The following is a 57,058-nucleotide window of genomic DNA, read 5'->3' as shown; positions in this document are numbered from 1 at the left end:
AGCGCTGTACTCGTAGAGTTAAACGCCAACCATGGGGTGAACGGCTCGCGAAGTGACGGTTCTGAGACGTAGTTGACACGCGTTCACCGCCAAGTGTGACCAAGCTCTCAGCCTCTTGGCGTATGTGTTCACTTTCCGTATCAGTCGTCGCACTCGTCGTGATACCGGATGCGCTCACGTCCCGCAGGCGCACCAAAGGCCGACGCGCGCCCCCTGGGCTCCTCCCTCCCCTTCCGCCGACCCAGTGCGGTGAGGTGTCACGAGCCACGAGACGGGCGAGATGCCCGATTTGATCCAGGAAGGGTGGTGACCGGCGGCGGGAGGGTCGGAACTCACCGCCGCCGGGGAGATTTTCCGCGATGTCTTCGCGTGCCGTCAGGTGTCGTAGTGCTGGACGCGCCGGCCGTGGCCCCGTTCGACGAGGGCGGGCAGCCGCTCCTCCAGCTCCCGCAGCACCGCCGCCACGTCGATCGTCAGCAGTTCCCGGTCGCGCATGAGGATCCGTCCGTCGACGATCGTGGTGCGGACGTCGGCGGAGCGGGCGCTGTGCACGAGGGTGGCGGCCAGGTCGTGGACGGGCTGGGTGTGCGGGCCGGTGAGGTCTACCAGGACGAGGTCGGCCCGCCGCCCGGGGGCGATGCTGCCGACGCTGTCCCCGAGGCCCACGGCACGGGCGCTCTGCAGTGTGGCGTGGTGCAGGGCCTGGCGGGAGGTCAGCCAGCGGGGGTCGCCCTCGGCCGACTTCTGCACCAGTGAGGTGAGGGCCATGGACTCCCACACGTCGAGGGAGTTGTTGGAGGCGGCGCCGTCGGTGGCGAGACCCACGTCGACGCCGATGTCGCGCAGGGCGCGGACGGGCGTGGTGTCGGGCCAGGCGAACTTGAGGTAGCCGCGGGGCGCGCTGGCGACGGCCGTACGGCCGTGGGACCGCTCCAGCAGGGGGAGGTCGCTGTCGGCGATCCCGGTGCCGTGGGCGAGGAGCAGGTCCGTGTGGAGGATGCCGGTGCGTTCCAGGACCTCGACCGGGGTGACGCCGCGGCGGGCCAGGCTGGTCTCGGTCTGGTCGCGGTTCTCGGCGGCGTGGAGGTGCACGGGCAGGCCGTGCGTGCGGGCGAGCTCGGCGGTGGCGGCGAGGTCGGTGTCGTCGACCGTGTAGGGAGCGTGGGGTGCGAGCGCGGTGGTGATCCGGCCGTCGGCCGTGCCGCGGTGCCGCAGCGCGAACTCCAGTGACCGTTCCCGGCCTTCGGGGCCCTGCGAGGAGAAGAACGCCTCGCCCAGCAGCGCCCGCAGGCCGGATTCCGCGACCACCCGGGCGACGGCGTCCATGGCGAAGTAGTGGTCGGCGAAGCAGGTGACGCCCGCACGGATCATCTCGGCGCAGGCGAGCCGGGCCCCCAGCTCGACGTCCGTCGCCGTGAGGTTGGACTCGACCGGCCAGACGACGTCGTTGAACCACTCCTCGGTGGGGAGGTCCTCGGCGAGGCCGCGCAGCGCGACCATCGGCGCGTGCGTGTGACAGTTGATCAGGCCGGGCAGGGCGACCTGGCCGGAGGCGTCGATGCGCTCGGCGGCGGGCAGAATCGCGGCCTCGGCGGTGGTCGTGACCGCCTCGACGGCGCCGTCCCGCACGACGATCGCGGCGTGGCGCGCGAACCCGATCCCCTCTTGATCGTCGTGCACGAGGACGGTACATGCGCTGATGATGAGGTCGGCGGGACGGTCCGCGGCAGAAGGCGTCACCACGCCAACGTACGACGGCGTCGTAGGGCGGCATGAGCCGAACCGCACATCCCGTCACGGCTCTGTCGCGGGGCGGGCCGGGCGCGCACCCTGGCCTCACCACCCCGACTGTCGGCTTCTGAAAGGAGCCCGGCATGCTCATCGGCACCTGGAATCTGGAGAATCTCTACCGGCCCGGCGGCCCGTACGGCCCGAAGGACGAGGCCGGGTACGGGCTGAAGCTCGCCGCGCTCGCCGCCGTGATCACGGAACTCGGTCCGACCCTGCTCGGCGTGCAGGAGGTCGGGGACCCCGAGGCCCTGAAGGACCTGGCCGGGATGCTCGACGACGACTGGCACGTCGCCCTGTCCGAGCATGCGGACGGCCGGGGCATACGCGTCGGGTTCCTGAGCCGTACGGCCGTGACGGTGGTCGCGGACACACGGGCGTTCCCGACGGAGCTGCGTCCCGTCCAGGCGGACGACGCGGGGCTGACGGCGGGCCAGGCGGGGCGGGGCGTCCTGTCGGTGGAGGTGGAGGGCGGGGACGGGCCGCTGCGGGTGGCCGTCTGCCACCTCAAGTCGAAGCTGCTGTCGTATCCGGACGGCCGGTTCCAGCCGCGCGACGAGGGCGAACGGGCCCGCTACGGCGCCTACGCCCTGTACCGGCGGGCGGCCGAGGCGACGGCCCTGCGCGCCCTCGCGGACGAACTGCTGGCCGGTGACGGCCGGGCCCGGGACGTCGCCGTCCTGGGCGACCTGAACGACGAGGTGCAGGCGGCGACCACGCAGATCCTGCTGGGCCCGCCCGGCTCGGAGATCGGCACACCGGGCTACGACCGTGCCGACCGCGGCGACGCGACCCGGCTGTGGGACGTGGCCCCGCTCATCCCGCCCGGGCAGCGCTGGTCCCGGGTGCACGCCGGGCGGCGCGAGCTGATCGACCACGTGCTGCTGAGCCACCGCCTGGTGCGCCGGGCGACGGCGGCGGGCACGGGCCTGCCCGGCGAGGGCCCGCCCCGCCTGCCGTCGGTCGGTGCGGATCCGGCGGAGCGCCGGGGTGAGCCCGGCTCGGATCACGCTCCGGTGTGGGTACGGGTCGGCGGCTGACACGCCACCGCTGCCGGAGCGATCCGGGCCCGGGGGCGGATCCCGGCCCGGGGGCGGATCCCAGCCCGGGGCGGTCCCCGGCCCGAGGGGCGGATCCCAACCCGGGGGGCGGTCCCGGCCTGAGGGGCGGATCCCAACCCGGGGGGCGGTCCCGGCTCGGGGGGCCCAGCCCGAGGGGTGGTCCCAGCCCGGGGGCGGATCCCAGCCCGGGTTCGGTCCCCGGCCAGTGGGACGGACTCCGGCCCGGGGGTGAGCCCCGGCCAGTGGGGTGGTCCCGGCCCAGGGGCGGATCCCAGCCCTGGGGTGGCGGACCCAGACCGGGCCCGGGTTCGGTCCCCGGCCAGTGGGACGGACTCCGGCCCGGGGGTGAGCCCCGGCCAGTGGGGTGGTCCCGGCCCAGGGGCGGATCCCAGCCCTGGGGTGGCGGACCCAGACCGGGCCCGGGTTCGGTCCCCGGCCAGTGGGACGGACTCCGGCCCGGGGGTGAGCCCCGGCCAGTGGGGTGGTCCCGGCCCTGGGGGCGGACCCCGGCCACAGGGGCGGTCCCGCGGGCAGGCGCGGGGAAGCGGACCCCGGCCCGGGTGGCGGACCCCGGCCCGCAGGGGCCCCGGCCCGGGGGGCGGATCCCAGCCCGGGGGCGGTCCCGCGGGCGGGCGCGCTATCCGGCGAGGGGCGTCCGGGGCGGCCGTAGCCCCACCCGTTCTCCCCGCCCGGCGAGTTCGGCGAGGACTGCCGTGAGGCGTTCCTTGTGGTGGGGCCCGATGCGACCCGTGTCGTCGAGGTGCACGGCACAGGCGGTCGTGGTGTCGACGAGGCGTTCGAGGAGGCGGGCGACCTCGTCCGCGCCCTCGGTGTGCCGGGCGAGTGCGGGGAGTTCGTGCGCGGCGAGAGAGATGGCCGAACGGGCCTCGGCGAGGGTGCGATAGGCCTCGCGGCGCAGCGTCCAGCGGGTGGCGCGGTGATCGGACGGGGTGCCCGAGGTCCCGACGCGCGGGGCGTCGGCCTCGTCCAGAACGTGCGTGAGGTAGGCGTAGGCGGCCTCGCTCGCCGTGCTGAGCCGGGCCCGCACTCCCCCGCCGCGCTGGCCGGGCATGGGCAGGTGCCCGGCGATCAGCACGATCGCGCAGGCCAGCAGCGTCTCTCCGATCCGGCCGGCGGAGGCCTGGGGCTCGCCACCGACCATGACGAGCGCGAGGACGAGGACGGTGACGACGGCCGTCTGGGCGGCGAAGTGCCGGGTGGCGACGGGGATGAGCGCGCCGCTGAGGGCGACGAGTGCGATGAGCCCTTCCGGGCGGGGCAGGACGGCGGCGAACCCGGCGAAGAGCAGCGCCCCGAGGACGGTCCCGGCGGCCCGGTTCAGCACCCGCGAGGCCAGCGGCCCCAGGTCGGGCTTGACGAGGAACACGGCCGTGGCGGGCAGCCAGTACCAGTGCTCGTGCTGCCCGTACCACTGGCTCCGGTGCAGGGCCTGGGCGACCGCCGCGCTGGCCCCGAAGCAGAGGGCGACGCGCAGCCCGTACTCACGTCCGGCACTGCCGAGGGCGGCGCGCAGCCGGTCCCCGGCGCTGCGGGGCCGGGTGTGCAGATCGCCGCCCCCGCCCTGGTCGAACACCTCTGCGGCGTGCAGGAGGGCGTCGTCGAGGGCGCGCAGGGCGGGCGCCGCACGGGAGGGGGCGGGCAGCGGCCCGGTGTGGGTGTTGCCGCGTACGGCGGCGGCGAGCCGCCGGGGGCCTTCGGAGGCCCGCTCGGCGACGGTCTCCTCGGCCCAGGCGAGCGCGGTGGCGGCCTCGGCGAGGGGCAGGGCGGCGGCGTACTGCGCGTGCAGCCGCCGCTCGGTGGAGGAGGAGGCGTACCTCCGCAGCCGGGGCCCGGCGAGGGCGTCCTGGGCGTGGTCGAGGGCGGCGGTCAGCGCGGCCCGGCGGCGGATGGCGTCCGGCCCTCCAGCGGCGTCGAGCAGTTCGGCGACGGCCTCGTAGACACCGGCGACGGCCTCCCGCTCCCCGTCGAAGCGGAAGTCACCGGCCAGGGAGCCGGGCGTGGGCAGGACGAGCCGCAGCACGAGCAGCCATCCCGCTCCGGCGAGGTAGGCGAGCGCCCGCTCCCACCCGGGCTCCGGCAGGGGCATCCCGGCGCCGATGGCGGCGCCGACGAGCAGCTGTGTCCCGACGGCGGACGCCACGGGCCCGACGGCGCTCATCCCCCCGGCGACCAGCCCGACGGCGGTGAGCACGACGGTGAGCACGACCGCCCCGGTCCCCTGCCCGGTGTACGTCCCGATCACGACTCCCGCCGCACCGCCCAGGGCGGGTACTCCGATCCGCTTGACCGAGACGCGCCGGCTCCCGGGCCGGTCGTTGATGCCGGCGAGCATGGCGGCGACGGCGGCGACGACACCGAGGGAGACGAGGCCGGTCCGGACGGCCAGGAGCAGCAAGGGCCCGGCGGACAGGGCACCCCGCGTCACCGCGCTCCAGGGCACGGGCCCCCGCTGAGCGCGCAGGGCGTGCGCGAGCCAGGGCGGAAGGTGCGGGGTGATGCGGCGGGACACGGGGCTCCTGTCGTCTCGACGAGGGCAGGGGTGAGCCTTCGGGCGACGGTGGCCGGGGCGGGGTGTGGCTGCCCACGGTAGGCGGGGTTCCTGGAGGATAGGTTTCCGGAACGTGTCGGGCGGCTCGAAACCGGCGTTCTTTATGTACGCAATCAAGAGCCGGCCCCGGCAACCTTTCCGGGCCCGGCGGCCACTGGTGAGTCGTGAGCGCGCGTTCTCCCGAACCACGCAAGGACCCGAAGGACTGATCCGTGGCATCCGCATCCCACCGCCGTCCCCTCCGCAAGCGGCGCACGGCCCTCGTCTGGGCCGTCGCCGTGGCAGCCGCAGGGCTGCTCGTGTCCCTGGTGATCGCCCTGCGCCCCGGCGGCGAACCGGAGACGGTGCGGACGGCGACCGGCAGCACCCGGCCGAGCGCCCCGCCGACGAGCGACGGGCCCACGCCCCCGGCGCCGAAGCACTCGACGGCCTCCCCGTCCGCCTCGGCCTCCTCCACCCCGGCGCCCGCTCCGACCACCGCGTCGGCGCGGCCCTCGCCCGCCGCCACCAAGTCCTCCGCCCCGCGTCCGGCGTCCGGCACGGCGCCCCTGGCAGGCCGGATCAGGCCCGGGACCGACTACGACGGCGTCGCCACCCACTACGACGCCAAGGACGGTGACGGCGCCTGTCTGTACGGCCCGAGCCCCGACCTGATGGTCGCGGCGATGAACCACACCGACTACGAGACGTCCCGGGCGTGCGGGGCGTACATCCTGGTCCGCGCGGCGAGTGGCGCCTCCGTCACCGTCCGTGTCACCAACGAGTGCCCGCTGCCCTGCGCCCCCGGCCAGCTCGACCTCAGCAAGGAGGCCTTCGCGAAGCTCGCCGGTCTCTCCGCGGGCCGGATACCCGTCACCTGGAGTCTGCTGAGCCCCGGCACGTCAGAGACGCTCTCGATCCGCTACAAGACCGGCTCCAGCAGCCACTGGTGCGGCATCCAGGCACTCGGCCACCGCAATCCGCTGGCCCGGCTGGAGGTCAGGACCGGCAGCGGCTGGAGCCGGCTGACGCGCACCGAGTACAACTACTTCCTCTCCCCCGACGGCACCGGCTGTGGCGGCCCCCTCAGGCTCACCGACATCTACGGCGAACAGCTCACCGTCGACGGCATCGCGCTGCGCCCGGACGTCGTCCAGCCGACCCGTGTCCAGTTCACCCGGCGGTGACGGCGGTCACGGCCCGGGCGAGGAGTTCCTCGGCGTCGGTGACGGTCCTGGCGAGTGCGGCCGGATCCTCCGTGAGGGCGCGCAGGATCGCGTCCACCTCCCCCAGCCCCGCGCGGGCCAGCAGCCCCTTGTCGTTGGTGACCCATTCTCCGCGCGCCGCCAGCACGGCGTGCGCCGTCTGTGTCGCGGCCAGGGCGATCGCCCCCGCGACCTGTGTGACGGCGCCCCTGGGAGCGTGTCCGGCCTTGGCGTAGGAGAGGGTCGCCGTGGCCATGCCGTGCCAGCGCGCCGGGGCGCTCGCCCGCAGTGCCGGCGGATAGGCGCCCGGACGGGGCAGGTCGCCGCGCAGCACCTCGTTGATGGCGAGTTCGGCGACGAGCAGGTACGTCGGGATGCCCGCCAAGTGGAACATCAGCGGCTCGACGCGGAAACGGCCCTGCTCAGCCTCGGCCACCTCGTGTGCGACCACGTCCAGATCGCGGTAGTGGACGTCCACGCGGCGGCCCTCGATCGTCAGCCAGGCGCCTCCGTTGAAGACGCCACCGCCCCAGGCGCCGATCTCGCAGACCTCGCCCTCCCAGCCGACCGCGCGGAGATCGGCCGGGTCGAAGACACCGCGGTAGTAGACCGCCAGGTCCCAGTCGCTGTCGGGCCGTTCGGTGCCCTGGGCACGGGAGCCGCCGAGGGTGACGGCTTCCACGGCGGGCAGAGCGGCGAGGCGGTCGGCGGTGGTGTCGAGGAACGTGCGGTCCGGGACGGGCACGGGCACGGTGGGCTCCTGGGCAGGCGTGGATCCGGGTGCAGCGTAGGGGGACGGCCCGGCCGCCGGGAACCGAAATACCTGTGCGGGCGCGTGCCGGGCCCCTCATGATCGGTGGGTTGTCCTGTCGCCGCCCGCAGATCGGAGACCTCACGTGATCCGCCGCGTCACCGTGCCGAGCCTCTTCCCGCCGCCCGCCTACTCCCATGTGTCCGTGGTGGAGGCCGGCACACGGCTGGCGTTCCTCGCCGGGTCCGTACCGCTGGGCCCCGACGGCTCGCTCGTCGGGGCCGGAGATCCGGTGCGGCAGGCCGAGCAGGTCATCGACAACCTGCGGGAGCAACTGGCCGCCGTCGGCAGCGATCTGGCGCACGTCGTGGCGACCGAGGTGTACGTGGTGAGCGGTGAACCGGCCGTGCTGTCCGCCGTGTGGAGTGTGGTCGAGGCGTCCGGCCTCAGTGCGGGTCCGCACTCGTCGACGCTGATCGGCGTGGCGTGTCTGGGGTACACGGGACAACTGGTGGAGATCACCGCGACCGCCGTCGTGCCCGAGGGGTCGTCCTCTTGAGGAGAGTCCCCTGCTGATCGAGCACACGGGCGTCGTCCCCGAGTCCGCGTACGCCGCCCCGACGGCCGCCCTGTGCGGGGCCGTCGTCCTCGGTGAGCACGGCCGGGTGCTGCACGGGGCCGTGCTCACCGCGGAGGACGGGAGTGCGGGCCCGGTCGGACGTCGTGGTCATGGAGAACGCACCGCCGCCCTGTCAGACTTCCTGCACACCTACGACCACCACCGCTGCCACACCGCACTCGGCGGCCACCCACCCATCAGCCGCGTGAACAACGCTCCAGGTCAATACAGCTAGCCGCCTTCGGTCGGCAGCCCCGCCGCCCGCCCGGCCGTCCGCAGGACGTCCCGCAGCATGGCGGGAGTGAGCCGACCGGTGAAGGTGTTGCGCTGACTGACGTGGAAGCAGCCGAACAGCTCCAGGCCGTCGAGGTGGTACCGGGCGCCGTGGGCGAAGACCGGACGCGGCCGGGGCACGGGCCAGCCGGCCTCGGCGAACGCGGGCAGCGCGGCCTGCCAGCCGAAGCCGCCGAGCACGACCACGGCCCGCAGCGTCGGCCGCAGCAGCCGCAGTTCCCGCACGAGCCAGGGACGGCAGGTGTTCCGCTCCTCGGGGGTGGGCTTGTTGGCGGGCGGGGCACAGTGCACGGGCGAGGTGACGCGCACGCCGTACAGTTCCAGACCGTCCTGGGCGTGCACGGCGGTCGGCTGGGAGGCGAGACCGACGTCGTACAGCGCCTCGAAGAGAACGTCCCCGGAGCGGTCGCCGGTGAACATCCGGCCGGTGCGGTTGCCGCCGTGGGCCGCGGGAGCGAGCCCCACGATCAGCAGCCGGGCGTCCGCGGGCCCGAAGCCGGGCACCGGCCGGCCCCAGTACGTCCAGTCCGCGAAGGCGGCTCGTTTGGCGCGGGCCACCTCCTCGCGCCAGGACACCAGCCGCGGGCAGGCCCGGCAGTCCGCGATCCGCCGGTCGAGGAGGGGAAGGCCGCTCGCATCCATCACTCCACGGTAGGCGCAGGTGGGAGCAGAGTCGGCACCGGGGCGAGATCACCGGGAGCGGCCCGGACACGCCGCTGCGCCGCCTCAGACGCCGGTGGCCCGCACGGGCCCTTCGTCGATCCGGGGTGCGTCGCTCCGGCGCAGCCAGAGCAGGGCCCCGGACAGCAGTACGGCACCCGTGAGCAGCCAGGGCGACGGGCCCGGGCGCAGCACCCCGACGGCCAGGCCCGTGAGCGCGCCGACCAGTTGCTGGGCGAGGGACTGGACGGACAGAGCGGTGGCACGCCCCGCACCGGCGACCTGCGGTGCAGCAGGTCGTTCGCGTTGGGGCACGCCGCCCCGTTCTAAGCCTCGGGGTTCTCGGCCTCGCCGCTCTCGACGGCCTCGGGGTTCTCAGTCACCTCGGCGTCCCTGGGACCCAAACCCGTGGGGCCGTGCGCCGCGAGCGGCAGTCCGGCGGCGAGGAACACGACCTGCTCGGCGCGCGGATCGTCCGCGTCCCGGACCGTCAGCTCCTCCAGCTTCGCCGAGACGGTACCGAAGAGCTCGGTGAGCGACTCGGCCGTCAGACGGGGCATGAGGTCGCTGATCCCGGACGGCTCCACCCATTCCTGGCCGAGCCGCCCGGCGGCCATGTCCACCTCGTGCCGGGCCAGGGACCTCTCCAGGTGCTCGATCTGCCGCCGCCGCGCCAGGCTGACGAAGGCCCGGCCCGCCGCGGTGGACTCCATCGTCTCGTTGCTCCAGGAGGTCACCGTGTGTACGGCCCGCCAGCGCCGCTCCCGGCCGTCGCGGTGCTCGGCCTCGGTGATGAACGCGTACTTCGCCAGCACCCGCAGGTGATAGCTGGCCGACGCCGACGACTCCCCCGTCCGCGCGGCCAGCTCACTCGCCGTGGCGGGCCCGTCCTGCCGCAGCAGCCCGAGCAACTGGATGCGCAGAGGGTGGGTGAGGGCCTTCAGGGCGGCGGTGTCCTGCTCGGGATCGAGTACGCGCTTGTGCTCGTCGCTGTCCATGCCGGGAGGGTAGGTCGCCCGGGGCAGTTGCCAAAAGAGTTTTTGCAAAACTAGTTTGGCAGGCTCGGTTCGCAGGGCGATATTCCGCCCGGCAAGGCGCCCCGGAGAGCTAGGGTCGGAGACATGGCTTCTCAAGGTGCGGAGTACGAGAGGACGGACGGGCCCGAGGGGTCGACGCCCGAGTCCCCCGAGGCCGCAGGCGGCACCGGCGACAGCGACACCAAGCCCCTGGATCCCAAGGTCGCCGCGGCGATCGCCGCGGCCGAGGCCGCGGGCCCGCAGGGCGTCACGACCGTGCGCGTCGACAGCTGGATCTGGTCCGTCCGCCTCGTGAAGACCCGCTCCATGGGAGCGACCGCCTGCCGGGGCGGCCACGTCCGGGTCAACGGCGAGCGCGTGAAGCCCGCACACGCCGTCCGCGTCGGTGACGAGGTACGTCTACGGCACGAGGGGCACGAGCGGGTCGTCGTCGTCACACGGTTGATCCGCAAGCGGGTCGGGGCCCCCGTGGCCGCCCAGTGCTACATCGACAACTCCCCGCCGCCCCCGCCCCGCGAGGCCGTCGCACCGGCCGGCATCCGCGACCGCGGCGCGGGCCGCCCGACGAAGCGGGACCGCCGCGAGCTGGAACGTCTGCGCGGTCTGGGCGGACCCGGCCCGGTCCCAGGTCCTGGCGCCGGCCCCGGCTTCGGCGGACCTAAGCCCTGACAGCGAGCGGCGCGACGGCGCCCGGGAGGCGCCCCTCGGCCTCCCGGACGCCGCCGCAGCCCACAGCCGCAGCCGCACGCGAGACGCGGTCAGGCCTGTCGCCTCAGCAGCCGCACCAGGTCGGCGTTGTGCCCCCGCCTCGCCCAGGCGATGAGGGCGAGCGGCACGAGCAGGACGAGCGGCGTCGCCGCGTACTGCCCGTCGAAGACGGCTGTCTGCACGATGAACGCGCCCACCATCAACGCGCCCAGCGCCATCGCCGCCACCGACTGGAGCACCGGGATCAACAGGGCGACGGCTCCGGCCAGTTCGAGCAGGCCGATGGTGTACATCCCCGCGCTGCCCCAGCCGAGCCGCTCGAAGGACTCGGCGGCCGACGCGTGGCCGATCAGCTTGGGCAGGGCGCTCGGAATCGCGTAGAAGAGGGCGAGCAGCACCTGCAGCGTGCGCAGCGCGATCCGGGCACGCCGCCCGCGGGCGGTCGCGGACTCGGCGATGACGGCGCCCGCCGGGGTGGAGCCGACGACGGGGACGGAAGCGGTGGCCTTGGACATGGCGGTCTCCTGCGGGAAGCGGTCCGTGCTGCTGTCGGAGGGGTAGACCGCCCCAAGGTCCCGGACTCATCGCCCGGTGCAGGGCGACTTCGGCCGCAACGCCTTTTCCGCCGACACCGTCACCCAGACCGCCGACACCGCCCGGATCCGTGGAGGTCGTCGATGGCCTCGTGCGGCACCGCGTGATCGAGCAGGATCTCGGGCAGTGTGGTGGGTGTCCGGCGATGTGCGCGGCTCCCCCGTGGACCTTGGTGGACTTCGGTGGACCTTGGGGAGCCTCGCCACGAAGAGTACGTTGCAAGCAGGAGTGGTGATCGGCGATGCGTACAGGCAGTGAACCGCGGACCGCGCGCAGTGCCCTGCGGGCGCGCTTCTGGCTGAGCCTGTGGGGGCTGCTCTGGGCACTCTTCGGGACGGTGGCTTTCGTGATCACCGGGCGGACCGGCTGGGCCATCGCCTGCGGTGTGCTGCTGGTGATCGTCACGATCGACCTGGCCGTCGTCCTGCGGCGCATCCGTCAGGGCCCGCACTACCAGCCGGGCCCCGGCGTCCCGCCCTACCGGCCGCCGGACGATCGCCCCTGAGGAGGGCGGGGCGGCCGGTCACGAGTCGAAGCGCGCGGCCTTCAGGAACTCAGGGTTCGGGTCCAGCGCGGCCGCCAGGCGGAAGTGGCGTTTCGCCTGGTCGGGACGGCCCTGCCGCTCATATGTACGGGCGAGCGCGAAGTGTGCGAAGGCGTTGTCCGGCTCCCGCTCCAGGACGATCTGGAACTCGAGCTCCGCCGGCCTCAGCTGCGCCGCCGCGAAGAAGGCACGCGCCCGCAGCAGCCGCGCGGCGGTGTTCTCGGGGTGCGTGGCGATGACGCCGTCGAGGAGCTTCACCGCGCCCCGCGGGTCCCGCGCCGCGAGGAGTTGCTCGGCGGCACGGAAGTCGATGACATGCGTCTCCGGGGTACGTCCGGTCGAACCGCTGGTCTCGGGCACGGCACAGTCCTTCCCTCACTGCACGGGTTCAACGCCCCCCGAGGGCGCCGCTATTCCGTGGGAGACGGCCGGGACGCCCGCGACCTGCGCACCAGCTCGGCCCACACGTCCGTCACGCGCTGCTCCAGCTCCCGGAGCGGGACGTCGTTGTCGATGACGATGTCGGCGATCTCCCGGCGCCGCTCACGCGTCGCCTGGGCGGCCATCCGCGCCCGGGCGTCCTCCTCGGTCATGCCGCGCAGCCGCGCCAGCCGGTCGAGCTGGGTCTCGGGGGCCGCGTCGACGACGATCACCAGGTCGTAGAGCGGCGCCAGACCGGTCTCGGTGAGGAGCGGGACGTCGTGGACGACGACCGCGTCCTCGGCGGCGGCCTCCTCGAGCTCGCGGGAGCGGGCGCCGACCAGGGGATGGACGATCGCGTTGAGGGTGGCGAGCTTCTGCGCGTCGGCGAAGACGATGGCGCCGAGGCGGGGCCGGTCCAGGCTGCCGTCCTCGGCGAGGATCTCCTCGCCGAAGGCCTCGACGACCGAAGCGAGCCCCGGCGTCCCCGGTGCGACGACCTCCCGCGCGATGCGGTCGGCGTCGATCAGCACGGCCCCGCACTCCACGAGCAGCCGTGACACCTCACTCTTGCCGGCACCGATGCCACCGGTCAGGCCCACCTTCAGCATGCCCCGCAGCTTAGGCCCTGCCTCCGACAGGGGCCTCGCCCAGGTGCTCCGGGGATCAGTTATCGCCTTCTCGTTCCGCCAGGAACTTCTCGAACTCCTGGCCGATCTCGTCGGCCGATGGGATGTCCACCGGCTCGGCGAGCATGTTGCCCCGGGTCTCGGCGCCCGCGACGGCGTCGTACTGGTGCTCCAGGCCCTCGATGAGCGCGGTGAGGTCCTCGTCGCCCTCGCGGATCTGCCGGTCGATCTCCGTCTGGGTACGGTGGGCGTCCGAGCGCAGGGCGTGGGCGATGCCGGGCAGCACCAGTCCGGTCGCCCCCGTGATGGCCTCCAGGACCGTCAGGGCCGCGTCCGGATACGGGGAGCGGGCGATGTAGTGCGGGACATGGGCGGCGACGCCCAGGACGTCGTGCCCGGCCTGGAGCAGTCGGTACTCGACGAGGGACTCGGCGCTGCCGGGCACCTGCGCCTCCTCGAACGGGCTGGGGTGGCCCGGTACGAGGTCGGTGCGGTTGCCGTGCGGGGTGAGGCCGACGGGCCGGGTGTGCGGGACGCCCATGGGGATGCCGTGGAAGTTGACCGAGAGGCGGACGCCGAGCCGCTCCACGATCTGCTTCACGGCGGCGGCGAAGCGCTCCCACTCCACGTCCGGCTCGGGGCCGGACAGCAGCAGGAAGGGCGCCCCGGTGGCGTCCTGCACGAGCCGCACCTCAAGGGCGGGGTCCTCGTAGTCGGCCCAGCGGTCGCGCTTGAACGTCAGCAGCGGGCGGCGGGCACGGTAGTCCACGAGCCGGTCGTGGTCGAAGCGCGCGACGACCTGGTGGGGCAGGGAGTCGAGCACCCGGTCGACGATCTGGTCGCCCGTCTCGCCCGCGTCGATGTATCCGTCGAAGTGGTAGAGCATGACAAGTCCGGCCGACTCCTGGGCGAGCGCCATGTCGACGACGGCCAGGCCCTTCGGCTCCCATGCGTACAAACCCTGCGGATCAAGCACAGTGACCGCTCCTCCTCGTGTTCACACTCCACAACACCGTTGCGGGTGTGGGCATTCCCGCTGGAGGAGATTCGTGATCTTGGCGGCGAGGGCAACGCACCGTCAGGGGCGCGGGGAACTGCGCGACCGACCCCCACGGCCCGCAACCGAACGACGGCCGGAAAACGCCGAGGGGCCGCACCTCGAAAGGTACGGCCCCTCGGTCAGGAGCTACAGCTCAGTGGGCGTTCAGCTCTGCCCACCGGCCAGCTTCTCGCGCAGCGCGGCCAGCGCCTCGTCCGAGGCCAGCGCGCCGGAGTTGTCCGGGCCCTCGGAGGAGTACGAACCGCCACCGCCGGACGCGGCCGGAGCGGCAGCCTCGCCACCCTCGGCAGCGGCCTTCTCGTCCGCCTCGCGGGACTTGATGACCTGCGCCTGGTGCTGCTCGAAGCGCTGCTGCGCCTCGGCGTACTGGGTCTCCCACGCCTCGCGCTGGGTCTCGTAGCCCTCGAGCCAGTCGTTGGTCTCGGGGTCGAAGCCCTCGGGGTAGATGTAGTTGCCCTGGTCGTCGTACGACGCGGCCATGCCGTAGAGCGTCGGGTCGAACTCGACCGAGGCCGGGTCCGAACCGAAGGACTCGTTGGCCTGCTTCAGCGAGAGGCTGATGCGACGGCGCTCGAGGTCGATGTCGATGACCTTGACGAAGATCTCGTCGTTGACCTGGACGACCTGCTCCGGGATCTCCACGTGGCGCTCGGCCAGCTCGGAGATGTGGACCAGACCCTCGATGCCCTCGTCCACGCGGACGAACGCACCGAACGGAACCAGCTTCGTGACCTTGCCGGGCACGACCTGGCCGATCTGGTGGGTGCGGGCGAACTGCTGCCACGGGTCTTCCTGCGTCGCCTTCAGCGACAGGGAGACACGCTCGCGGTCCATGTCGACGTCGAGGACCTCGACGGTGACTTCCTGGCCGACCTCGACAACCTCGGACGGGTGGTCGATGTGCTTCCAGGAGAGCTCGGAGACGTGGACCAGGCCGTCGACGCCACCCAGGTCCACGAAGGCACCGAAGTTGACGATCGAGGAGACGACGCCGGAACGGACCTGACCCTTCTGGAGGGTGGTGAGGAACGTCTGGCGGACCTCGGACTGGGTCTGCTCCAGCCAGGCACGGCGGGACAGGACCACGTTGTTGCGGTTCTTGTCCAGCTCGATGATCTTGGCCTCGAGCTCCTTGCCCACGTAGGGCTGGAGGTCGCGGACGCGGCGCATCTCGACCAGGGAGGCCGGAAGGAAGCCACGGAGGCCGATGTCGAGGATGAGACCACCCTTGACGACCTCGATGACGGTACCGGTGACGATCCCGTCCTCTTCCTTGATCTTCTCGATGGTGCCCCAGGCGCGCTCGTACTGGGCGCGCTTCTTCGAGAGGATCAGGCGGCCTTCCTTGTCCTCCTTCTGGAGAACAAGGGCCTCGATCTCGTCACCGACGGCGACGACCTCGTTGGGGTCGACGTCGTGCTTGATCGAGAGTTCGCGGCTCGGGATCACGCCTTCGGTCTTGTAACCGATGTCGAGCAGGACCTCGTCCCGGTCGACCTTCACGATGACGCCGTCGACGATGTCGCCGTCGTTGAAGTACTTGATCGTCTCGTCGATCGCGGCGAGGAAGGCTTCCTCGTTACCGATGTCGTTGACCGCTACCTGCGGGGTGGTTGCGGTGGTCTCGGTGCTGCTCGTCATGTGGGAAAGGGCTCCGGTACGGACATTGAAGTCGTAGGTACTGCTACGCCGGGAGCCCGTTTCGCTCTGCAGAAGCCGGACAGCCAAGGAAGCGCCACTCAAAAACGGTGGCGCCTCGACAACCGAGGGGACATACATACAGATGCGAGCGCAGCCTGCTACGTCTGAGGTGCGCAGGCCCGCAGCGCAACTTGTAGCATACGGGGGCAGCCGGGCAGGGTCAATGCGCGAAGCCGCCCACGCGGGGCGGATCGCCGCATACCCGGCACAAGTCCTGTCGTCCGAGGCCACGCGGGCCGTACGACGCCCCCTTTGTGCCACCGCCGGGACCGGCTGGACGGAAGAGTACGACGAGGGAGCCGATCATCCAAGAGTCCGAAGCGTCCGAACCCGAGGCCACCCGGCGCGATGCCGATGTCACGGAAAGCTCCCGGGCCAATCGTGGCTGGTGGGACCGCAACGCGGACGAGTACCAGATCGAGCACGGCACGTTCCTCGGCGACGACCGCTTCGTGTGGGGCCCCGAGGGTCTCGACGAGGTGGAGGCCGAACTGCTCGGCCCTCCGGAGGGGCTGAAGGGCCGGGACGTCCTGGAGATCGGCGCCGGCGCCGCCCAGTGCTCGCGGTGGTTGACCGCCCAGGGTGCGCGCCCGGTCGCCCTCGACATCTCGCACCGGCAGCTCCAGCACGCGCTGCGCATCGGCGTTGCCTTCCCCCTGGTGTGCGCCGACGCCGGTGCGCTCCCCTTCGCGGACGGCTCGTTCGACCTGGCCTGCTCGGCGTACGGGGCGCTGCCCTTCGTCGCCGACCCGCGCCAGGTCCTGCGGGAGGTGCGCCGGGTGCTGCGGCCCGGGGGCCGGCTCGTCTTCTCGGTGACGCATCCGATCCGCTGGGCCTTCCCGGACGAGCCGGGGCCGGAGGGGCTGTCGGTGTCGGGGTCGTACTTCGACCGCACGCCCTACGTCGAGCAGGACGACGAGGGCCGCGCGGTGTACGTCGAGCACCACCGCACCCTCGGCGACCGGGTCCGGGACGTCGTGGCGTCCGGCTTCCGGCTGGTCGACCTGGTGGAGCCGGAGTGGCCGGCCTGGAACACCTCCGAGTGGGGCGGCTGGTCGCCCCTGCGCGGGAACCTCATCCCCGGCACGGCGATCTTCGTGTGCGAGCGGGAATGAGGCACGCGCGCGTGGGAGCGGCCCTCCCGGGCGTACGACACTGAGGGCGTGATCCGTTACGACGCCCTGGACTCCCTGCCCGTACGCGATGCCCTGCCCGCCCTGGACGACGCCCTTCAGGGGCACGGCACGGCCGTCCTCGTGGCGCCGCCGGGAACCGGCAAGACGACCCTGGTGCCCTTGGCGCTGGCGGGGCTGCTGGGCGAGGGGCCCGAGCGGCGGGTGACCGTGGCCGAGCCGCGGCGGATCGCGGCCCGGGCCGCGGCACGCCGGATGGCCTGGCTGCTGGGCGAGAAGCCCGGGGAGAGCGTCGGCTACACGGTGCGCGGCGAGCGGGTCGTCGGACGGCACACGCGCGTGGAGGTCGTCACGACCGGTGTGCTGGTGCAGCGGCTCCAGCGGGACCAGGAGCTGGCCGGCGTGGACGTGGTGGTGCTCGACGAGTGCCATGAGCGGCACCTGGACGCGGACACGGCGGCGGCGTTCCTGTGGGACGTGCGGCAGACGCTCAGGCCCGAGCTGCGGCTGGTGGCGGCCTCGGCGACGACCGACGCCCAGGGGTGGGCGGAGCTGCTGGGCGGGGCGCCGGTGATCGAGGCGCACGGGGCGGCGTATCCGGTCGAGACCGTGTGGGCGCCGCCGGTGCGTCCCGTACGGCCGCCGCACGGGATGCGGGTCGATCCGGCGCTGCTGACGCATGTGGCGTCCGTGGTCCGGCGGGCGCTGGCCGAGCGGGACGGGGACGTGCTGTGCTTCCTGCCGGGCGTGGGCGAGATCGCCCGGGTCGCCGGGCAGCTCGGAGGGCTCGGGGACGTCGAGGTGCTCCAGGTGCACGGGCGGGCGCCGGCGGCCGTGCAGGACGCGGTGCTGCGGCCCGGGGAGCGGCGCCGGATCGTGCTGGCCACGTCCGTCGCGGAGTCCTCCCTGACGGTGCCGGGGGTGCGGGTCGTCGTGGATTCGGGGCTGGCGCGCGAGCCGCGGGTGGACCACGCGCGCGGGCTGAGCGCGCTGACGACCGTGCGGGCGTCGCAGGCGGCCGGCCGGCAGCGGGCGGGCCGGGCCGGGCGTGAGGCGCCGGGGGCGGTGTACCGCTGCTGGGCGGCGGCCGAGGACGCGCGTCTGCCGCGGTATCCGTCGCCGGAGATCAAGGTGGCCGACCTGACGGCGTTCGCGTTGCAGGTGGCGTGCTGGGGCGATCCGGACGCGTCCGGGATGGCGCTGCTGGACGGGCCGCCGAGCGGGGCCATGGCGGCTGCGCGGGACGTCCTGACGGCGGTGGGGGCGCTGGACTCCGCCGGACGGGCCACCGGGCGGGGAGTCCGGCTGAGCCGGGTGGGGGTGCATCCCCGGCTGGGGCGGGCGCTGCTCGACTCCGTCCCGCTGCTGGGGGCCGGGAGGGCCGCGGAGGTCGTGGCGCTGTTGAGTGAGGAGGCCCCGCGGGAGTACGGCGACGATCTGGCCGGTGCGTTGCGTCGTGCCCGGCGTGGGGGTGACGCCTATGCCGCACGGTGGCGCGGTGAGGTGCGGCGGCTGCGGGCCGTCGATTCCGGTGATTCCCACCAGGCTGGGGCACAGGATGCGGGACCGGGGAGCCGGTCCGAAGAACAGCAGGTCGGGCTCGTCGCCGCTCTCGCCTTTCCCGAACGGGTCGCCAAGGCCGACGGCGGGTCGTATCTCATGGCGTCCGGAACGCGCGCCGAGACCGGCGACGGGAGCGCGCTGCACGGTTCCCCCTGGATCGCCGTGGCCATGGCCGACCGGCCCGTCGGCAGGGGGCACGCGCGCGTGCGGCTCGGGGCCGCCGTCGACGAGGAGACGGCCCGCCTCGCGGCCGGCGCCTTGCTGGAGGAGCGGGACGAGGTCGGGTGGGACGACGGGGACGTCGTGGCGCGGAGGGTGGAGCGGCTCGGGGCCGTGGAGCTGGCGGTGCGGGCGCTGAGGGACGCCGACCCCGGGCTCGTGCGCGACGCGCTGCTGGACGGGCTGCGGCGGGAGGGGTTCGGGCTGCTGCGGTGGTCGGCGCAGGCCGGTGTCCTGCGGCAGCGGCTGGCGTTCCTGCGTCTGCGTCTCGGGGACCCCTGGCCGGACGTCTCCGACGAGGCTCTCCACGCGCGCGTGGAGGAGTGGCTGGAGCCGGAACTCGGCCGGGCGCGGCGGCGGGCCGATCTGGCGCGGATCGATGCCGGGCAGGCGCTCACCCGGCTGCTGCCCTGGGCCGGTGGGGAGGCCGGGCGGCTCGACGAGCTGGCTCCGGAGCGGATGACCGTGCCGAGCGGGTCGAAGGTCCGGATCGACTACTCGCGGCCCGAGCTGCCCGTACTGGCGGTGAAGGTGCAGGAGATGTTCGGGCTCCAGGAGTCGCCGCGGGTCGCCGGGGTGCCGCTGCTGGTGCATCTGCTGTCGCCGGCCGGCCGGCCGGCCGCCGTCACCGCCGATCTCGCGTCGTTCTGGCGGGACGGCTACCAGGGCGTGCGGGCGGAGCTGCGGGGCCGGTATCCGAAGCATCCGTGGCCCGAGGACCCGGCGGGCGCCGAGCCGACCCGGCACACCAACGCGCGGCTCAAGCGCTGACCGACGACGGTTCCTCGGCCGCCGTGGGGGCCGGGCCCGAGGAGCGGCGTCCGCGGGCCTCCAGGTACAGCGCGAGCGCCAGCAGGAGGGCACCCAGGGTCAGGAAGCCCCATGGCAGGTAGGAGGTCATCAGCAGGATGAGCAGACGCTGGGACTTCACCAGGTCGACCGTGTGCGTGAGGTAGTCCTCGCGCATCTTCACGTGGCCGGCGAAAGCGGTCACCTTGTCGCGGTCGCCGAGGAGGGCACCGCCGCGCAGTTCTTCCCGGTGGATCTCCTCTCCGTAGACGGGGGCGCCGGTGAGGGGTTCGACCCAGAACTTGCGGACCGTGGTGTACCAGCGGGTGGTGCCGGTCCGGGCGACCGACTCGGGGGTGAGGCCCTGCACGGGCAGGGTCCTGGGGAACTTCACCTTGGTCCAGGGGATGGTCTGCTCGAAGTAGTAGACCTCCAGACCCCGGAAGTCCTCGGTGCCCTTGTACTCGATGGGCGCGGTGATACGGGCCTGGGCGTCGAAGTACGCGTAGTCCCGCTTCTCCGTGAGGAACGGCCACTTGAACTCGATGCCCCGGCGGCGTACCGGGTCCCCGTCGACCATCTCGCCGGTGGCGTGCACGGGGTCCTGGGTGTGGGCGTCGAAGATGTAGCGCTCGGGGATCTTCGACACCATCTTGCCGTCCGGGCCGACGACGTAGGACAGGCCGTCCCAGACGACGACGTCCCGGCCGGCCGACTCCTCGATCCGTTCGGAGGCCTCCACGTTGCCCTTGAGGGTCTGCACGATGGTCACCTTGGGGACCTTCTTCGCCCGCATCGTGGCGTAGTCGAGGAGGGTGGCGTCCTTCGCCTCCAGGACCATCTCCTGGTACTGGTGCGCCGGGACCTTGGCGAGGCGCGGGAAGGCGTACCAGCGCAGCAGCGGGGACAGGGCCGCGAAGAACACGGCGAGGGCGAGCAGGACCAGGCCGGCCTTGCGGCGCATCTCGGCCTCCCTCCCGGGCGGGCGGTCAGGGGTGTGCGGGCACCGTCGTCAGCAAGGGCTTCGGTGACGTCCCGCCCGAGGGGGAGCCGAGGGCGGTCAGCGTCAGGACGACGGCGAACGCGAGGGCGAGACCGGTGGCGGCGGCGATGAAGGCGCGCATACGGAGCCTCCCCACGGGTCGTGACGGTGGAGCTGATACACCGTCAGGTGCTCGGCACCGTAGCAACGCGCGCCGGAGATGAGAACACGTTGCACACACAACGACGCCCCTCTTACAAGGGGGCGTCTCTTGTAAGAGGGGCGTCGTCCGTCGTACCGGAGAGCTACGCGCCCGGACTGGCCGAGGGGCTCGGCGAGGACGTCTCCGCCGCCGCCACCGTCAGTTCGACGGTGAGCGTCGCGCCGCCCGCCGTGGTGACGCGCAGCAGGAACGTGCCGGTCGTGTCGTCCGCGTACAGCTCGGGCAGCTTCAGCAGGCCCTTCGCGTCCGTCTTCAGACCCGTCAGGGTGCGGACGGTCTTGCCGTCGGCGTCCTTGAAGTAGGGGCCCTTGTCGTCGGCGGCCGGGTCCTCGTCGGACTTGACCAGCGTGGCGGTGGCCGCGACACCGTCGGCGACGGCGCCCTTGTACGTGGCCTTCACCTCGACCTGGTCGGCGAACTCGCCGCCGGGGACGCAGGTCAGCGCGGCGTCACCGGTGCGGGCGAGGGCGTCGGCGGCCCGCTCGGTGACGGTGGCCTTGTAGTCGAGGCCCGGGACGACACGGCCCACCACGGTGGCGCGGATCGTGACGGCGCCGGTCTTCTCCCCCGCCCGCAAAGCGGGCGCCACGGCGACGCCGGAGCTGTTGGTGGCGACCGTGGCCACGCTCTCGCCGCCGGTGAAGGTGGTGTCCGTGTCGCCGACGATCGTGAAGCGGACTCTGACCTTGGCGACGGCCTTGCCGGCCGCCGTCTCGGCGCGGGTGCTGATCCGCCGGTCGAACGCGTCACCGGCCATGGCGGTCAGCTTCGCGGTTCCGGCGTCCTCCAGGTGGTCCACCGTGTCGGTGGGGGTGGGGGGCTTCGTAGGCGGCGGGGAGGGCTTGGGCGGCGTACCGGGCGGGGTGGTGGTGGGCGGGGTCGTGGGCGGCTTCGGAGCGGTCGTACCGTCGCCGGGCTTCGCGGGCTTTTCGGGCTTGGTCGGCTTGGGGCCGGGCTTCGGCGTCGAGTGGCCCGGAGCGGTGGCGCCGGGTGTGGTGGGTGCCGGGTTCGTGCCCGCGCCCCCGCCGTGGTCGCTGCGGTTGTCGGGCAGCGTGCCGGTGCCGTCCGGAACCTCGTGCGTGCCCTTGCGGTAGTACTCCAGCCACCTCATGACGAGGTTCAGGTACTCCCGCGAGTTGTTGTAGCTGAGGATCGCCCGGTCGAGGTCGCCCTGCTGGGACAGGTCCCAGTTGTTGCGGCACAGGTAGTGGCCGGCGGCGAGGGCGGCGTCGTAGATGTTGTTGGGGTCCTGCTTGCCGTCGCCGTTGCCGTCGCGCCCCGCCCAGGCCCACGTGGAGGGGATGAACTGCATGGGGCCGACGGCCTGGTCGTACGAGCTGTTGCCGTCGTAGGCGCCGTCGTCGGTGTCCCTGATGAGGGCGAAGCCGTTGCCGTCGAGCTGCGGGCCCAGGATCGGCTTGATGGTGGTGCCGTCGGCCCTGACCTGGCCGCCACGAGCCTGTCCCGACTCCACCCGGCCGATGGCCGCGAGGAGTTGCCAGGGCAGGTTGCAGCCGGGCTTGGCCTCGCGCAGCGCGCTCTCGGCCTTCTTGTAGGCGTCGAGGACGGTCGCGGGAATGCCTGATTCCGTGGGGCTCGTGCCGCCCGGGCCGGGGCCCGTGGACGGTGACGGGTTCGGGCTCTTGAGCGGGGGCAGGTCCGTGTAGTACGGCGAGTTGCCGGTGGCGCTGCCGTCGGAGGCACTCGCTTCGGGTGAGGGCGTGGCGCCGGCGGCGGTCTGCCTGCGGTGGTCGTTCACGCCCGGAGCCTGGGAGGCGGACAGTGCCGCGACCGCGACCGCGGCCACGGCGGTGGTCGCCGCCCCCTTGCACAGCCTCCTGCCGAATTGCGCCGCCATAGAGTGAACCCCTCCCGTGAACGCCCGAGCGTCCGGTCTACGTCTGCAGTGTTCTACGTCTGCAGTGTTCGCCCTGTTGTGACGATCCAACCGCCCGAGAGGTTGCCCTCCGACGGTCACAACTCTGTTTTCTCCAGTGCTCTGCGCTTCACCGCGGTCACGAGTGCGACGCGCTCCCCGCGCGGTGACTCTGGCGACCCTACGGCAACTCTCTTTGCTCGGGCAGCCGTTCGTGACCGTTTTTCACCCGTGGGTCGTGCGCGAGCGTGACGCCGTCGACGGGTTGGCATCCCGCATACTGGGCCACTGGTCGCCGGGTACGCCCGACCTGGTGCAACGATCCCCGCGAGGAGCCGAGTTGCCGTTCACGCTGAGCCATGCGGCAGCCGTGCTGCCCGCCGTCCGTACGGACGGCACCGGCCGGGGCCCGCTGGTGCCCGCCGTGCTCGTGGCGGGTTCCTTCGCGCCCGACATGACCTATTACGCGGCGAGTGTGGTGTCCGGGGCGATGGAGTTCGGTGACGTCACGCACGCGTTCGCGGGCGTCCTCACGGTTGATGTGCTCATCGCCTGGGCGCTGGTGGGGCTCTGGCTGCTGGTGCGTGAACCGCTCGTGGCGTTGCTGCCGCGGGCCCGCCAGGGGCGCGTGTCGGCCCTGCTGCGTTGCGGTGTGCCCCGTGCGCGGGTGCGGCCCTCACTGGTGGCGCGGTGGTACGTGTCCGCGGTGCTCGGTGCGGCGACCCATGTGGTGTGGGACGCGTTCACGCATCTCGACCGGTGGGGGATCCGGCTGTTTCCGGTGCTGGGCCGGGAGGTGGCGGGCTCACCGCTGTACTGGTACCTGCAGTACGGCGGTTCGGCGGTGGCCGCGGTCGTGATCGCCGTGTTCCTGGCGCACGCGCTGCGCAGGGCGCCTCTGCGGGAGCCGGTGGGAATCCCCGTGCTCGCGGTGCGGGACCGGTGGGCTGCCGCCGCTGTCATCTGCGGCTTCGCACTGGCCGGTGCGGTGCAGCGGGCGTCGCGGTGGTGGGCGTACTGGGGCTCGCAGGCCAAGCCGTGGGAGATCATCCCGACGGTCTGCTTCGGCGCGGGCGCGGGGCTCGTCCCGGCGCTGCTGCTCTACGCCGTGGGCGTCAGGGTGCGGCGTCCGGTTCCGGTCCCCGCCGGTCGGGCCCCGGCCGCCGAGACGGAGCGGAGCCGCCCGGCCGCTCGCTGAGCACCCTGTCGGTCGTCGCGATGTACACCGTGATGGTGGTGTGCCCGGGGCGGGGGCGCGGCAGCAGGGTGAGGACGAGCGTCAGGTAATCCCGGGCCAGCCGGGCCCACGGACGCGAGGGTTTGCCGGGCCTTTCAGGGGCGCGGGGAGCGCCATGGGCGCCGGAGCCTTCATAGGCGCCGGATGCCCCATGAGTGCTGGAGCCCTCATAGGTGCCGGAAGCCCCATGGGTGCCGGACGGCATGGTGTCGGCGCCGGGGAGGCCGAGGAGGCTGGGCAGATCGTCGGTGCCGGTGAGGGCGGACCAGACCTCGGTGTCGCCGAGGGCCAGGACGGTGGCCGGGTCGACGGCACCGGGGAGGGCCGTCACGACGGCGGAGAGGCCACCGCTACCGGCGGAACCGGCGGGCCGCCGACCGCATGCGGTGAGACGCTGCCGCAGGTCCGCCGCCGCGTGGCGCAGGGCCGTGGTGAAGGGGACGGGGACGCGAACCGTGCTCGCGGCGGCCTCGAACGCCGGGACCGGCGGGAGCGCCACGCCGGGTGCCGTGCGGCTGAGGAACGTGCGTATACCCATGCCCCGCATCTTTACGACCGCCGGGGACGGGGGCGCCTTCTCGGGGGCCACGCGAGTGACGGTTCCGCCGGTGTCGGCCAGGCCGGGAGCGGGACGTCCGGGTGCCCCGGCAGGGAGGGCCACAGCGCCCGGCTGAGGCGGGGCCGACGCCCCGGGCGAGGCAGGACCTCGGCGTCTGAACACTCACCCGCGTCGGTCCCCACGCCCTCGGAGCCCGTCCCGGCCCAGCCGCGCGGCGTCTAGGCCGCTTCTGATGGATCTCCGCGGGAGAAGGAGCGGCGTTCGGTGCGTGCTCTCGGCGTGCCGCGTGGAAGCCCTCGTAGCGGAGCTACTTGGGCTTTCGCGCGGTGCGGCGAGAGTGCGTGCCGGGCGTCGCGACGCCGCGGAGATCCGTCAGAAACGGCCTAGTGGGCCGCAGACTCCCAGTCCGGCCCCGCGCCCACCGAGACGCCCAGCGGGACGCGGAGCTGGACGGCGTTCGCCATCTGGCGGCGGACCAGTTCCTCGGCGGCGGCCCGCTCTCCGGGGGCGATCTCCAGCACGATTTCGTCGTGGACCTGGAGGAGCATGCGGGAGGCGAGGCCGGCTTCCCTCAGGGCGTCGTCCACCTTGAGCATGGCGATCTTGACGATGTCGGCCGCCGTGCCCTGGATCGGGGCGTTGAGGGCCATCCGCTCGGCGGCCTCGCGGCGCTGGCGGTTGTCGCTGTTGAGGTCGGGGAGGTAGCGGCGGCGCCCGAAGAGCGTCGCCGTGTATCCCGTGGCCCGGGCCTCGTCGACCGCCCGGCGCAGGTAGTCCCGCACGCCGCCGAACCGCTCGAAGTACGCGTCCATCAGGGCGCGGGCCTCGGCCGCCTCGATGTTCAGCTGCTGGGAGAGGCCGAAGGCGGACAGTCCGTAGGCCAGGCCGTACGACATGGCCTTGATCTTGCGGCGCATCTCGGCGTCGACCGCGGTCGGCTCGACCGCGAAGACCTGGGCGGCGGCCGTGGTGTGCAGGTCCTCGCCCGAGGTGAACGCCTCGATCAGGCCGGCGTCCTCGGAGAGGTGCGCCATCACACGCAGCTCGATCTGGCTGTAGTCGGCCGTCATCAGCGATTCGAATCCCTCGCCGACGACGAAGCCGCGGCGGATCGCGCGACCCTCGTCGGTGCGGACCGGGATGTTCTGCAGGTTCGGGTCGGTCGAGGACAGACGGCCGGTGGCGGCGACGGTCTGGTTGAACGTGGTGTGGATCCGGCCGTCCGCGGCGATGGTCTTGATCAGGCCCTCGACGGTCACGCGGAGCTTGGCCTGCTCGCGGTGGCGGAGCATGATCACCGGAAGCTCGTTGTCCGTCTGGCCGGCCAGCCAGGCGAGGGCGTCGGCGTCCGTGGTGTAACCGGTCTTGGTCCGCTTGGTCTTGGGCAGGGCCAGCTCGCCGAAGAGGACCTCCTGGAGCTGCTTGGGCGAGCCCAGGTTGAACTCGTGCCCGGCTGCCGCGTGGGCCTCCTTGACCGCCTGCTGGACGGCGCCGGCGAACATCTGCTCCATGGCCTCCAGGTGGGGCCGGTCGGCCGCGATGCCGTGCCGCTCCATGCGGGCGAGCAGCGCCGAGGTGGGCAGCTCCATGTCGCGCAGCAGGTCGGCGGCGCCGACGTCCTCCAGGCGGCTCTCGAAGGCCTCACCCAGGTCGAGAACGGTCCGGGCCTGGATCATCAGGGCCTCGGCCTCGGCGGCGTCGTCCGCGCCGAAGGCGAGCTGGCCGTCGGCAGCGGCGGCGGGGGTCAGCTCGCGGTGCAGGTACTCCATGGACAGCGCGTCCAGGTCGAAGGAGCGGCGGCCCGGCTTGACCAGGTAGGCGGCGAGCGCGGTGTCCATGCGCACGCCCTCGACGCTCCAGCCGTGCCCGGCGAAGACGCGCATGGCGCTCTTGGCGTTGTGGAAGACCTTGGGCCGGTCGGCGTCGGCGAGCCAGGCCGCGAAGGCCCTCTCGTCGGCCTCGTCCAGCTGGGAGGGGTCGAACCAGGCGGCGGGGCCGCCGGGCGCGGCGAGGGCGACCTCGGCGACCGAGCCGGTGCCGAGGGCCCAGGTGTCGACCGTGGCGACAGCGAGGGGCTGCGTGCCGTGCTCGGTGAGCCAGGCGGGCAGCTCGCCGGTGGAGAGCACCGTGCCGTCCAGCTGCACGCCCTCGGTGCTGATCGGGGTGGTCTCGGCCTCCTCGGCGCCGGGGTCGACGGCGAAGAGCCGCTCGCGCAGCGACGGGTTGCGGATCTCCAGGGTGTCCAGGATCATCGCGACGGCCTTGCGGTCGTAGGCCGTACGCTCCAGGTCGGTGACGCCCTTGGGGAGTTCCACCCGGCGCTCCAGCTCGGTGAGCCGGCGGTTGAGCTTGACGGATTCCAGGTGGTCGCGGAGGTTCTGGCCGGCCTTGCCCTTGACCTCGTCGACGCGCTGGACGAGCTCGGCGAAGGAGCCGAACTGGTTGATCCACTTCGCGGCGGTCTTCTCGCCGACGCCGGGAATCCCGGGGAGGTTGTCGGAGGGGTCGCCGCGCAGGGCCGCGAAGTCGGGGTACTGCGCGGGCGTCAACCCGTACTTCTCGAATACCTTCTCCGGGGTGAAGCGGGTCAGCTCGGAGACGCCCTTGGTCGGGTACAGCACGGTGGTGTGCTCGCTGACCAGCTGGAACGAATCCCGGTCGCCGGTGACGATCAGCACCTCGAAGCCCTCGGCCTCGGCCTGGGTGGCGAGTGTGGCGATGACGTCGTCCGCCTCGAACCCGTCGACCGCGAAGCGGACGGCGCCCATCGCGTCCAGGAGCTCGCCGATCAGCTCGACCTGGCCCTTGAACTCGTCCGGTGTCTTGGAGCGGTTCGCCTTGTACTCCGTGAACTCCTGGGAGCGCCAGGTCTTGCGGGAGACGTCGAAGGCGACCGCGAAGTGCGTGGGCGCCTCGTCGCGCAGCGTATTGGCCAGCATCGACGCGAAGCCGTAGATCGCGTTGGTCGGCTGGCCCGTCGCGGTGGTGAAGTTCTCCGCGGGCAGCGCGAAGAACGCACGGTAGGCCAGCGAGTGCCCGTCCATGAGCATCAGTCGCGGCCGGCTGCCGCCGGAGGTCTGGTCGGTCGTCTTCGATGCTGTCTCTGCCACGCCCCCGATCCTGCCACGCCCCACTGACACTCGGCCCCGGCCCCGCGGGTGCCGGGATCGGGCGCGCCCCGCCGGGGACACCGGACACCGCCTTTCCCCCGGGCCTCCCCCGCCCGGTGTCACCGCCCCGTGCGAGGATCGGAGACGTACCTCACAGCGCAGTCGAAGAGGAGCGTGTGATGGCGTCGAAGCCGCCGAAGGGTGATCCGGTTCAGGACGCGCCGCAGGTCACCGGGCCGAAGCACGCGGCCGCGGGGCTCCCGGCGATCGGGCACACGCTGCGGGTCGCCCAGCGGCAGATGGGTGTGAAGCGCACCGCGCTGACGCTGCTGAGCGTGAACCAGAAGGACGGCTTCGACTGCCCGGGCTGCGCCTGGCCGGAGCCGGAGCACCGGCACAAGGCGGAGTTCTGCGAGAACGGCGCGAAGGCGGTGGCCGAGGAGGCCACCCTGCGCCGGGTCACGCCCGAGTTCTTCGCCGCGCACCCGGTCGCCGACCTGGCCGGCCGCAGCGGCTACTGGCTGGGGCAGCAGGGGCGGCTGACCCACCCCGTGTACCTCCCGGAGGGGGGCACGCGCTACGAGCCGGTCACCTGGGAGCGCGCCTTCGACATCATCGGCGAGGAGATCGCCGCGCTCGGCTCCCCGGACGAGGCGGTCTTCTACACCTCCGGCCGCACCAGCAACGAGGCCGCGTTCCTCTTCCAGCTGTTCGCCCGCGAGTTCGGCACGAACAACCTGCCCGACTGCTCGAACATGTGCCACGAGTCCTCCGGCTCGGCCCTGTCGGAGACGATCGGCATCGGCAAGGGCAGCGTCCTGCTGGAGGACCTCCACAAGGCCGACCTGATCATCGTCGCCGGGCAGAACCCGGGGACGAACCACCCGCGCATGCTGTCCGCGCTGGAGAACGCCAAGGACAACGGCGCGAAGATCATCAGCGTCAACCCGCTGCCCGAGGCGGGCCTGGAGCGCTTCAAGAATCCGCAGACCCCGCAGGGCATGGTCAGGGGCGCCACGCTCACCGACCTGTTCCTGCAGATCCGTCTCGGCGGCGACCAGGCCCTGTTCCGCCTCCTGAACAAGCTGATCCTCCAGACGGACGGCGCGGTCGACGAGGCGTTCGTGCGGGAGCACACGCACGGCTTCGAGGAATTCGCCGAGGCCGCCCGCGCCGCCGACTGGGACGAGACGCTCACGGCGACCGGTCTGGCCCGCGAGGACATCGAGAAGGCCCTCCGCATGGTCCTCGCCTCCCGGCGCACCATCGTGTGCTGGGCGATGGGCCTCACGCAGCACAAACACTCCGTCCCCACGATCAGGGAAGTCGTCAACTTCCTGCTGCTGCGCGGCAACATCGGCCGCCCGGGCGCGGGCGTGTGCCCGGTGCGCGGGCATTCGAACGTGCAGGGCGACCGCACGATGGGCATCTTCGAACGCCCCGCCCCGGCGTTCCTGGACGCCCTGGAGCGGGAGTTCGGCTTCGCGCCGCCCCGCGAGCACGGCTACGACGTCGTACGGGCCATCCGCGCGCTGCGCGACGGCGAGGCGAAGGTCTTCTTCGCCATGGGCGGCAACTTCGTCTCGGCGTCGCCCGACACGGAGGTCACCGAGGCGGCCATGCGGCGGGCGCGGCTGACCGTGCACGTGTCGACGAAGCTGAACCGTTCGCACGTGGTCACGGGCGCGCGGGCCCTGATCCTGCCGACGCTGGGCCGCACCGAGCGCGATCTGCGGGGTGGCGGTGAGCAGTTCGTGACGGTCGAGGACTCGATGGGCATGGTGCACGCCTCCCGGGGGCGGCTGGAGCCGGCGAGCCCGCACCTGCTGTCGGAGCCGGCCGTCGTCAGCCGCCTGGCCCGCCGCGTGCTGGGTGAGAACAGCCGTACGCCGTGGGAGGAGTTCGAGAAGGACTACGCGACGATCCGAGACCGTATCGCGCGCGTGATCCCCGGCTTCGAGGACTTCAACGCGCGGGTGGCGCGGCCCGGCGGCTTCGCGCTCCCCCACGCCCCACGCGACGAGCGCCGCTTCCCCACGGCCACCGGCAAGGCCAACTTCACCGCCGCACCCGTGGAGTACCCACGGCTGCCCGAGGGCCGTCTGCTGCTGCAGACGCTGCGCTCGCACGACCAGTACAACACCACGATCTACGGCCTCGACGACCGTTACCGGGGCATCCGCAACGGCCGCCGGGTGGTGCTGGTCAACCCCGAGGACGCGCGGGCCCTGAAGCTGGCCGACGGCGTCTACGTCGACCTGGTCGGCGAGTGGCGGGACGGCGTGGAGCGGCGGGCACCCGGTTTCCGCGTCGTGCACTACCCGACGGCCCGGGGCTGCGCCGCCGCCTACTACCCGGAGACCAACGTGCTGGTGCCGCTGGATGCCACGGCGGACACCAGTAACACCCCGGCCAGCAAGTCCGTGGTGGTGCGTCTGGAACAATCGGCGACCGACTGAGCGTTCGCTCAGTGACACAGGCAACCGAGTGACGAGGACGAACGGAGCCGGGCCCGATGGGTGAGCAGCAGCATGTGAAGTTCCCGCAAGAGGTCATCGACGAGTACGCCGCGCTCGGCGTGGACCTCCTGGCCCTGTTCTCCGCGGGCCACCTGGGGAACCGGATGGGCGTCCAGATCTCCGAGGCGTCGGCGGACCGGGTCGTCGGGACGATGCCGGTGGAGGGCAACACCCAGCCCTACGGACTGCTGCACGGCGGGGCCTCCGCGGTGCTGGCCGAGACGCTCGGCTCCATCGGGTCGATGCTGCACGGCGGCAGCTCCAAGATCGCCGTGGGTGTCGATCTGAACTGCACCCATCACCGCGGGGTGCGCTCCGGGCTCGTCACCGGTGTGGCCACGCCCGTGCACCGGGGGCGGTCGACCACCACCTACGACATCGTCATCACGGATGAAAGCGACAAAAGGGTGTGCACGGCCCGGCTGACCTGCCTCCTGCGCGACGTGAAGCCGGCCGACGAGGAGCTCATACGCGCCGCGAACTGAGCCCGGCGATCCGGCCGACGTAGGGAAAACCCTGGAGGGGCGGGCGCGCTCTTGTCGCGGCCCCCTCCGGGCGCTTCACTGGCGCTCCCCCCCACAGGAGAAGACCCGCCCCACCCCCAGAAGGGTTTCTCTTGACCTCCGTACGCGCCTTCGCCGTCACCGCCGCGGCCTGTGCCACCGTGCTCGCCACCACGCTGCCGTCCTCCGCCATCAACTCCTACAACGCCGCGCCCGCCCCCGAACGCACCGAGGTGGGCGCGCTCGTGGCCACCTGGGACGACGACGGCGACCCCGCGACCCCCGACCGGGCCGACTGGGTCTGTTCCGGCACCATGATCGACGCGGACACCTTCCTGACCGCCGCCCACTGCACCTCGGACTGGCCCGAGAACGTGCGGTTCTACGTCTCCCTCGACCAGGACGTGCAGTCCGGGCTCGACGCGGCGGCGAAGAAGTACCCGGGCGACCCGGCCGCACAGGCAGCCGCCGTCGCCATGCGGGGCACCGCCCACACGCACCCCGACTACCCGGGGCCCGCCTCCGACACCCACGACATCGCGGTGATCCAGCTGCCCGCCGCCGAGGTCAAGGCCCGCTGGAGCTTCACGCCGGCGACCCTGCCCACCGCGAACCAGCTCGGCAAGCTCGGCCCGCAGGGCCTGAACGCCACCGACTGGCTCGTCGCCGGGTACGGCACCCAGGAGGCCGTCAACGGCCCCGGCGGCCAGACCCACCCCGGCGGCGGTGTCCGGATGAAGGCACCCGTCACCTTCAACGCCCTCAACGAATCCTGGGCCCGGCTCGCGATGACCGCGCCCCAGGGCAACGGGGGCGCCTGCTACGGCGACTCCGGCGGCCCCAACTTCGCCGTGCTCGGCGGCAAGAGGGTCCTCGCCGCCACCACCATCACCGGCGACACCCCCTGCTACGCGACCAACGTGACGTACCGCCTGGACACGCCCGGCGCCCGCGCCTTCCTCTCGCCGTTCGTGAAGCTGCCGTAACCCCCGGGCGGCCTCACCCGCCCGACCCCCACCCGACCCCACCGGCGGCCACCGGTCGCACGGAAGGCCGACAGCCCCGCCGCACGCACCGAGCGGCGGGGCACCGTCCGACCTGCGGCCGGGCCCCGCGCGACCGCCGACTCGGCCCACGAGCGACGAAGTCGCCTACGTCACCGGCACCGGCGCACCGCGCCCGAGCAGCCGATCCGCGAACCGCGGAACCGGCCGCCCCGCCACCCGCCCGCCGCTCTCACTCCCCAACTCCCCGAGTGGTCAGCCTCGTTCGGTCCACCGTGACGGCCGTCGTGCACGCCGCCGCCTGCCGGCGACGCGGCCCCACCACCCTCCGGGCCACCGGCGCCCTCCACCACCGGGAGCCCCGCCGTCGCCCCCCGGGTCACCGGCGCCTCCACGACCGCGGCCCCGCCATCACCCTCCGGATCACCGGCACCTCCACGACCGCGGCCCCACCACTACCCTCCGGATCACCGACGCCATCACTCTCCGGGCCACCGGCGCCTGCACCGCCGGGCTCACCGCCCGCGCCGGGCGGCACACCCCCGGCCAACACCGCGGAAATCTCCGTTTCCCCTTGCCCGAAACCGCGCCCGCGCGCCAAGCGCCCCTTTTCTCGGCGTAACGCTCCGTAACATACGCGCAATACGACGCCACGGTTTCTTCTTCGGCCGCGCCCGCGCCCGGGACCTTTTCGATCTCTTTCGGGCCACGCGCGACCCGACCAGCGCATGATCTCGGCCACGGCCAACCGGAAGTGCGGGTTCTCAGAATGCGGACCTCGGCGAAAATCGGCCAAACCCGCCGAGAGGGCCCCGGTCCGGCACCCGACATCCACGGCGTCATAACAAGAAAGTCACAAGCCAGCCCACGCCGCTGTCCCCGCCCTGACCCCGGGCTTAGAGTCACGGCCAGTCACCGCTCCATCGGGAGTTCGGTACCAGCGCGGCACTCACCCCCCGACCAGGGCGGGGCCTGCCTGTGAAAGGACTGATTGTGCGACAGCGTTCCTTGGTGATTCTTACCTCCGTTCTCACGACCGGAGCTCTGACTCTCACCGCCTGCGGTTCCCGAGACGACAGCGGTGACAAGGGCGGAGACAACGGGAGCGGTACCACGCTGACCATCGGCGTCGACGCCCCGCTCTCCGGTGAGAACTCGACCACCGGCCTCGGCATCCAGTACGGCGCCCAGATAGCCGTCGACGACGCCAACAAGAACAACTGGGTCCCGGGCGTGAAGTTCAAGCTCAAGGCCCTGGACGACAAGGCGCAGCCCGCCACCGGCCAGTCCAACGCCACCGCCCTGACCGGCGACAAGACGGTCGTCGGCGCCGTCGGCCCGCTGAACTCCGGCGTCGCCCAGACGATGCAGCAGGTGTTCGCCTCGGCCGACATGGTCCAGATCTCCCCCGCGAACACCGCCCCCGAGCTCACCCAGGGCAAGAACTGGCAGACGGACAAGAAGCGTCCGTTCAAGACGTACTTCCGTACCGCCACCACCGACGAACTCCAGGGCAGCTTCGCCGCCGGCTACGCGTACAACGGCCTCAAGAAGAAGAAGGCCTTCGTCGTCGACGACAAGCAGACCTACGGCGCCGGCCTCGCGAAGATCTTCAACGAGCAGTACAAGAAGCTCGGCGGCAAGGTCGTCGGCACCGACCACGTCAACACCGGCGACAAGGACTTCGGCTCCCTCGTCACCAAGATCAAGAACTCCGGTGCCGACCTGCTCTACTACGGCGGCCAGTACGACGAGTCCGCGCTGATCACCAAGCAGCTCAAGGACGCCGGCGTCAAGATCCCGCTGTTCGGCGGCGACGGCATGTTCGCCTCCACCTACATCGAGGCCGCCGGCAAGTCCTCCGAAGGCGACCTCGCCACCGCCATCGGCGTCCCCGCCGACACCCTGCCCGCCGCCAAGACGTTCATCCAGACGTACAAGGACAAGGGTTACAAGGGCGACTACGGCGCGTACGGCGCCTACGCCTACGACGCCACCACCGCCATCATCAAGGCCGTCAAGGCCGCGGCCGACGCCAACGGCGGCAAGGTTCCCACCGACATCAACGACCTGCGCTCCAAGGTCGTCGACGGTGTCCAGAAGTCCGACTTCGAAGGCCTCACCGGCAAGATCTCCTTCGACGAGTACGGCGACACCACCAACAAGCAGCTGACGGTCTACCAGGTCGAGAAGGGTGCCTGGAAGGACGTGGAGACCGGCACCGCCGACCTGCAGTAGCCCGGCCCGCCACAACGCCCCACCACGGGCCGCGCGGGAGGGGACCCCGACCGCGCGGCCCGTTTCCACACCCCCACACAGCACACGACCACGCACACATCCAGTGCACACGACCACCAGCGACATGGAGGCCATGCGGTGAACACCCTGCCGCAGCAGCTGGCCAACGGGCTGCTTCTCGGCTCGATGTACGGGCTGATCGCCATCGGCTACACGATGGTGTACGGCATCGTCCAGCTCATCAACTTCGCGCACGGCGAGATCTTCATGACCGGCGCCTTCGGCGCCCTCACGGTCTATTTCTACATCCTGCCCAACGGCACCTCGATGGCCATCGCCGTACCCCTCATGCTCCTCGGCGGAGCACTCGTGGCCATCCTCATCGCCGTCGGGGCGGAACGGTTCGCCTACCGACCACTGCGCGGAGCACCACGCCTGGCACCGCTCATCACGGCCATCGGCCTCTCCCTGGCCCTCCAGGAGGTCGTGCGCAACTTCTACCCCGGCGCCGACCGCGCCCGCGCCTTCCCCGGCCTCGACGCCACCCACGAAATCGGCTCCGTCACCATCAAGGACGCCGACATCTTCCTCATCCTCGCCGCCATCGGCTGCATGGCCGCCCTCGCCTTCTTCGTGCGCCGCAGCCGCACCGGCCGCGCCATGCAGGCCACCGCGCAGGACCCCGACACCGCACAGCTCATGGGCATCGACACCAACCGCATCATCGTCATCGCCTTCGCCATCGGCGGCTTCTTCGCCGCCGTCGCCGCCGTCGCCTACGGACTCAAGTACGGCAACGTCGACTACCGCATGGGCTTCCTCATGGGCCTCAAGGCCTTCACCGCGGCCGTCCTCGGCGGCATCGGCAACATCTACGGCGCCATGCTCGGCGGCGTCGTCCTCGGCATCGCCGAAACCCTCGCCTCCGCCTACATCGACGAGATCCCCGGCATGCAGCAGCTCGGCGGCCAGAGCTGGGCGAACGTCTGGGCCTTCTGCCTCCTCATCCTCGTGCTCCTCTTCAGACCACAGGGCCTGCTCGGCGAGCGCGTCGCGGACAGGGCGTGATCACATGACCGAGACGACCCAGAAGACCCCAGCGCCGGACGCCGCCCCCACCCCGACGCCCGCCCCGCGCGGTCTCATACCCCTGCCCGTCGCGGCCGCCCGCGCCCTGCTGCTCGCCGGCGGCGTCGCCACCGCCGCCTCCGCGTTCCTCGCCTGGACCTGGACCGCCCAGTTCCCCGGCGACCTCACCATCAACGGCTACCCCGGCGGCCTGCAGTGGCTGACCTTCACCGCCGGCGTCCTCACCGCACTGTTCGCCCTCGCCGGCTACGGCGTCCGCGGCCTCGGCTGGCTCCTGCCCGCCCGCAACAACGCGCCGCTCGTCCTCACCGCCCTCGGCGGCTTCAGCGTCACCTGGTTCACCGTCATCGCCATCAGCGTCGAACTCGGCGGAGTCGTCAACCTCGAACCCGGCGGCTGGATCGCGGCCATCGCCTCACTCCTGCCCGTCCTCGGCGCCTTCGCCCTCCCGCAGGAGCGGCCCGACACCGGCGGCACCAAGGCAGCCCTCAAGGCCTACGTCGCCAAACCCGACCGCATCGCCGCCCCCCAGGCCATCGCGCCCTGGATCCAGCGAGCCGTCATCACCGTGGTCACCATCATCGGCCTCGGCGTCTTCACCTACGGCATCGACACCGAGTACGGCCAGCTCTTCATCGGCTACCTCTTCGTCGTCACCTTCGCGATGTGGGCCGTCCACACCGCCGGCCTCCTCGACCGCTTCTCGGCACTGGTCGCCGCCAACCGCAGCTTCACCCTCGCCATGGGCTTCGCCGCGGCCATCGCCTTCCCCTTCACCCAGACCGACGACCACTACGCCAACATCGGCGTCAACATCCTGATCTTCGGGACGGTCGCCCTCGGCCTCAACATCGTCGTCGGCCTCGCCGGACTCCTCGACCTCGGATACGTCGCCTTCCTCGGCGTCGGCGCCTACACCGCCGCCCTCGTCTCCGGCTCCGAGTTCTCCACCATCTCCGGCTTCCACCTGCCCTTCTGGGCCTCCGCCCTGGCCGGCGCCGCCGCCTCACTCGTCTTCGGCGTCCTCATCGGCGCCCCGACCCTGCGGCTGCGCGGCGACTACCTCGCCATCGTCACCCTCGGCTTCGGCGAGATCTTCCGCATCGCCGTCAACAACATGGACGGCGACTCCGGACCCGACGTCACCAACGGCCCCAACGGCATCTCCAACATCCCCGACCTGAACCTCCTCGGCTTCAACTTCGGCCAGGCCCACGACATCGGCGGATTCACCCTCGGCCGTTTCGCCAACTACTACCTGCTGATGGTCCTCATCATGGCCATCGTCGTCCTCGTCTACACCCGCGCCGCCGACTCCCGCATCGGCCGCTCCTGGATCGCCATCCGCGAGGACGAGACCGCCGCCACAGCCATGGGCATCAACGGCTTCCGCGTCAAACTCGTCGCCTTCGCCCTCGGCGCCGCCCTCGCCGGCCTCGCCGGCACCGTCAGCGCCCACGTCACCTACAGCGTCGTCCCCACCCCCTACCAGTTCGCCGGCTCCACCCCGCCCAACTCCGCGTTCCTCCTGGCCGCGGTCGTCCTCGGCGGCATGGGCACGGTCGCCGGACCGCTCCTCGGCGCGGCCCTGCTCTACCTGCTCCCCGAAAAGCTCGTCTTCCTCCAGGACAAGTCGCTCCTCGCCTTCGGCATCGCACTCGTCCTGCTGATGCGCTTCCGCCCCGAAGGCATCATCGCCAACCGCCGGCGCCAGCTCGAATTCCACGAGACCGGCCAACTCGACGTACCCAAACAGACCACGCTGACCGACGAACCGGCCGTCACCAAGGCGGGGGCGTAACCACCATGACGACACCTGTACTCGAAGCCCGCGGCGTCACGATGCGCTTCGGCGGCCTCACCGCCGTCCGCTCCGTCGACTTCACGGTCAACGCCGGCGAGATCGTCGGCCTCATCGGCCCCAACGGCGCCGGCAAGACCACCTTCTTCAACTGCCTGACCGGCCTCTACGTCCCCACCGAGGGCACCGTCTCCTACAAGGGCACCGTGCTCCCGCCCAAGCCCCACCTGGTCACCCAGGCCGGCATCGCCCGGACCTTCCAGAACATCCGCCTGTTCGCCAACATGACGGTCCTGGAAAACGTCCTCGTCGGACGCCACACCCGCACCAAGGAAGGCCTCTGGTCCGCCCTCCTGCGCGGCCCCGGCTTCAAGAAGGCCGAACGCGCCAGCGAGGAACGCGCCATGGAACTCCTGGAGTTCATCGGCCTCGCCCACAAGCGCGACCACCTCGCCCGCAACCTCCCCTACGGCGAACAGCGCAAACTCGAGATCGCCCGCGCCATGGCCTCCGAGCCCGGCCTGCTACTGCTCGACGAGCCCACCGCCGGCATGAACCCCCAGGAGACGCGCGCCACCGAGGAACTCGTCTTCGCCATCCGCGACAAGGGCATCGCCGTCCTCCTCATCGAGCACGACATGCGCTTCGTCTTCAACCTCTCCGACCGCGTCGCCGTCCTCGTCCAGGGCGAGAAGCTCGTCGAAGGCACCGCCGACGTCGTCCAGGCCGACGAACGCGTCGTCGCCGCCTACCTCGGCGAACCCTTCGAAGGCGACCCCGGCCAGGCCGAAGCCGCCGAGGTCGAGGCCGCCGAAGCCGCCGCCGACGCGACCAGCACCACCAGCAGCACCAAGGGAGAAGCCAAGTGACCGCACTCCTCGAAGTCGAGGACCTCCGGGTCTCCTACGGCAAGATCGAAGCCGTCAAAGGCATCTCCTTCAGCGTCGACGCCGGCCAGGTCGTCACCCTCATCGGCACCAACGGCGCCGGCAAGACGACCACCCTGCGCACCCTGTCGGGCCTGCTCAAGCCGACATCCGGGAAGATCCTCTTCGACGGCAAGCCTCTCAACGGCGTCCCCGCCCACAAGATCGTCGCCCTCGGCCTCGCCCACTCCCCCGAAGGCCGGCACATCTTCCCCCGCCTCACCATCGCGGAGAACCTCCAGCTCGGAGCATTCCTCCGCAAGGACAAAGAAGGCATCGAGAAGGACATCCAGCGCGCCTACGACCTCTTCCCCATCCTCGGGGAACGCCGCAAGCAGGCCGCAGGAACCCTCTCCGGCGGCGAACAGCAGATGCTCGCCATGGGCCGCGCCCTCATGTCCCAGCCCAAGCTCCTCATGCTCGACGAGCCGTCCATGGGACTCTCCCCGATCATGATGCAGAAGATCATGGCGACGATCTCGGAGCTGAAGTCCCAGGGCACGACGATCCTCCTCGTCGAACAGAACGCCCAGGCCGCGCTCTCCCTCGCCGACCAGGGCCACGTCATGGAGGTCGGCAACGTCGTCCTCTCCGGAACCGGGCAGGACCTGTTGCACGACGAGTCGGTACGCAAGGCCTACCTGGGCGAGGACTGAGATCCCCCCACACGCAGAGAGGCCCGCTCCCCTTCCGGAAACGAAGGGAAGCGGGCCTCTCACGTCGAGCTCTCAGCCCTTGTTGGCCTTCTTCTCGTCGGCGTCCTGGATGACCGCCTCCGCCACCTGCTGCATCGACATCCGACGGTCCATCGACGTCTTCTGGATCCACCGGAAAGCAGCCGGCTCCGACAGCCCGTACTCGGTCTGCAGAATCGACTTCGCCCGGTCCACCAGCTTGCGCGTCTCCAGCCGGAGCGTGAGGTCGGCGACCTCCTTCTCCAGTTCCTTCAACTCCGTGAACCGCGAAACGGCCATCTCGATCGCCGGCACGACGTCGGTCTTGCTGAACGGCTTCACCAGGTAGGCCATCGCACCGGCGTCCCGTGCCCGCTCGACGAGGTCACGCTGCGAGAACGCCGTCAGCATCAGCACCGGCGCGATGCTCTCCTCCGCGATCTTCTCCGCCGCCGAGATACCGTCCAGCTTCGGCATCTTCACGTCCAGGATCACCAGATCCGGCCGGTGCTCACGGGCCAGCTCCACCGCCTGCTCACCGTCACCGGCCTCACCGACGACGGTGTACCCCTCCTCCTCCAGCATCTCTTTGAGATCGAGCCGGATCAGCGCCTCGTCCTCGGCGATGACGACCCGCGTCGTCATCGGAGGCACGTGCGACTTGTCGTCTTCAGGCACGTCAACAGGCTGGGGCGACTCGGGGGCACTCACGTGGGCTCCTTGGTAGGGGCAGGCCGGTACTGCTCCCAAGAGCGTACCTAGCAGCAAGGCCACACGGTGAACCGGTACACTGCTCATCGGTCCCCTGACTTGCCCGGTTGGAGGAACTGGTCAGACTCGCGGCACTCAAAATGCCGTGCCCTTTGGGCATGTGGGTTCGAATCCCACACCGGGCACCACAAGATCAGAAGCGGAGGATCACGTTCGCGTGGTTCTCCGCTTTTTGCTGCCCACGGTAACCGCCAGTGACACACAGTGGTCGCATGAACTTCCATGGCACTGGCGTGCAACAGAAAGCTCTCACCCTGCTCCGCGGCGGCGCGAGGAACGCGGACGTGGCCCGCAGCCTCAACGTACCGCTGGGGACGGTCGGCTACTGGAAACATCTGGACCGGGCGAAACGCAACGAGTGTCCCGGTCGCCCCAATCCGAAGTGCCCGCAGTGTGACGGACGAGACCTCGACGAGTCCGCCTACGCCTATGTGCTGGGCCTATATCTCGGGGATGGGCATATCAGCCACTACTCCCAGCACCGCGTACCCAACCTCGTGATCACCTGCGCGGAGTCTTGGCCGGGCCTGATGGACGAGTGCGAAGCGGCCGTGCATGCGGTCTTCCCCGATAACTCCATCCGCCGCGTCCGCAAAACGGGCTGCAGCAACGTCAAGGTTTACTCGAAGCACCTCCACTGCCTGTTTCCACAGCACGGCCCCGGCAAGAAACACGAACGTCGCATCGCCCTAGACCCCTGGCAACAGGCCATCGTCGACGCCCACCCCTGGGAGTTCATCCGCGGACTCATCCACTCAGACGGCTGCCGCATCACCAACTGGACGACACGCATGGTCGGCGGCGAGCGTAAGCGCTACGAATACCCGCGCTACTTCTTCTCGAACAAGTCGGACGACATCCGGAGACTCTTCACTGACACATGCGACACGGTGGGCGTCGAATGGAGCACGCTGGCCCGCGGGAGCGACCCGTTCAACATCTCCATCGCCCGCAAAGCCTCAGTCGCCCTCGTGGACGCCCATGTAGGTCCCAAGTACTGACGCGGCTATTCCGCGATGTGGTGGACCCGGACCATGTTCGTCGAGCCGGAGACTCCGGGTGGGGAGCCGGCCGTGATGACGACCGTGTCGCCCGGGCGGCAACGGCCGTAGCGCAGCAGCAGCTCGTCGACCTGGTCGACCATCGCGTCCGTGGAGTCGACGCAGGGGCCGAGGAATGTCTCCACGCCCCAGGTCAGGGCGAGCTGGGAGCGGGTGGCCTGGTCGGGGGTGAAGGCGAGGAGGGGGATCGGGGAGCGGTAGCGGGAGAGGCGGCGGGCGGTGTCGCCGGACCGGGTGAAGGCGACCAGGAATTTCGCGCCGAGGAAGTCGCCGATTTCCGCCGCCGCTCGGGCGACGGCGCCGCCTTGGGTGCGGGGCTTGTTGCGTTCCGTCAGGGGCGGGAGGCCTTTGGCGAGGATGTCCTCTTCCGCGGCTTCGACGATGCGGGCCATCGTGCGGACCGTGTCGATCGCGTGCTTGCCGACGCTGGTCTCGCCGGACAGCATGACGGCGTCGGTGCCGTCGATGACGGCGTTGGCGACGTCGGAGGCCTCCGCGCGCGTCGGGCGGGCGTTGTCGATCATCGAGTCGAGCATCTGGGTGGCGACGATGACCGGCTTGGCGTTGCGTTTGGCGAGTTTGATGGCGCGCTTTTGGACGATCGGGACCTGTTCCAGGGGCATTTCGACGCCGAGGTCTCCGCGGGCGACCATGATGCCGTCGAAAGCGGCGACGATGTCGTCGATGTTCTCGACGGCTTGGGGTTTTTCGACTTTGGCGATGACGGGGAGGCGGCGGCCTTCTTCGTCCATGATGCGGTGGACGTCGTGGATGTCGCGGCCGGAGCGGACGAAGGAGAGGGCGATGACGTCGAAGCCGGTGTGCAGGGCCCAGCGGAGGTCGTCCTCGTCCTTTTTGGAGAGGGCGGGGACGGAGACCGCGGCGCCGGGGAGGTTGAGGCCCTTGTGGTCGGAGATCACGCCGCCTTCGACGACGGTGGTGTGGACGCGGGGGCCGTCGACGCCGGTGACTCCGAGGCAGACCTTGCCGTCGTCGATGAGGATGCGTTCACCGGTGGTGACGTCGTCGGCGAGGCCGGCGTAGGTGGTGCCACAGGTGTGGCCGTCGCCTTCGACGCCTTCTTCGACGGTGATGGTGAAGGTGTCGCCGCGTTCGAGGAGTACGGGTCCTTCGGTGAAGCGGCCGAGTCTGATCTTCGGGCCTTGAAGGTCGGCGAGGAGGCCGACGCTGCGGCCGGTCTCGTCGGCGGCTTTGCGCACCCGGTGGTAACGCTCCTCGTGTTCGGCGTGGCCGCCGTGGCTGAGGTTGAAGCGGGCTACGTCCATTCCGGCGTCGACCAGGTCTTTGATCTGGTCGTACGAGTCGGTGGCGGGTCCAAGGGTGCAGACGATTTTTGCTCGGCGCATGAAACGAGCCTATGAGTTACCGACTGGTAGAGAATTGGTCGAGCGTGACTGTCCAACAGACTTTACGTGAAGCGTTATTGACAAGTGGAGAATTGTGCGGCGGGGCGCTCCGATGAGCACCCTGGTGAAATTCGGTCGCGCTTTCGGATAATCGCGCGGCGGGGATTACAGCCGCGGCGGCACCATGGTGAAGCGGGCGTTGATCTGGGCGTGGACGCGTTGGCGCTGGGGTTCCAGGTCGAGGGGGGCGGGGGTGTCCTCGGCCGCTCCGGCGAAGGCGGCGGAGCGCATGCGGCCGGGGGCCTGGGGGTAGTCCGGTGGGGCGCTTTCGGCGCCGATGTCGGCCAGTTCGACCAGGGCGGAAAGGGTGGTGCCGAGGGCTTCGGCGTACTCGCGGGCGCGCTGGACGGCTTCTCGTACGGCCTTCTTGCGGGCTTCGCGGTGGGCGGGTGAGTCGGGGCGCAGGGCCCACCAGGGGCCGTCGACGCGGGTGAGGTCGAGGTCGGCGAGGCGGGTGGTGAGTTCGCCGAGGGCGGTGAAGTCGGTGAGTTCGGCGGTGACGCGGACGCTGCCGTGGTAGGTGCGGACGCGTTCGCCGCGGCCGTGTTTGGTGAGTTCGGGTGTGATGGAGAAGGCGCCGGTCTCCAGGCGTTCCACGGCGTCGCCGTAGGTCTTGACGAGGTCGAGGACGCCGGCGTTGCGGCGGGTGAGGTCGTCGAGGGCGGAGCGGCGGTCGCGGCCGCGGGCGGCGACGGTGATGCCGATGCGGGCGATTTCCGGGTCGACCTCGAGGCGGGCTTCGCCGCGGACGGCGATGCGGGGGGCCTCGGGCGTTCCGTAGGGGACGGCGGGCTGGGAGGCGTCTGGGGTGGCCGCGGTCATACGCCCCACTCTGTCATGTCTGGGCTGGTTGGCGGCCTGGGTCGGGGGGTTCGAGTCATCAGATCGCAACCTGCCGGGTCTGTTGCGGCCGGTCGTGGGCGGGTCAGAATCTACGCGCGTTATCTACGCGCGTCGTTCCACAGATTCCGCGAGGAGCCAGACATGCCGTTGAACCGCCGGAAGTTCCTGGAGAAGTCCGCCGTGACCGGGGCGGGGGTGGCGCTGGCGACCGGTGCGGTCGGAGCGCCGGGTGCGCGGGCGGCCGAGGCGAAGCGCGGCACCAAGCGGTACGCGTTCACCGTGCTGGGGACGACGGACCTGCACGGCAACGTCTTCAACTGGGACTACTTCACGGACAAGGAGTTCGACGACAGGGACCACAACGACGTCGGTCTCGCGAAGGTCTCCACCCTGGTCAACCGGGTGCGTGAGGAGAAGGGCCGCCGCAACACCCTGCTGATCGACGCGGGCGACACCATTCAGGGCACGCAGCTGTCGTACTACTACGCCAAGGTCGACCCGATCACCGCCGAGGGCGGCCCGGTGCACCCGATGGCGCAGGCGATGAACGCCATGGACTATGACGCGGCGGCACTCGGCAACCACGAGTTCAACTACGGCATCCCGGTGCTGCGGAAGTTCGAGCAGCAGTGCCGTTTCCCGCTGCTGGGCGCCAACGCTCTGGACGCGAAGACGCTGCGGCCGGCGTTCGCGCCGTACAGCATGCACCGGCTGCGCACCCCGCACGGGCGGGACGTGAAGGTGGCCGTGCTGGGTCTGACCAACCCGGGCATCGCGATCTGGGACAAGGCGAACGTGCAGGGCAAGATGACGTTCCCGGGTCTGGAGGAGCAGGCGGCGAAGTGGGTGCCGAAGCTGCGGTCGATGGGCGCGGACGTCGTCATCGTGTCGGCGCACAGCGGTTCGTCGGGGACGTCCTCCTACGGTGACCAGCTGCCGTACATCGAGAACGCGGCCGCTCTGGTGGCCGAGCAGGTGCCGGGGATCGACGCGATCCTGGTCGGGCACGCGCACACGGAGATCCCCGAGTACTTCGTCGCGAACAAGAAGACGGGCAAGCGGGTCGTGCTGTCGGAGCCGCTGAAGTGGGGGCAGCGGCTGACGCTGTTCGACTTCGAGCTGGTGTGGGAGAAGGGCTGCTGGAAGGTCGAGAAGGTGGGTGCGAAGGTCCTCAACTCCAACACGGTGGAGGAGGACCCGAAGATCACGAAGCTGCTCCTGGACGAGCACGAGAAGGTCGTGGCGTACGTCAACCAGGTCATCGGCACCAACGCGGCGGAGATGACGTCGGCCGAGGCGCCGTACAAGGACGTGCCGATCATCGACCTGATCAACCGCATCCAGGCCGACACGGTGAGGCAGGCGCTGGCGGGCACGGAGCACGCCGCGCTGCCGGTGCTGTCGCAGGCGGCGTGCTTCTCGCGCAGTGCGCGCATCCCGGCGGGACGGGTGACGATCCGGGACGTGGCCGGTCTGTACGTCTTCGAGAACACGCTGGAGGCGCGTTTGATGACGGGTGCGCAGATGAAGGCGTATCTGGAGTTCTCGGCGAACTACTTCGCGCAGACGGCGCCGGACGCGGCGGTGGACCCGGCGAAGCTGACCAACGCGAACGGCACGCCGGACTACAACTACGACGTGGTGAGCGGCCTGTCGTACGAGATCGACATCGCGAAGCCGGCCGGGTCGCGGGTGACGAACGTGCGCTTCGAGGGGCGGCCGCTCGCCGACGACGCGAGGTTCGTGTTCGCGGTGAACAACTACCGGGCCAACGGCGGCGGGAACTTCCCGCATGTCGCCGCCGCCCCGGTGCTGTGGTCGAACTCGGAGGAGATCCGCAACACCATGATCGCCTGGGTGAAGGCGAAGGGGGCGATCGACCCGGCCGAGTTCGCCGCGGTGGACTGGAAGCTCACGCGCGAGGGCACGCCCGTGTTCTGAGCCGCCTTCTCGCTCACCTTCGGTCGTCGACCAGCGGCGTCAGTGCCGGTGCCTCGCGGGGCGGCGGGACGTGCCTGCGCTGGGTGAGGCCGAAGGTGGTGAAGGCGGTGCGGGCGGGGAGTGCGTAGGCCTCCTCGCCCGTCAGGGAGTTGAGGATGATCGCGCTGCGCCAGGCGGCGAGGCCGAGGTCGGGGGCGCCGACACCGTGGGTGTGGGTCTCGGCGTTCTGGACGTACACCGTGCCGGTGACGGACGGGTCGAGGACGAGCCGGTACTCCTCGTCGACGCGCGGCCGTTCCCGGTTGTCGCGGCGCATGTAGGGGTCGAGGCCGGCGAGGATCCGGTCGAGGGGGCGTTCGCGGTAGCCGGTGGCGAGGACGACGGCGTCGGTGGTGAGGCGGGAGCGGCTGTCCTGCCGGCCGTGTTCCAGGTGCAGTTCCACCTGGGTCGTGGCGACGCGGCCGGCGGTGCGGACGCGGACGCCGGGGGTGAGGACGGCGTCGGGCCAGCCGCCGTGCAGGCTGCGGCGGTAGAGCTCGTCGTGGATGGCGGCGACGGTGGCGGCGTCGATGCCCTTGTGGAGCTGCCACTGTCCGTCGACGAGCCGGTCGCGGGCGGACTCGGGCAGGGCGTGGAAGTAGCGGGTGTGGTCGGGGGTGAATTGTTCCAGGCCGAGCTTGGAGTACTCCATGGGGGCGAAGGCCTCGGTGCGGCCCAGCCAGTGCAGCTTCTCCTGTCCGGCCGGCCTGCCCCGCAGCAGGTCGAGGAAGACCTCGGCGCCGGACTGTCCGATGCCCACGATCGTGACGTGCCCGGCGGCGAGGAGGGCGGCGCGGTGGTCGAGGTAGTCGGCGGCGTGCACGACGGGCACGCCGGGGGCCTCGACGAGGGGTTTGAGGGGATCGGGGACGTAGGGCTCGGTGCCGATGCCGAGGACGACGTCGTGGGTGTAGGTCCGGCCGAGGGCCTCGGCTTCTCCGTCGGCGTCGAGCTGGGTGAAGTCGACCTCGAAGAGGTCGCGTTCGGGGTTCCAGTGGACGGCGTCGACCTGGTGGCCGAAGTGGAGCCCCGGGAGGTTCTCGCAGACCCAGCGGCAGTAGGCGTCGTACTCGGCGCGCTGGATGTGGAAGCGCTCGGCGAAGTAGAAGGGGAAGAGCCGCTCGCGGGTCCGGAGGTAGTTGAGGAAGGTCCAGGGGCTGGTGGGGTCGGCGAGGGACACCAGGTCGGCGAGGAACGGCACCTGGATGGTGGCGCCCTCGATGAGTAGGCCGGGGTGCCAGGCGAAGGCGGGGCGCTGCTCGTAGAAGACGGTGTCGAGGCCGCCGAGGGGGTGGGCGAGCGCGGCGAGGGAGAGGTTGGCGGGTCCGACTCCGATGCCGACGAGGTCGCGGGGGGCGTCGGGGTCGGGGTGCGGCGGGGTGTCGGGGCCGGGGGTCGGCGCGGGGTTCATCAGGGGGTTCATCGAGGGGTTCATCGGGGGGTTCATCGGGGGGTTCATCGGGGGGTGTGTCCTTCCACGAGTGTCGCTCGGCTCGCTGCCGCGAGGCGCAGCAGGGCGGCCAGGTCGTCGGGCCCGGTGGCGGGGTTGAGGAGGGTGGCCTTGAGCCAGAGCCGGCCGTCGAGGCGGGCCCGGCCGAGGACGGCGCGGCCGGCGGTGAGCAGTGAGCGGCGTACGGCGGCCACGGTGGCGTCGGTGGCGTCCGCGGGCCGGAACAGCACCGTGCTGATGACGGGCGGGGCGTGCAGTTCGAAGCCGGGGTGTTCGGCGACGAGTGCGGCGAAGTCGCGGGCGCGGGCGCAGACCTGGTCGACGAGTGCGCCGAGTCCTTCGCGCCCCAGGGTCTTGAGGGTGACGGCGAGTTTGAGGACGTCGGGGCGGCGGGTGGTGCGCAGGGACCGGCCGAGCAGGTCGGGCAGCCCGGCCTCGGTGTCGTCGGCGGCGTTGAGGTAGTCGGCGCGCTGTCCCAGGGCGGCGAGGTCGCGGGCGTCCCGGACGGCGAGGAGGCCCGCGGCGACCGGCTGCCAGCCGAGTTTGTGCAGGTCGAGGGTGACGGTGTCGGCGGCGTCGAGTCCGGTGAGCCGTGGGCGGTGCCGGTCGCTGAAGAGGAGGCCTCCGCCGTAGGCGGCGTCCACGTGCAGGCGGGCGCCGTGGGTGGTGCAGCGGGCGGCGATCTCGGGCAGCGGGTCGATGTATCCGGCGTCGGTGGTGCCGGCGGTGGCGGCGACGAGCACGGGGCCGGGCTGTGCGGTGAGGGCGTCGTCGAGTGCGGAGGGGTCGAGCGTCCCGCGCGGGGTGGGTACGACGACGGAGTCGGGCAGCCCGAGCAGCCAGGCGGCGCGGGGCAGGGAGTGGTGGGCGTTGGCCCCGCACACGAGTCGGACGGTTCCGCCGTGGGCTTCTCGGGCGAGGAGCAGGGCGAGCTGGTTGGATTCGGTGCCGCCGGTGGTGATGAGGGAGTCGGGGGCGGTGGGCTGCCCGGTTCCGTGGATCTGCCGGGACAGTGCCTGTGCGACCAGTTGCTCCAGTGCCGATGCCCCGGGCGCCTGGTCCCAGGAGTCCAGGGACGGGTTGAGGGCGGTGGCGGCGAGGTCGGCGGCCGCGGCGACGGCGAGTGGGGGGCAGTGCAGGTGGGCGGCGCACCGGGGGTGGGCGGGGTCGGCGGCGGTCTCGGTGAAGGCGTGGACCAGGGTGCGCAGGGCGTGCGGGTCGCCCTGGTCCGGGAGGATGTCGCCGGCCGCCTGCCGGATCCGGGCGGTGACCGCCTGCGGGCCGCCTGCCGGGAGCGGTCCGCCCCGCGCCCGGGCACCGGTGTCCAGCGCTCGGAGGACGGTGTCGAGCATCGGCCGCAGGGCGCGGGGGCCTTCTGGTCCTGAGGCGAGGGGCGGGTGGCTCATGGGGCTGTCCTCCGGGGCGCGGGGCGGCGCGCCCGAAGGGACCAACGACCCAACCCGGGTGGAGGTACCTCCGCGACGGAAAACCGGTCGGGTCGGGTGCCCCTCGGAGGCTCAGTCCTTGAAGTCGGTAAGGGCGGCCGGTCCGTCGTATCGGTGGAAGAGGTCGGCCGCCCCGTGAGTGCCCTACATCGCCGGTCCTAGTTCTCCTGGCCGCCCTGGACCCGCAACGCCCGTGTCAGGTCGTCGAGTTGGTCGACGAGCTTGCGGCGCAGGGCGGGGATCGGGTCGGCGTCGCGCAGGCATTCCCGGCCGAGGCGGAGGGTGTCGGCGTCGACGGCGTGCGCGGGGAAGGCCCAGCGGCCGGCCGCGTCGGCGATGGCGGGGCCGCGGCGGTCGGCGACGGCGACCGCGTCGGCGTAGTAGCGCTCGACGTAGGCGCGTACCAGGTCGGCCTGTTCGGGCTGCCAGAAGCCCCGGGCGGTGGCGGTGAAGAGGTAGTTGGACAGGTCGTCCGAGCCGAACATCGCCTGCCAGGCGCGGGCCTTGGTCTCCGGGTCGGGCAGGGCGGCCCGGCAGCGGGCGGCGCCCTCCCGGCCGGTGGCGCTCGGGTCGCGTTCCAGTTCGGCGGCGATGGCGGCCTCGTCGGTCGCGCCGAGGACGGCGAGCCGGGCGAGGACGCGCCAGCGCAGTTCGGGGTCGAGTTCGGGGCCGCCGGGGACGGTGCCGTCGGCGAGCCACGCGGCGATGGTGTCGGGGTGGGCGGCCACGTCGATGCGGTGGCGTACGGCGATCAGGCGCAGGCCGGGGTTGTCGCCGTCCTCGGTGCGGCGGATGAGGTCGCGGCACAGTTCGGAGAGGGTGGCGAGTGCGGCGGGCCGCTCCTCGGGGGTGAGGTAGCGGTCGGTGACGTACGTGGAGGCGAAGGCGAGCACGCCCTGGACGATGGCGAGGTCCGTCTCCAGCGGGAGGTGGGTCCTGGCGGTCTCCAGGTAGGCGCCGGGGGCGAGTTCGCCGTCGCGGACGGCGTCGCGCAGGGCGTTCCAGACGACCGCGCGGGTGAGCGGTTCGGGCAGGCCGGACAGGTCCTTGCGGACGGTCTCGAAGGACTCGGGGTCGAAGCGGACCTTGGCGTAGGTGAGGTCGCCGTCGTTGAGGAGGAGCAGCGCGGGGCGCTTGCCGATGGGGTGGGCGTCGGTCTGCGGGAGGTCCAGGTGGAGGCGTTCGCGCAGGACGAGCTGCCCGCCGTCGTCGCCGAGGTCCCGGTCGTAGAGGCCGGCGGCGATGCGGTGCGGGCGGTTGCCGGCGCGGTCGACGGTGAGGGCGCAGGTGCCGTGCTCGCCGGGGGCGATCCGCGGGGTGAGGGTGTCGACGCCGGTGGTGCGCAGCCAGGCGTCGGCCCAGGCGTGGACGTCGCGGTCGGTGGCGCCGGCGAGGTTGTCGATGAAGTCGGCGAGGGTGGCGTTGGCGAACTTGTGCCGGGCGAAGTGGGTGTTGATGCCGGCGAGGAAGTCCTTCTCGCCGAGCCAGGCGACCAGCTGTCGCAGCGCGCTGGCGCCCTTGGCGTAGGAGATGCCGTCGAAGTTGAGCAGCGCGGAGGCGGTGTCGTCGACGGCCTCCGGGGCGACGGGGTGGGTGGAGGGGCGCTGGTCGGCGTCGTAGCCCCAGGACTTGCGGGTGACGCCGAAGTCGGTCCAGGTGTCGCTGAAGCGGGTGGCTTCGGTGAGGGTCTGGTAACCCATGTACTCGGCGAAGGACTCGTTCAGCCAGATGTCGTCCCACCACTTGAGGGTGACGAGGTCGCCGAACCACATGTGGGCCATCTCGTGGGCGATGACCATGGCGCGGGTCTGGCGTTCGGTGTCGGTGACGGCGGAGCGGTAGACGAACTCGTCGCGGAAGGTGACCAGGCCGGGGTTCTCCATGGCGCCGGCGTTGAACTCGGGGACGAAGGCCTGGTCGTAGGAGTCGAACGGGTAGGGCTCGTCGAACTTCTCGTGGTAGCGGTCGAAGCAGGCGCGTGTGACGTCGAGGAGTTCGTCGCAGTCGGCGTCCAGGTGGGGGGCGAGGGAGCGGCGGCAGTGCAGTCCGAAGGGCAGGCCGCGGTGCTCGGTGCGCACGGAGTGCCAGGGACCGGCGGCGACGGCGACGAGGTAGGTGGAGATGAGCGGTGTGGGGGCCGCCTTCCATACGCCGTCGGTGTGTTCGGTGATGCCGTTGGCGAGGACGGTCCAGTCCTGCGGGGCTTGCACCGACAGCTCGAAGACGGCCTTCAGGTCGGGCTGGTCGAAGGCGGCGAAGACCCGCTGGACGTCGTCCATGAACAGCTGGGTGTAGACGTAGGTCTCGCCGTCGGTGGGGTCGGTGAAGCGGTGCATGCCCTCGCCGGTGCGGGAGTAGCGCATCCGCGCGTCCACGCGCAGTTCGTGCTCGCCGGCGGTGAGGTTCGGCAGGGCGAGCCGGTTGCCGTCCAGGGCTTCCGGGTCCAGGGGGTGTCCGTCGAGGGTGACGGAGCGCAGCTCGGCGGGCTTGAGCTCGACGAAGGTGTCCCCGTCCACGCGGGCAGCGAACCTGATCAGGGTGCGGGAGTCGAAGGTCTCGTCGCCGCCGGTCAGGTCGAGTTCGATCGTGTAGCGGTGGACATCGAGGAGCTCGGCTCGGGTCTGCGCTTCGTCGCGCGTCAGTACGGACATGCGAGACATGCTGCCTGATGGCGTCGGCATGGCACAGAGGCGGATCGGTACGTGCCCAATGTCCGGTCTAGGTGCGGTCCTTTTCGAGCTCTCCGGCGTGCGCCCCCATGGGCCGTTGTGTCGGCACGCGCGCGTCGGGATGGGGCAGGGCGGGGCGCGGGGGGTGTGCGGGTGTCTCGGTGTGCTCCCGCGCGAGGGCGCGCAGGCGGTGCACTTCGTGTTCCAGGGCGAGGTGGCGCCGGTGGGTGTCGAAGAGGTAGCGGACCTTGGTGCGCAGGGCCCAGGGGTCCACGGGCTTCAGAACGAGGTCGGCGACGCCGAGCCGGAAGGCGGTGGTGGTCAGTTCGTGGTCGGCGCCGAAGCCGGTGAGCAGGATCACGGGGATGTGCTGGGTCTGCTCGACGCGTCGCATGTAGCGCACGACCTCCAGTCCGCTGACGCCGGGCATGCGCACGTCGAGCAGGAGCAGGCCGACGTGGCCGCGAAGCACCTGTTTGAGTGCCTCGTCGCCGCTGGTGGCCCGGTCGAGCCGGTAGCCCAGCGGGGCCAGCGCGCTCTCCAGCGCGTACAGCGTGTCCTCGTGGTCGTCGACGATGAGGATCCTGGTATCCGACGGCATGGCCCGACGCCCCTCCCTCGTGGAGGACCAGAGTAGTCCGGGACACTGACGCGTAGTGCTCATCGGTTGACATGCTGTGCACAGCGCAGCATGCACCCGGCGGGCCGCCGTGTCACTCCCCGGGGCGCGCGGGGGGGTCAGTTGCCGCCGGTGGTGGTGCCGTTGAGCGTCTGGTCCGCGATGCGCTCGTGGTGGCGGATGACCTCGCCGACGATGAAGTTCAGGAACTTCTCGGCGAAGGCCGGGTCCAGCTTGGCGTTCTCGGCGAGGGCGCGCAGCCGGGCGATCTGGCGGGCCTCGCGAGCCGGGTCGGCGGGCGGCAGCTGGTGCTCTGCCTTGAGGTGGCCGACCTGCTGGGTGCACTTGAAGCGCTCGGCGAGCATGTGGACGACGGCCGCGTCGATGTTGTCGATGCTGTCGCGCAGCCGGGTGAGCTCTTCGCGGACGGCGGGGTCGACGTCGCGGGAACCGGTGTCGCTGGTGGTCATGGTTCGTCAGCCTACGGGGATCACGCCGGGTGGCCGCCGGCCGTCTCATCCTTCGGCGGCGAGAGCCGCTGGTGGAAGTAGACGTCCTCGTGACCGCCGGGGACGCCCTGGATGCGGGCCCGTTCCCGGAAACCGAGCTTCGGGTAGAAGCCGGGGGCCTGGAAGCTGTACGTGGAGACGATCATGTCGGTGCAGCCGCGCCGGGCGGCCTCGGCCTGCGCGGCGTCCATCAGCCGGCCGCCCCAGCCGGCGTGCCGCCGGTCCGCGCGCACCCAGAGCATGTCCACGGAGCACAGGGTGCCCCAGGTCCAGGCGGTGAGCCCGCCGATCAGTGTGCCGGACGCGTCGGTGACGCGGACGGAGAGGGGCTCGGTGACGGCGCCGTCGGCGGCGGCGGTGTTGAAGGCGGTCAGCTCCTCGTCGAGCCGTGTCTCGAGGTCGTCGTCCCGGCCGCCCACCCGGAGCGAGGCGGCGATGGTGTGCTGTTCGCTGGTCACGGTCCGGATTCTGCCGGAGGCGCCGGGTGGCTCCGGCGGGTTCTCGCCAGGGCACGGGCCCGCGGTGGGTCGCTTCCTCGTACAGTGGAACCGGGTTCCGGGGCGTCTTGGGGGTGAGGCGTGGCGAACGACGGGCCGGTCGAGCACGGCTACCCGCATCTGGAGACGGTGCGGGCCGCCGTCACAGCGCTGTACAGGCGGTTGTCGTACGACACCGTGCGGACGTTCGCGACCAGTGTGGTCCCCGCCGACGTGGCGTTCTGCGACACCGACGACCTGTATCCGGGGGTGCAGCGGGTGGCGCGGGAGCTGGTGCGGCACTACCGGCTGCCGGACGCCCGGCTGATCGTGAGCTTCCGGGAGATGCGGCACGCGGCGAACGTCGAGCTCGCGGCCGGGCCGGAGTACTTCGTGGAGCTGAACGACCGGTTCCGTACGCATCGGCGGGACATCGGGGCGGCCTTGGCGCACGAGGTGATGCACGTGTATCTGCACCGGCTGGACCTGTCGTTCCCGGGCGTGCGGGACAACGAGATCCTCACGGACACGGCGACGACGTACCTGGGGGCGGGGTGGCTGCTGCTGGACGCGTACCGGGAGGACGGGGCGTCGTCGCAGAAGCTGGGGTATCTCACGCCGGAGGAGTTCGGGTACGTGCTGGCCAAGCGGGCGCTGGCCTTCGGGGAGGACCCGTCGGTGTGGTTCACCAGCGCGCAGGCGTACACGGCGTACGAGAAGGGGATGGAGCTGGCCCGCCGTGACGGGCGGGAGCCGCCGTTGACGGCGGCGGGGTGGGCGGGGCGGCGCCGGTACGCCCGGGACCGGCGGCAGGCCCCGGAGGGTCCGCCGCCGCCGGGGGTGCGGTACGCGTTCTCACCCGACGGGGGCGGGCGGTTGCGGGTGTCGTTTCCCTGCCCGACGTGTCATCAGCGGATCAGGGTGCCGGTGCGGGGTCGGATCCGGGCGCGGTGCGCGTTGTGCCGGAGCGTCCTGGAGTGCGACACGTGAACGTCCCTGGGGCCTGTCGTTCGGATCGGGTCGCGGGGAGCACCTCGTCGTCCACGACCCGGCGAACGACCCGGCGAACGACCCGGCCGGCAGCACCATCGGCGGTGGCCTCCGGTGCCGGTGAGCGGGGCCTGGTGGGTGCGGGTGCGGGGCGGTGAGGGAGTCGACGCGGAGCGTCGGTGACCGACGACGGCGCCGCGGATGCGTGGGGCGGGCCCCGCGTCCGCGGCCCGATGCGAACGACAGGTCTCAGGTGCCGTACACCGGCCCGGGTTCGGACGCCTCCGCCAGGAGTTTCCGGGTCTGCTCCCCCGCCTCGGCCGGGCTCCAGCGCCCGCCCTTGTCCGCGCTCGGTCCCGCCCTCCATCCGTCCATGACCGTGATCCGGCCGCCCTCCGCCTCGAAGACCCGGCCCGTCACGCCGGTGCTCGCCGCCGAGCCCAGCCAGACGACGAGGGGGGAGACGTTTTCGGGGGCCATCGCGTCGAAGCCCGAGCCGGGGGCGGTCATGGTGTCGGCGAAGGCGCGTTCCGTCATCCGGGTGCGGGCGGCGGGGGCGATGGCGTTGACCTGGACGCCGTAGCGACGCAGTTCGGCCGCCGCGACCAGGGTCAGGGCGATGATGCCGGCCTTGGCGGCGCTGTAGTTGCCCTGTCCGACCGAGCCCAGCAGTCCGGCTCCGCTGCCGGTGTTGACGATCCGGGCCTCGGGCCGGCGGCCCGCCTTGGCCTCGCGGCGCCAGTGCGCGGCCGCGTGCCGCAGGGGCAGGAAGTGGCCTTTGAGGTGGACGCGCACGACGGCGTCGAAGTCGTCCTCGTCGAGGTTGACCAGCATCCGGTCGCGCAGGAAGCCCGCGTTGTTGACGAGGGTGTCGAGCCGGCCGTACGTCTGCAGGGCCGTGCGGACCAGCGAGGCGGCGCCCTCGGTCGTGGCGATGTCGCCGCCGTGCGCCACCGCCTCGCCGCCCGCCGCGCGGATCTCCTGCACGACCCGGGCGGCGGGACCGTCGGGTCCGGGGGTGCCGTCGAGGCCCACTCCGAGGTCGTTGACGACCAGCCGTGCCCCCTCGGCGGCGAACGCGAGGGCGTGGGCCCGGCCGAGCCCGCGGCCCGCGCCCGTGACGACGACGACCCGGCCCGCGCAGATTCCGCTCATGTCAGCTCTCCTTGTCCGCGGTGGGCGGGGGGCCGGCGCCGGCCGCGTCCAGGAACGCCGGCCGTTCCCCGCCCCCGTGCACCTGAAGGCTCGCTCCGCTGATGTACGCGGCGGCGTCGGACGCCAGGAACACCGCCGCGCGGCCCACGTCGGACGGTTCGGCGAGACGGCCGAGCGGGACCGTGCGGGCGACGGCGGCGATGCCGTCCCGGTCGCCGTAGTGGAGGTGGGACCGTTCGGTGCGGACCATGCCCACGACGAGGGTGTTGACACGGATCTCGGGCGCCCACTCCACGGCCATGGAGCGGGCGAGGTTCTCCAGGCCCGCCTTGGCGGCGCCGTAGGCGGCGGTGCCGGGCGAGGGGCGTCCGCCGCTGACACTGCCGATCATGACGATCGAGCCCTGGGAGTGCCGCAACCGGTCGTACGCGGCGAGGGACACGGTCAGCGGCGCGAGCAGGTTGAGCTGCACCACGCGCGCGTGCCGTTCCGGTCCGGCCTCGGTGAGCAGCCGGTGGGGTGCGCCGCCCGCGTTGTTGACGAGCACGTCCAGCCGGGGGAGGCGGGCGAACAGGCGCCCGGCGGCGTCGGTGTCCCGAACGTCCAGCGGTACGAACTCGGTACCGGGGAGCGGGACGTCCGGTGGCCGGCGGGCGCAGACCACGACCTCGGCGCCCGCCCGTACGAAGGCACGCGCGATGCCGGCGCCGACGCCCCGGGTCCCGCCGGTGACGACGGCGACCTTCCCGTCCAGCTCCATGCGCTGCTACCTTTCGACCTAACAAACGTTTGGTGGAAAGGTAGCTGATGCGGCCATGGGTGTCTCCACCTCGTGCGGGGAAAAGGGCATCGCCGTCGTCACGGTCGACTTCCCGCCGGTGAACGCCCTGCCGGTGGCGGGCTGGTTCGCCCTGGCCGACGCGGTGCGCGCGGCCGGACGCGACCCGGAGGTCCGGTGCGTGGTGCTGGCCGCCGAGGGGCGCGGGTTCAACGCGGGTGTGGACATCAAGGAGCTGCGGGCGGACGACCGGGAGCACAGCGCGCTGCTCGGTGTGAACAGCGGCTGCGCGCAGGCGTTCGCGGCGGTCTACGAGTGCGAGGTGCCGGTCGTGGCGGCGGTGCAGGGCTTCTGTCTGGGCGGCGGCGTCGGCCTGGTGGGGAACGCGGACGCGATCGTGGCGAGCGAGGACGCGGTGTTCGGACTGCCCGAGCTGGACCGCGGCGCGCTCGGCGCGGCCACACATCTGGCCCGGCTGGTCCCCCAGCACCTGATGCGGGCGCTGTACTACACGGCGCGTACGGCGAGCGCGGCCGACCTGCACGCGCACGGGTCGGTCTGGCGGGTGGTACCGCGCGGCGCACTGCGCTCCGCCGCCCTGGAACTGGCGCGCGAGATCGCCGCGAAGGACGGCCGGCTGCTCCGCCTGGCCAAGGCCGCGCTCAACGGCATCGATCCCGTGGACGTGCGCCGCAGCTACCGCTTCGAGCAGGGCTTCACCTTCGAGGCGGGTCTCAGCGGGGTGGGCGCGCGAGTGCGCGACCGGTTCGGGCAGGAGGGAGCGCGATGAGGGACAAGACGATGTCGGCGGACGAGGCCGTGTCCCGGCTGTCCAGCGGCATGACCCTCGGCATCGGCGGCTGGGGCTCGCGCCGCAAGCCGATGGCCCTGGTGAGAGCGCTGCTCAGGTCGCGGATCACCGACCTCACCCTCGTGTCGTACGGCGGCCCGGACGTGGGCATGCTGGCCGCGGCCGGGCGGATCCGGCGGCTGGTGACGGCCTTCGTCACCCTCGACTCGATCCCCCTGGAGCCGCACTACCGGGCGGCTCGTGAACGGGGTGCCTTCGCCCTGACGGAGATCGACGAGGCGATGTTCCTGTGGGGCCTGCGGGCGGCGGCGAACCGGCTGCCGTTCCTGCCGGTGCGGGCCGGGTTCGGCTCGGACGTGATGCGGGTCAACCCGGGGCTGCGGACGGTCACATCGCCGTACGAGGACGGGGAGACGTTCGTGGCCGTGCCCGCCCTGCGGCTGGACGCGGCCCTGGTGCACGTCAACCGCGCGGACCGCTCGGGCAACGGGCAGTACCTGGGGCCGGACCCGTACTTCGACGACCTGTTCTGCGCGGCCGCCGACACGGCGTACGTGAGCTGCGAGCGGATCGTCGGCACGGCCGAGCTGACGAAGCAGGGCCCGCCGCAGACCCTGCTGATCAAGCGGCACACGGTCACCGGTGTCGTCGAGTCCCCGAACGGGGCGCACTTCACCTCCTGCGCGCCCGACTACGGCCGGGACGAGGCCTTCCAGAAGCGGTACGCCACCACGTCCTGGCCCGCTTTCGAGGCCGGGTACCTCGGTGGGGACGAGCAGGCGTACCAGGCGGCCGTGCGGGAGGGCACATGACCGGGCCCACCCGCGCCGAGTACTGCGTGATCGCCTGCGCCGAGGCCTGGCGGGACGACGGCGAGGTGCTGGCGAGCCCCATGGGGCTGATCCCCTCGATCGGCGCCCGGCTGGCCCGGCTCACCTTCGCACCGGACCTGCTGCTGACCGACGGCGAGGCGATGCTCGTCCGCCCGGACGGGACACCCGAGGGCTGGCTGCCCTACCGCGAGCATCTGGCCTGGGTCACCGCGGGGCGGCGGCACGTGATGATGGGCGCGAGTCAGATCGACCGGTTCGGCAACCAGAACATCGCCTGCATCGGCGACTGGGAGCGGCCGAAGCGGCAGTTGCTCGGGGTGCGCGGCGCGCCGGTCAACACCCTGAACAATCCGACCAGTTACTGGATCCCGAGGCACTCCCGGCGGGTCTTCGTCGAGCGGGTCGACATGGTCTGCGGGGTCGGCTACGACCGGGCGGCCGGGGCGCGCTACCACCGGATCCCGCGGGTCGTCTCGGACCTGGGCGTCTTCGACTTCGCCACCCCCGACCGCTCGATGCGGCTGGCCTCGCTGCACCCGGGCGTCACGATGGAGCAGGTCAAGGAGGCGACGGGCTTCGAACTGACCGTGCCGGACGAGATCCCGGTGACCCGGGAGCCGACCGGTGAGGAGCTCCGCCTGATCCGCGAGGTCGTCGACCCGACGGGGGCCCGGACCTTGGAGGTCGCCGCGTGAGGGGGGGCGGCGCTCACCCTGCTGACCGATGCCCACGAGGCCGCCGACCCGACCAGGACCCGAACCGAGAAGGCCACCACATGAGAGGGACGGCCCTCACCCCGCTGACCGATGCCCACGAGGCCGCCGACCCGACCAGGACCCGAACCGAGAAGGCCACCACATGAGAGGGACAGCCCCCACCCCGCTGCCCCATGCCCACGAGGCCGCCGACCCGACCAGGACCCGAACCGAGAAGGCCACCACATGAGAGGGACAGCCCCCACCCCGCTGCCCCATGCCCACGAGGCCGCCGACCCGACCAGGACCCGAACCGAGAAGGCCACCACATGAGAGGGACAGCCCCCACCCCGCTGCCCCATGCCCACGAGGCCGCCGACCCGACCAGGACCCGAACCGAGAAGGCCACCACATGAGAGGGACAGCCCCCACCCCGCTGCCCCATGCCCACGAGGCCGCCGACCCGACCAGGACCCGAACCG

Annotated in this window: 49 protein-coding genes, 1 tRNA gene and 1 pseudogene; 23 read left to right on the top strand and 28 right to left on the bottom strand. The window is 71.8% G+C overall.

The features are described 5' to 3' along the window. Positions 1-140 precede the first annotated feature (140 nt). Positions 141-254, bottom strand: a pseudogene (locus QNO09_RS10215) (DUF899 domain-containing protein); the annotation flags it as partial. Positions 255-375: 121 nt separating this feature from the next. Continuing rightward, positions 376-1,740: an amidohydrolase gene (locus QNO09_RS10210; protein WP_283969778.1), complete on the bottom strand. Its 1,365-nt coding sequence runs from the start codon at positions 1,738-1,740 to the stop codon at positions 376-378. Positions 1,741-1,874: 134 nt separating this feature from the next. Here QNO09_RS10210 and QNO09_RS10205 point away from each other — a divergent pair, with 134 nt between their 5' ends. Continuing rightward, complete coding sequence (locus tag QNO09_RS10205) at positions 1,875-2,828, top strand: endonuclease/exonuclease/phosphatase family protein (RefSeq protein ID WP_283969777.1); 954 nt, start codon at positions 1,875-1,877, stop codon at positions 2,826-2,828. Positions 2,829-3,486: 658 nt separating this feature from the next. On the opposite strand, the gene QNO09_RS10200 is transcribed toward QNO09_RS10205, so the two are convergent. Then, a complete protein-coding gene (locus tag QNO09_RS10200) occupies positions 3,487-5,379 on the bottom strand; it encodes an FUSC family protein (RefSeq protein WP_283969776.1) in 1,893 nt (630 codons plus the stop codon). Positions 5,380-5,630: 251 nt separating this feature from the next. Here QNO09_RS10200 and QNO09_RS10195 point away from each other — a divergent pair, with 251 nt between their 5' ends. Then, positions 5,631-6,584 (top strand): expansin EXLX1 family cellulose-binding protein, encoded by a 954-nt coding sequence (locus tag QNO09_RS10195; protein ID WP_283969775.1) that lies wholly within the window; start codon positions 5,631-5,633, stop codon positions 6,582-6,584. Here QNO09_RS10195 and QNO09_RS10190 read toward each other — a convergent pair. Beyond that, positions 6,571-7,347: a nucleotidyltransferase domain-containing protein gene (locus tag QNO09_RS10190; RefSeq protein ID WP_502962275.1), complete on the bottom strand. Its 777-nt coding sequence runs from the start codon at positions 7,345-7,347 to the stop codon at positions 6,571-6,573. The two genes, QNO09_RS10195 and QNO09_RS10190, sit on opposite strands and share 14 nt — an antisense overlap. Positions 7,348-7,498: 151 nt before the next feature. On the opposite strand from QNO09_RS10190, the gene QNO09_RS10185 reads away from it, so the two are divergent. Further along, positions 7,499-7,912, top strand: a complete 414-nt coding sequence (locus tag QNO09_RS10185) for a RidA family protein (protein WP_283969773.1) — start codon at positions 7,499-7,501, stop codon at positions 7,910-7,912. A gap of 291 nt (positions 7,913-8,203) precedes the next feature. On the opposite strand, the gene QNO09_RS10180 is transcribed toward QNO09_RS10185, so the two are convergent. From QNO09_RS10180 to QNO09_RS10170, 3 genes are all read right to left on the bottom strand, one after another. Next, entirely contained in the window at positions 8,204-8,908 is a 705-nt protein-coding gene (locus tag QNO09_RS10180; protein ID WP_283969772.1) for a uracil-DNA glycosylase, read from the bottom strand. An 84-nt stretch (positions 8,909-8,992) separates the two neighbouring features. After that, entirely contained in the window at positions 8,993-9,241 is a 249-nt protein-coding gene (locus tag QNO09_RS10175; protein ID WP_283969771.1) for a hypothetical protein, read from the bottom strand. Positions 9,242-9,252: 11 nt separating this feature from the next. After that, complete coding sequence (locus QNO09_RS10170; RefSeq protein WP_283969770.1) at positions 9,253-9,924, bottom strand: ArsR/SmtB family transcription factor; 672 nt, start codon at positions 9,922-9,924, stop codon at positions 9,253-9,255. Positions 9,925-10,047: 123 nt separating this feature from the next. Here QNO09_RS10170 and QNO09_RS10165 point away from each other — a divergent pair, with 123 nt between their 5' ends. Then, positions 10,048-10,632 carry an RNA-binding S4 domain-containing protein gene (locus QNO09_RS10165; RefSeq protein WP_283969769.1) on the top strand — a complete coding sequence of 195 codons (585 nt, stop codon included), beginning with the start codon at positions 10,048-10,050 and terminating at the stop codon, positions 10,630-10,632. Between the two features lie 89 nt (positions 10,633-10,721). Here QNO09_RS10165 and QNO09_RS10160 read toward each other — a convergent pair whose 3' ends face one another. Next, positions 10,722-11,186, bottom strand: coding sequence for a DoxX family protein (locus QNO09_RS10160; protein ID WP_283969768.1), 465 nt, complete (start codon positions 11,184-11,186; stop codon positions 10,722-10,724). 320 nt (positions 11,187-11,506) lie between these two features. On the opposite strand from QNO09_RS10160, the gene QNO09_RS10155 reads away from it, so the two are divergent. Next, positions 11,507-11,770, top strand: a complete 264-nt coding sequence (locus QNO09_RS10155; RefSeq protein ID WP_283969767.1) for a DUF6343 family protein — start codon at positions 11,507-11,509, stop codon at positions 11,768-11,770. 18 nt (positions 11,771-11,788) lie between these two features. On the opposite strand, the gene QNO09_RS10150 is transcribed toward QNO09_RS10155, so the two are convergent. The 4 genes from QNO09_RS10150 to rpsA all read right to left on the bottom strand — a co-directional run bounded on the left by QNO09_RS10150 (position 11,789) and on the right by rpsA (position 15,559). Beyond that, complete coding sequence (locus QNO09_RS10150) at positions 11,789-12,169, bottom strand: tetratricopeptide repeat protein (protein WP_283969766.1); 381 nt, start codon at positions 12,167-12,169, stop codon at positions 11,789-11,791. Positions 12,170-12,219: 50 nt separating this feature from the next. Then, positions 12,220-12,840, bottom strand: a complete 621-nt coding sequence (gene coaE, locus QNO09_RS10145) for a dephospho-CoA kinase (RefSeq protein ID WP_283969765.1) — start codon at positions 12,838-12,840, stop codon at positions 12,220-12,222. A gap of 55 nt (positions 12,841-12,895) precedes the next feature. After that, positions 12,896-13,834 carry a PAC2 family protein gene (locus tag QNO09_RS10140; RefSeq protein ID WP_283969764.1) on the bottom strand — a complete coding sequence of 313 codons (939 nt, stop codon included), beginning with the start codon at positions 13,832-13,834 and terminating at the stop codon, positions 12,896-12,898. Between the two features lie 228 nt (positions 13,835-14,062). Further along, positions 14,063-15,559 carry a 30S ribosomal protein S1 gene (rpsA, locus tag QNO09_RS10135; protein WP_062926262.1) on the bottom strand — a complete coding sequence of 499 codons (1,497 nt, stop codon included), beginning with the start codon at positions 15,557-15,559 and terminating at the stop codon, positions 14,063-14,065. A gap of 314 nt (positions 15,560-15,873) precedes the next feature. Between rpsA and QNO09_RS10130 the strand changes: the two genes are divergently transcribed. Both QNO09_RS10130 and hrpB read left to right on the top strand, forming a co-directional pair. Then, positions 15,874-16,734: a class I SAM-dependent methyltransferase gene (locus tag QNO09_RS10130; RefSeq protein ID WP_283969763.1), complete on the top strand. Its 861-nt coding sequence runs from the start codon at positions 15,874-15,876 to the stop codon at positions 16,732-16,734. 48 nt (positions 16,735-16,782) lie between these two features. Continuing rightward, entirely contained in the window at positions 16,783-19,305 is a 2,523-nt protein-coding gene (gene hrpB, locus QNO09_RS10125; RefSeq protein ID WP_283969762.1) for an ATP-dependent helicase HrpB, read from the top strand. Here the strand turns inward: hrpB and pgfA are convergent. From pgfA to QNO09_RS10110, 3 genes are all read right to left on the bottom strand, one after another. Then, positions 19,295-20,287, bottom strand: a complete 993-nt coding sequence (gene pgfA / locus QNO09_RS10120) for a cell envelope lipid trafficking protein PgfA (protein ID WP_283969761.1) — start codon at positions 20,285-20,287, stop codon at positions 19,295-19,297. The genes hrpB and pgfA overlap by 11 nt on opposite strands. A 25-nt stretch (positions 20,288-20,312) precedes the next feature. Beyond that, positions 20,313-20,447 (bottom strand): SPW_0924 family protein, encoded by a 135-nt coding sequence (locus QNO09_RS10115; protein WP_283969760.1) that lies wholly within the window; start codon positions 20,445-20,447, stop codon positions 20,313-20,315. Positions 20,448-20,610: 163 nt separating this feature from the next. Next, positions 20,611-22,386 (bottom strand): lytic transglycosylase domain-containing protein, encoded by a 1,776-nt coding sequence (locus tag QNO09_RS10110; RefSeq protein ID WP_283969759.1) that lies wholly within the window; start codon positions 22,384-22,386, stop codon positions 20,611-20,613. 358 nt (positions 22,387-22,744) lie between these two features. On the opposite strand from QNO09_RS10110, the gene QNO09_RS10105 reads away from it, so the two are divergent. Further along, a complete protein-coding gene (locus QNO09_RS10105) occupies positions 22,745-23,602 on the top strand; it encodes a DUF4184 family protein (protein ID WP_283969758.1) in 858 nt (285 codons plus the stop codon). On the opposite strand, the gene QNO09_RS10100 is transcribed toward QNO09_RS10105, so the two are convergent. Further along, entirely contained in the window at positions 23,520-24,179 is a 660-nt protein-coding gene (locus QNO09_RS10100; protein ID WP_283969757.1) for a hypothetical protein, read from the bottom strand. The two genes, QNO09_RS10105 and QNO09_RS10100, sit on opposite strands and share 83 nt — an antisense overlap. Positions 24,180-24,583: 404 nt before the next feature. Next, positions 24,584-27,310, bottom strand: coding sequence for a DNA polymerase I (gene polA / locus QNO09_RS10095; RefSeq protein ID WP_283969756.1), 2,727 nt, complete (start codon positions 27,308-27,310; stop codon positions 24,584-24,586). A 179-nt stretch (positions 27,311-27,489) separates the two neighbouring features. On the opposite strand from polA, the gene QNO09_RS10090 reads away from it, so the two are divergent. The 8 genes from QNO09_RS10090 to QNO09_RS10055 all read left to right on the top strand — a co-directional run bounded on the left by QNO09_RS10090 (position 27,490) and on the right by QNO09_RS10055 (position 38,046). Continuing rightward, on the top strand, positions 27,490-29,769 hold the full coding sequence (locus QNO09_RS10090; protein WP_283969755.1) for an FdhF/YdeP family oxidoreductase: 2,280 nt from the start codon (positions 27,490-27,492) through the stop codon (positions 29,767-29,769). Between the two features lie 56 nt (positions 29,770-29,825). Then, a complete protein-coding gene (locus QNO09_RS10085; protein WP_283969754.1) occupies positions 29,826-30,314 on the top strand; it encodes a PaaI family thioesterase in 489 nt (162 codons plus the stop codon). Between the two features lie 131 nt (positions 30,315-30,445). After that, on the top strand, positions 30,446-31,318 hold the full coding sequence (locus QNO09_RS10080) for a trypsin-like serine protease (RefSeq protein ID WP_283969753.1): 873 nt from the start codon (positions 30,446-30,448) through the stop codon (positions 31,316-31,318). A gap of 1,026 nt (positions 31,319-32,344) precedes the next feature. Next, positions 32,345-33,574, top strand: coding sequence for a branched-chain amino acid ABC transporter substrate-binding protein (locus QNO09_RS10075; protein WP_283969752.1), 1,230 nt, complete (start codon positions 32,345-32,347; stop codon positions 33,572-33,574). Between the two features lie 138 nt (positions 33,575-33,712). Then, positions 33,713-34,642 carry a branched-chain amino acid ABC transporter permease gene (locus QNO09_RS10070; protein ID WP_283969751.1) on the top strand — a complete coding sequence of 310 codons (930 nt, stop codon included), beginning with the start codon at positions 33,713-33,715 and terminating at the stop codon, positions 34,640-34,642. Positions 34,643-34,646: 4 nt separating this feature from the next. Continuing rightward, positions 34,647-36,464, top strand: a complete 1,818-nt coding sequence (locus QNO09_RS10065) for a branched-chain amino acid ABC transporter permease (protein ID WP_283969750.1) — start codon at positions 34,647-34,649, stop codon at positions 36,462-36,464. Positions 36,465-36,469: 5 nt separating this feature from the next. Continuing rightward, positions 36,470-37,333 (top strand): ABC transporter ATP-binding protein, encoded by an 864-nt coding sequence (locus QNO09_RS10060; RefSeq protein ID WP_283969749.1) that lies wholly within the window; start codon positions 36,470-36,472, stop codon positions 37,331-37,333. Next, the gene (locus QNO09_RS10055) at positions 37,330-38,046 is read left to right on the top strand and encodes an ABC transporter ATP-binding protein (protein ID WP_283969748.1); all 717 of its coding nucleotides are present in this window, start codon (positions 37,330-37,332) and stop codon (positions 38,044-38,046) included. The genes QNO09_RS10060 and QNO09_RS10055 overlap by 4 nt, the downstream gene beginning before the upstream one ends. Positions 38,047-38,118: 72 nt before the next feature. Here QNO09_RS10055 and QNO09_RS10050 read toward each other — a convergent pair whose 3' ends face one another. Further along, positions 38,119-38,775 carry an ANTAR domain-containing response regulator gene (locus QNO09_RS10050; RefSeq protein ID WP_283969747.1) on the bottom strand — a complete coding sequence of 219 codons (657 nt, stop codon included), beginning with the start codon at positions 38,773-38,775 and terminating at the stop codon, positions 38,119-38,121. A gap of 101 nt (positions 38,776-38,876) precedes the next feature. On the opposite strand from QNO09_RS10050, the gene QNO09_RS10045 reads away from it, so the two are divergent. After that, positions 38,877-38,963 (top strand) — tRNA-Leu (locus tag QNO09_RS10045). An 84-nt stretch (positions 38,964-39,047) separates the two neighbouring features. Continuing rightward, a complete protein-coding gene (locus tag QNO09_RS10040; protein ID WP_283969746.1) occupies positions 39,048-39,836 on the top strand; it encodes a helix-turn-helix domain-containing protein in 789 nt (262 codons plus the stop codon). A gap of 5 nt (positions 39,837-39,841) precedes the next feature. Here the strand turns inward: QNO09_RS10040 and pyk are convergent, their stop codons facing one another. After that, entirely contained in the window at positions 39,842-41,263 is a 1,422-nt protein-coding gene (gene pyk, locus QNO09_RS10035; RefSeq protein ID WP_283969745.1) for a pyruvate kinase, read from the bottom strand. Between the two features lie 165 nt (positions 41,264-41,428). Then, complete coding sequence (locus QNO09_RS10030) at positions 41,429-42,145, bottom strand: SIMPL domain-containing protein (protein WP_283969744.1); 717 nt, start codon at positions 42,143-42,145, stop codon at positions 41,429-41,431. Between the two features lie 162 nt (positions 42,146-42,307). On the opposite strand from QNO09_RS10030, the gene QNO09_RS10025 reads away from it, so the two are divergent. Continuing rightward, positions 42,308-44,107 carry a bifunctional metallophosphatase/5'-nucleotidase gene (locus QNO09_RS10025; RefSeq protein WP_283969743.1) on the top strand — a complete coding sequence of 600 codons (1,800 nt, stop codon included), beginning with the start codon at positions 42,308-42,310 and terminating at the stop codon, positions 44,105-44,107. A gap of 13 nt (positions 44,108-44,120) precedes the next feature. Here QNO09_RS10025 and QNO09_RS10020 read toward each other — a convergent pair whose 3' ends face one another. The 6 genes from QNO09_RS10020 to QNO09_RS09995 all read right to left on the bottom strand — a co-directional run bounded on the left by QNO09_RS10020 (position 44,121) and on the right by QNO09_RS09995 (position 51,296). Then, positions 44,121-45,557: a lysine N(6)-hydroxylase/L-ornithine N(5)-oxygenase family protein gene (locus QNO09_RS10020; protein WP_283969833.1), complete on the bottom strand. Its 1,437-nt coding sequence runs from the start codon at positions 45,555-45,557 to the stop codon at positions 44,121-44,123. Between the two features lie 44 nt (positions 45,558-45,601). Then, on the bottom strand, positions 45,602-47,002 hold the full coding sequence (locus tag QNO09_RS10015; protein WP_283969742.1) for a pyridoxal phosphate-dependent decarboxylase family protein: 1,401 nt from the start codon (positions 47,000-47,002) through the stop codon (positions 45,602-45,604). Positions 47,003-47,199: 197 nt separating this feature from the next. Further along, complete coding sequence (gene pepN / locus QNO09_RS10010; RefSeq protein ID WP_283969741.1) at positions 47,200-49,692, bottom strand: aminopeptidase N; 2,493 nt, start codon at positions 49,690-49,692, stop codon at positions 47,200-47,202. Positions 49,693-49,759: 67 nt separating this feature from the next. Beyond that, positions 49,760-50,311 (bottom strand): response regulator, encoded by a 552-nt coding sequence (locus QNO09_RS10005; protein ID WP_283969740.1) that lies wholly within the window; start codon positions 50,309-50,311, stop codon positions 49,760-49,762. A 137-nt stretch (positions 50,312-50,448) separates the two neighbouring features. Continuing rightward, the gene (locus QNO09_RS10000) at positions 50,449-50,799 is read right to left on the bottom strand and encodes a chorismate mutase (RefSeq protein WP_283969739.1); all 351 of its coding nucleotides are present in this window, start codon (positions 50,797-50,799) and stop codon (positions 50,449-50,451) included. A 20-nt stretch (positions 50,800-50,819) separates the two neighbouring features. Continuing rightward, positions 50,820-51,296 (bottom strand): GNAT family N-acetyltransferase, encoded by a 477-nt coding sequence (locus tag QNO09_RS09995; RefSeq protein WP_283969738.1) that lies wholly within the window; start codon positions 51,294-51,296, stop codon positions 50,820-50,822. A 120-nt stretch (positions 51,297-51,416) separates the two neighbouring features. Between QNO09_RS09995 and QNO09_RS09990 the strand changes: the two genes are divergently transcribed. Continuing rightward, positions 51,417-52,304, top strand: a complete 888-nt coding sequence (locus QNO09_RS09990) for a hypothetical protein (RefSeq protein WP_283969737.1) — start codon at positions 51,417-51,419, stop codon at positions 52,302-52,304. 249 nt (positions 52,305-52,553) lie between these two features. On the opposite strand, the gene QNO09_RS09985 is transcribed toward QNO09_RS09990, so the two are convergent. Both QNO09_RS09985 and QNO09_RS09980 read right to left on the bottom strand, forming a co-directional pair. After that, positions 52,554-53,459 carry an SDR family oxidoreductase gene (locus tag QNO09_RS09985; RefSeq protein ID WP_283969736.1) on the bottom strand — a complete coding sequence of 302 codons (906 nt, stop codon included), beginning with the start codon at positions 53,457-53,459 and terminating at the stop codon, positions 52,554-52,556. Between the two features lies 1 nt (position 53,460). Then, entirely contained in the window at positions 53,461-54,219 is a 759-nt protein-coding gene (locus QNO09_RS09980; protein ID WP_283969735.1) for an SDR family oxidoreductase, read from the bottom strand. 55 nt (positions 54,220-54,274) lie between these two features. Here QNO09_RS09980 and QNO09_RS09975 point away from each other — a divergent pair, with 55 nt between their 5' ends. Genes QNO09_RS09975 through QNO09_RS09965 form a run of 3 tightly spaced genes read left to right on the top strand, consistent with a single transcriptional unit; the run spans position 54,275 to position 56,576 of the window. Next, positions 54,275-55,027, top strand: a complete 753-nt coding sequence (locus QNO09_RS09975) for an enoyl-CoA hydratase family protein (RefSeq protein WP_283969734.1) — start codon at positions 54,275-54,277, stop codon at positions 55,025-55,027. Then, positions 55,024-55,860, top strand: coding sequence for a CoA transferase subunit A (locus QNO09_RS09970; protein WP_283969733.1), 837 nt, complete (start codon positions 55,024-55,026; stop codon positions 55,858-55,860). The genes QNO09_RS09975 and QNO09_RS09970 overlap by 4 nt, the downstream gene beginning before the upstream one ends. After that, entirely contained in the window at positions 55,857-56,576 is a 720-nt protein-coding gene (locus tag QNO09_RS09965; protein WP_283969732.1) for a CoA-transferase subunit beta, read from the top strand. The genes QNO09_RS09970 and QNO09_RS09965 overlap by 4 nt, the downstream gene beginning before the upstream one ends. Positions 56,577-57,058: the final 482 nt, after the last annotated feature.

Source organism: Streptomyces sp. 378 (assembly GCF_030124145.1).
Taxonomy (GTDB): Bacteria; Actinomycetota; Actinomycetes; order Streptomycetales; family Streptomycetaceae; genus Streptomyces.
The sequence above is the reverse complement of the archived record's forward strand: the minus strand, read 5'-3'. Positions and strand labels throughout refer to the sequence as shown.

Coding starts and splice junctions, on each gene's coding strand:
- QNO09_RS10090 (WP_283969755.1), top strand. CDS start 27,490: ATGGCGTCGAAGCCGCCGAAGGGTGATCCGGTTCAGGACGCGCCGCAG.
- QNO09_RS10100 (WP_283969757.1), bottom strand. CDS start 24,179: ATGGGTATACGCACGTTCCTCAGCCGCACGGCACCCGGCGTGGCGCTC.
- QNO09_RS09965 (WP_283969732.1), top strand. CDS start 55,857: ATGACCGGGCCCACCCGCGCCGAGTACTGCGTGATCGCCTGCGCCGAG.
- QNO09_RS10085 (WP_283969754.1), top strand. CDS start 29,826: ATGGGTGAGCAGCAGCATGTGAAGTTCCCGCAAGAGGTCATCGACGAG.
- QNO09_RS10020 (WP_283969833.1), bottom strand. CDS start 45,557: ATGAACCCCGCGCCGACCCCCGGCCCCGACACCCCGCCGCACCCCGAC.
- QNO09_RS10030 (WP_283969744.1), bottom strand. CDS start 42,145: ATGACCGCGGCCACCCCAGACGCCTCCCAGCCCGCCGTCCCCTACGGA.
- QNO09_RS10180 (WP_283969772.1), bottom strand. CDS start 8,908: ATGGATGCGAGCGGCCTTCCCCTCCTCGACCGGCGGATCGCGGACTGC.
- QNO09_RS10165 (WP_283969769.1), top strand. CDS start 10,048: ATGGCTTCTCAAGGTGCGGAGTACGAGAGGACGGACGGGCCCGAGGGG.
- QNO09_RS09985 (WP_283969736.1), bottom strand. CDS start 53,459: ATGAGCGGAATCTGCGCGGGCCGGGTCGTCGTCGTCACGGGCGCGGGC.
- QNO09_RS10060 (WP_283969749.1), top strand. CDS start 36,470: ATGACGACACCTGTACTCGAAGCCCGCGGCGTCACGATGCGCTTCGGC.
- QNO09_RS10115 (WP_283969760.1), bottom strand. CDS start 20,447: ATGCGCGCCTTCATCGCCGCCGCCACCGGTCTCGCCCTCGCGTTCGCC.
- QNO09_RS10025 (WP_283969743.1), top strand. CDS start 42,308: ATGCCGTTGAACCGCCGGAAGTTCCTGGAGAAGTCCGCCGTGACCGGG.
- QNO09_RS09970 (WP_283969733.1), top strand. CDS start 55,024: ATGAGGGACAAGACGATGTCGGCGGACGAGGCCGTGTCCCGGCTGTCC.
- QNO09_RS10205 (WP_283969777.1), top strand. CDS start 1,875: ATGCTCATCGGCACCTGGAATCTGGAGAATCTCTACCGGCCCGGCGGC.
- QNO09_RS09980 (WP_283969735.1), bottom strand. CDS start 54,219: ATGGAGCTGGACGGGAAGGTCGCCGTCGTCACCGGCGGGACCCGGGGC.
- QNO09_RS10015 (WP_283969742.1), bottom strand. CDS start 47,002: ATGAGCCACCCGCCCCTCGCCTCAGGACCAGAAGGCCCCCGCGCCCTG.
- QNO09_RS10155 (WP_283969767.1), top strand. CDS start 11,507: ATGCGTACAGGCAGTGAACCGCGGACCGCGCGCAGTGCCCTGCGGGCG.
- pyk (WP_283969745.1), bottom strand. CDS start 41,263: ATGCGCCGAGCAAAAATCGTCTGCACCCTTGGACCCGCCACCGACTCG.
- QNO09_RS10065 (WP_283969750.1), top strand. CDS start 34,647: ATGACCGAGACGACCCAGAAGACCCCAGCGCCGGACGCCGCCCCCACC.
- pgfA (WP_283969761.1), bottom strand. CDS start 20,287: ATGCGCCGCAAGGCCGGCCTGGTCCTGCTCGCCCTCGCCGTGTTCTTC.
- QNO09_RS10000 (WP_283969739.1), bottom strand. CDS start 50,799: ATGACCACCAGCGACACCGGTTCCCGCGACGTCGACCCCGCCGTCCGC.
- coaE (WP_283969765.1), bottom strand. CDS start 12,840: ATGCTGAAGGTGGGCCTGACCGGTGGCATCGGTGCCGGCAAGAGTGAG.
- rpsA (WP_062926262.1), bottom strand. CDS start 15,559: ATGACGAGCAGCACCGAGACCACCGCAACCACCCCGCAGGTAGCGGTC.
- QNO09_RS10110 (WP_283969759.1), bottom strand. CDS start 22,386: ATGGCGGCGCAATTCGGCAGGAGGCTGTGCAAGGGGGCGGCGACCACC.
- QNO09_RS10005 (WP_283969740.1), bottom strand. CDS start 50,311: ATGCCGTCGGATACCAGGATCCTCATCGTCGACGACCACGAGGACACG.
- QNO09_RS10160 (WP_283969768.1), bottom strand. CDS start 11,186: ATGTCCAAGGCCACCGCTTCCGTCCCCGTCGTCGGCTCCACCCCGGCG.
- pepN (WP_283969741.1), bottom strand. CDS start 49,692: ATGTCCGTACTGACGCGCGACGAAGCGCAGACCCGAGCCGAGCTCCTC.
- QNO09_RS10170 (WP_283969770.1), bottom strand. CDS start 9,924: ATGGACAGCGACGAGCACAAGCGCGTACTCGATCCCGAGCAGGACACC.
- QNO09_RS10040 (WP_283969746.1), top strand. CDS start 39,048: ATGAACTTCCATGGCACTGGCGTGCAACAGAAAGCTCTCACCCTGCTC.
- QNO09_RS09975 (WP_283969734.1), top strand. CDS start 54,275: ATGGGTGTCTCCACCTCGTGCGGGGAAAAGGGCATCGCCGTCGTCACG.